The organism is Herminiimonas fonticola, from assembly GCF_040395855.1.
Taxonomy (GTDB): Bacteria; Pseudomonadota; Gammaproteobacteria; order Burkholderiales; family Burkholderiaceae_D; genus Oxalicibacterium; species Oxalicibacterium fonticola_A.
The window spans coordinates 1-45,296 of record NZ_JBEBPO010000009.1; the positions used below are offsets into that span (position 1 = coordinate 1).

40 protein-coding genes, 1 other RNA gene and 1 pseudogene are annotated in these 45,296 nt (G+C 55.8%); 8 read left to right on the plus strand and 34 right to left on the minus strand.

Annotated elements, in window-relative coordinates; all coding sequences use genetic code 11:
• Both secA and ABWP27_RS02540 read right to left on the minus strand, forming a co-directional pair.
• Positions 1-2,479, minus strand: a 2,479-nt coding sequence (gene secA / locus ABWP27_RS02535) for a preprotein translocase subunit SecA (protein ID WP_353153074.1), incomplete at its 3' end; no start/stop codon positions are given.
• Positions 2,480-2,740: 261 nt separating this feature from the next.
• Entirely contained in the window at positions 2,741-3,685 is a 945-nt protein-coding gene (locus tag ABWP27_RS02540) for a M23 family metallopeptidase (protein WP_353153076.1), read from the minus strand.
• Positions 3,686-3,733: 48 nt separating this feature from the next.
• Here ABWP27_RS02540 and ABWP27_RS02545 point away from each other — a divergent pair, with 48 nt between their 5' ends.
• Positions 3,734-4,234: a DciA family protein gene (locus ABWP27_RS02545; RefSeq protein ID WP_353153078.1), complete on the plus strand. Its 501-nt coding sequence runs from the start codon at positions 3,734-3,736 to the stop codon at positions 4,232-4,234.
• 99 nt (positions 4,235-4,333) lie between these two features.
• On the opposite strand, the gene lpxC is transcribed toward ABWP27_RS02545, so the two are convergent.
• The 21 genes from lpxC to rnpB form a co-directional block, all read right to left on the minus strand.
• The gene (gene lpxC / locus ABWP27_RS02550) at positions 4,334-5,269 is read right to left on the minus strand and encodes a UDP-3-O-acyl-N-acetylglucosamine deacetylase (RefSeq protein WP_353153080.1); all 936 of its coding nucleotides are present in this window, start codon (positions 5,267-5,269) and stop codon (positions 4,334-4,336) included.
• Between the two features lie 175 nt (positions 5,270-5,444).
• Positions 5,445-5,948 carry a peroxiredoxin gene (locus ABWP27_RS02555; protein WP_353153082.1) on the minus strand — a complete coding sequence of 168 codons (504 nt, stop codon included), beginning with the start codon at positions 5,946-5,948 and terminating at the stop codon, positions 5,445-5,447.
• Between the two features lie 191 nt (positions 5,949-6,139).
• Positions 6,140-7,324 (minus strand): cell division protein FtsZ, encoded by a 1,185-nt coding sequence (gene ftsZ, locus ABWP27_RS02560; RefSeq protein WP_353153084.1) that lies wholly within the window; start codon positions 7,322-7,324, stop codon positions 6,140-6,142.
• A 131-nt stretch (positions 7,325-7,455) separates the two neighbouring features.
• On the minus strand, positions 7,456-8,688 hold the full coding sequence (gene ftsA / locus ABWP27_RS02565) for a cell division protein FtsA (protein ID WP_353153086.1): 1,233 nt from the start codon (positions 8,686-8,688) through the stop codon (positions 7,456-7,458).
• Between the two features lie 10 nt (positions 8,689-8,698).
• Entirely contained in the window at positions 8,699-9,466 is a 768-nt protein-coding gene (locus ABWP27_RS02570) for a cell division protein FtsQ/DivIB (RefSeq protein WP_353153088.1), read from the minus strand.
• A 16-nt stretch (positions 9,467-9,482) separates the two neighbouring features.
• Positions 9,483-10,466 (minus strand): D-alanine--D-alanine ligase, encoded by a 984-nt coding sequence (locus ABWP27_RS02575; RefSeq protein ID WP_353153090.1) that lies wholly within the window; start codon positions 10,464-10,466, stop codon positions 9,483-9,485.
• 2 nt (positions 10,467-10,468) lie between these two features.
• The gene (murC, locus tag ABWP27_RS02580) at positions 10,469-11,878 is read right to left on the minus strand and encodes a UDP-N-acetylmuramate--L-alanine ligase (protein ID WP_353153092.1); all 1,410 of its coding nucleotides are present in this window, start codon (positions 11,876-11,878) and stop codon (positions 10,469-10,471) included.
• Positions 11,875-12,954, minus strand: coding sequence for an undecaprenyldiphospho-muramoylpentapeptide beta-N-acetylglucosaminyltransferase (murG, locus tag ABWP27_RS02585; protein WP_353153094.1), 1,080 nt, complete (start codon positions 12,952-12,954; stop codon positions 11,875-11,877). Before murG ends, murC begins: the two co-directional genes overlap by 4 nt.
• Positions 12,951-14,159, minus strand: coding sequence for a putative lipid II flippase FtsW (gene ftsW / locus ABWP27_RS02590; protein WP_353153096.1), 1,209 nt, complete (start codon positions 14,157-14,159; stop codon positions 12,951-12,953). Before ftsW ends, murG begins: the two co-directional genes overlap by 4 nt.
• On the minus strand, positions 14,156-15,652 hold the full coding sequence (gene murD, locus ABWP27_RS02595; RefSeq protein WP_353153098.1) for a UDP-N-acetylmuramoyl-L-alanine--D-glutamate ligase: 1,497 nt from the start codon (positions 15,650-15,652) through the stop codon (positions 14,156-14,158). The genes ftsW and murD overlap by 4 nt, the downstream gene beginning before the upstream one ends.
• A 21-nt stretch (positions 15,653-15,673) precedes the next feature.
• Complete coding sequence (gene mraY / locus ABWP27_RS02600; RefSeq protein WP_353153100.1) at positions 15,674-16,843, minus strand: phospho-N-acetylmuramoyl-pentapeptide-transferase; 1,170 nt, start codon at positions 16,841-16,843, stop codon at positions 15,674-15,676.
• Between the two features lies 1 nt (position 16,844).
• Complete coding sequence (locus tag ABWP27_RS02605) at positions 16,845-18,212, minus strand: UDP-N-acetylmuramoyl-tripeptide--D-alanyl-D-alanine ligase (RefSeq protein ID WP_353153102.1); 1,368 nt, start codon at positions 18,210-18,212, stop codon at positions 16,845-16,847.
• A complete protein-coding gene (locus tag ABWP27_RS02610; protein WP_353153104.1) occupies positions 18,212-19,738 on the minus strand; it encodes a UDP-N-acetylmuramoyl-L-alanyl-D-glutamate--2,6-diaminopimelate ligase in 1,527 nt (508 codons plus the stop codon). Before ABWP27_RS02610 ends, ABWP27_RS02605 begins: the two co-directional genes overlap by 1 nt.
• Entirely contained in the window at positions 19,738-21,507 is a 1,770-nt protein-coding gene (locus ABWP27_RS02615) for a peptidoglycan D,D-transpeptidase FtsI family protein (RefSeq protein ID WP_353153105.1), read from the minus strand. The genes ABWP27_RS02610 and ABWP27_RS02615 overlap by 1 nt, the downstream gene beginning before the upstream one ends.
• Entirely contained in the window at positions 21,504-21,776 is a 273-nt protein-coding gene (ftsL, locus tag ABWP27_RS02620) for a cell division protein FtsL (RefSeq protein ID WP_353153106.1), read from the minus strand. The genes ABWP27_RS02615 and ftsL overlap by 4 nt, the downstream gene beginning before the upstream one ends.
• Entirely contained in the window at positions 21,773-22,738 is a 966-nt protein-coding gene (rsmH, locus tag ABWP27_RS02625; protein WP_353153150.1) for a 16S rRNA (cytosine(1402)-N(4))-methyltransferase RsmH, read from the minus strand. Before rsmH ends, ftsL begins: the two co-directional genes overlap by 4 nt.
• A 7-nt stretch (positions 22,739-22,745) precedes the next feature.
• Complete coding sequence (mraZ, locus tag ABWP27_RS02630) at positions 22,746-23,174, minus strand: division/cell wall cluster transcriptional repressor MraZ (RefSeq protein WP_353153108.1); 429 nt, start codon at positions 23,172-23,174, stop codon at positions 22,746-22,748.
• Between the two features lie 448 nt (positions 23,175-23,622).
• Positions 23,623-24,084, minus strand: a complete 462-nt coding sequence (locus ABWP27_RS02635; RefSeq protein WP_353153110.1) for a DUF4124 domain-containing protein — start codon at positions 24,082-24,084, stop codon at positions 23,623-23,625.
• An 80-nt stretch (positions 24,085-24,164) separates the two neighbouring features.
• The gene (locus ABWP27_RS02640) at positions 24,165-24,317 is read right to left on the minus strand and encodes a DUF3096 domain-containing protein (RefSeq protein WP_353153112.1); all 153 of its coding nucleotides are present in this window, start codon (positions 24,315-24,317) and stop codon (positions 24,165-24,167) included.
• 144 nt (positions 24,318-24,461) lie between these two features.
• Complete coding sequence (locus ABWP27_RS02645; protein ID WP_353153114.1) at positions 24,462-24,950, minus strand: DUF4124 domain-containing protein; 489 nt, start codon at positions 24,948-24,950, stop codon at positions 24,462-24,464.
• A gap of 137 nt (positions 24,951-25,087) precedes the next feature.
• Positions 25,088-25,410: RNase P RNA component class A (gene rnpB / locus ABWP27_RS02650), an RNA gene on the minus strand.
• Positions 25,411-25,520: 110 nt separating this feature from the next.
• Between rnpB and ABWP27_RS02655 the strand changes: the two genes are divergently transcribed.
• The 4 genes from ABWP27_RS02655 (at position 25,521) to ABWP27_RS02670 (ending at position 29,664) form a co-directional block, all read left to right on the plus strand.
• Positions 25,521-26,933, plus strand: coding sequence for an aminotransferase-like domain-containing protein (locus ABWP27_RS02655; protein ID WP_353153116.1), 1,413 nt, complete (start codon positions 25,521-25,523; stop codon positions 26,931-26,933).
• A 245-nt stretch (positions 26,934-27,178) separates the two neighbouring features.
• Complete coding sequence (locus tag ABWP27_RS02660) at positions 27,179-27,913, plus strand: c-type cytochrome (RefSeq protein WP_353153118.1); 735 nt, start codon at positions 27,179-27,181, stop codon at positions 27,911-27,913.
• Positions 27,914-27,946: 33 nt separating this feature from the next.
• Complete coding sequence (locus tag ABWP27_RS02665) at positions 27,947-29,236, plus strand: c-type cytochrome (protein WP_353153120.1); 1,290 nt, start codon at positions 27,947-27,949, stop codon at positions 29,234-29,236.
• 2 nt (positions 29,237-29,238) lie between these two features.
• The gene (locus ABWP27_RS02670; protein WP_353153122.1) at positions 29,239-29,664 is read left to right on the plus strand and encodes an NINE protein; all 426 of its coding nucleotides are present in this window, start codon (positions 29,239-29,241) and stop codon (positions 29,662-29,664) included.
• 44 nt (positions 29,665-29,708) lie between these two features.
• Here ABWP27_RS02670 and ABWP27_RS02675 read toward each other — a convergent pair whose 3' ends face one another.
• Both ABWP27_RS02675 and ABWP27_RS02680 read right to left on the minus strand, forming a co-directional pair.
• A complete protein-coding gene (locus tag ABWP27_RS02675) occupies positions 29,709-30,431 on the minus strand; it encodes an LrgB family protein (RefSeq protein WP_353153124.1) in 723 nt (240 codons plus the stop codon).
• A complete protein-coding gene (locus ABWP27_RS02680; protein WP_353153126.1) occupies positions 30,431-30,763 on the minus strand; it encodes a CidA/LrgA family protein in 333 nt (110 codons plus the stop codon). Before ABWP27_RS02680 ends, ABWP27_RS02675 begins: the two co-directional genes overlap by 1 nt.
• Before the next feature lie 424 nt (positions 30,764-31,187).
• Here ABWP27_RS02680 and ABWP27_RS02685 point away from each other — a divergent pair, with 424 nt between their 5' ends.
• Positions 31,188-32,453, plus strand: coding sequence for a serine hydrolase domain-containing protein (locus ABWP27_RS02685; RefSeq protein ID WP_353153128.1), 1,266 nt, complete (start codon positions 31,188-31,190; stop codon positions 32,451-32,453).
• A 110-nt stretch (positions 32,454-32,563) separates the two neighbouring features.
• Here ABWP27_RS02685 and ABWP27_RS02690 read toward each other — a convergent pair.
• A pseudogene (locus ABWP27_RS02690) lies at positions 32,564-32,710 on the minus strand (acetyl-CoA C-acyltransferase); the annotation flags it as partial.
• Between the two features lie 128 nt (positions 32,711-32,838).
• On the opposite strand from ABWP27_RS02690, the gene ABWP27_RS02695 reads away from it, so the two are divergent.
• Positions 32,839-33,540, plus strand: a complete 702-nt coding sequence (locus ABWP27_RS02695; RefSeq protein WP_353153130.1) for a hypothetical protein — start codon at positions 32,839-32,841, stop codon at positions 33,538-33,540.
• A 164-nt stretch (positions 33,541-33,704) separates the two neighbouring features.
• Here ABWP27_RS02695 and ABWP27_RS02700 read toward each other — a convergent pair whose 3' ends face one another.
• The 4 genes from ABWP27_RS02700 to ABWP27_RS02715 form a co-directional block, all read right to left on the minus strand.
• The gene (locus ABWP27_RS02700; RefSeq protein WP_353153132.1) at positions 33,705-34,901 is read right to left on the minus strand and encodes an acetyl-CoA C-acyltransferase; all 1,197 of its coding nucleotides are present in this window, start codon (positions 34,899-34,901) and stop codon (positions 33,705-33,707) included.
• 10 nt (positions 34,902-34,911) lie between these two features.
• Positions 34,912-37,311 (minus strand): 3-hydroxyacyl-CoA dehydrogenase/enoyl-CoA hydratase family protein, encoded by a 2,400-nt coding sequence (locus ABWP27_RS02705; protein WP_353153134.1) that lies wholly within the window; start codon positions 37,309-37,311, stop codon positions 34,912-34,914.
• A gap of 49 nt (positions 37,312-37,360) precedes the next feature.
• Entirely contained in the window at positions 37,361-39,151 is a 1,791-nt protein-coding gene (locus tag ABWP27_RS02710; RefSeq protein WP_353153136.1) for an acyl-CoA dehydrogenase C-terminal domain-containing protein, read from the minus strand.
• Between the two features lie 81 nt (positions 39,152-39,232).
• Complete coding sequence (locus ABWP27_RS02715; RefSeq protein ID WP_353153138.1) at positions 39,233-39,613, minus strand: RNA-binding S4 domain-containing protein; 381 nt, start codon at positions 39,611-39,613, stop codon at positions 39,233-39,235.
• A gap of 244 nt (positions 39,614-39,857) precedes the next feature.
• Here ABWP27_RS02715 and ABWP27_RS02720 point away from each other — a divergent pair, with 244 nt between their 5' ends.
• Positions 39,858-40,721 (plus strand): HDOD domain-containing protein, encoded by an 864-nt coding sequence (locus ABWP27_RS02720; protein WP_353153140.1) that lies wholly within the window; start codon positions 39,858-39,860, stop codon positions 40,719-40,721.
• A 27-nt stretch (positions 40,722-40,748) separates the two neighbouring features.
• Here the strand turns inward: ABWP27_RS02720 and ABWP27_RS02725 are convergent, their stop codons facing one another.
• The 4 genes from ABWP27_RS02725 to aspS form a co-directional block, all read right to left on the minus strand.
• Positions 40,749-41,915 (minus strand): phospholipase D-like domain-containing protein, encoded by a 1,167-nt coding sequence (locus ABWP27_RS02725; RefSeq protein WP_353153142.1) that lies wholly within the window; start codon positions 41,913-41,915, stop codon positions 40,749-40,751.
• Between the two features lie 118 nt (positions 41,916-42,033).
• The gene (locus tag ABWP27_RS02730) at positions 42,034-42,828 is read right to left on the minus strand and encodes an endonuclease/exonuclease/phosphatase family protein (RefSeq protein WP_353153144.1); all 795 of its coding nucleotides are present in this window, start codon (positions 42,826-42,828) and stop codon (positions 42,034-42,036) included.
• Between the two features lie 61 nt (positions 42,829-42,889).
• On the minus strand, positions 42,890-43,408 hold the full coding sequence (gene nudB / locus ABWP27_RS02735) for a dihydroneopterin triphosphate diphosphatase (RefSeq protein WP_353153146.1): 519 nt from the start codon (positions 43,406-43,408) through the stop codon (positions 42,890-42,892).
• 104 nt (positions 43,409-43,512) lie between these two features.
• Positions 43,513-45,296 (minus strand): aspartate--tRNA ligase (gene aspS / locus ABWP27_RS02740; RefSeq protein ID WP_353153148.1); only part of this gene is annotated, 1,784 nt, incomplete at its 5' end.

Below are 45,296 nucleotides of genomic sequence, written 5' to 3' on the forward strand. Positions count from 1 at the left end.
TCAGATTCAACATCTGGCCAAACAGCTCGAACGCTTCGCGCTTGTATTCCTGCTTCGGGTTCTTTTGCGCATAGCCGCGCAAATGGATACCCTGGCGCAGATGATCCAGTGCGGCCAGATGTTCACGCCAGTTCGAGTCGACCGACTGCAACATCACACCGCGCTCGAAACCGCCGAACGATTCCCGACCGACGATGGCAACTTTTGCTTCATATGCAGCATCGGTTACCTGCAGCAAACGTTCGAGCAATTCCTCGTCCGTGATGTTCGGCTCGGCTGCCAGTACGTCGGCCAGCGAAAAATCAACTTGCCATTCATTACGAACCAGCTCATCCAGCGTCTTCAAATCCCACTGCTCTTCCATCGACTGTTCAGGGACATAAGTACGGAACAAATCGGCGAAGACGCCCTGGCGCAATGAAGTAATCAACTCGGACACATCCTGCGTCTCAAGCAACTCATTACGCTGCTGATAAATCACTTTGCGCTGATCGTTGGCGACGTCATCGTATTCGAGCAATTGCTTGCGGATATCGAAGTTGCGTGCTTCCACCTTGCGCTGTGCCGATTCGATCGAACGCGACACGATGCCGGCTTCAATCGGTTCGCCTTCCGGCATTTTCAGCCTGTCCATGATGGCGCGCACGCGGTCGCCGGCAAAAATGCGCAGCAAGGCGTCGTCCAGCGACAGATAGAAACGCGAAGAACCCGGATCGCCCTGACGACCGGCACGACCGCGCAACTGGTTATCGACGCGACGCGATTCATGACGTTCGGTACCGATGATGTGCAGACCGCCGGCAGCAACCACCTGGTCGTGCAGCGATTGCCATTCATCGCTCAGTTTTTGTGCCTGCGCCGTTTTTTCGGTTTCGCTCAAGGCATCATTGGCTTCGATGATCTGCACTTGCTTGCCGACGTTGCCGCCCAACACGATATCGGTACCGCGACCGGCCATATTGGTTGCAATCGTGATTGCCTTGGGACGGCCTGCTTGCGCAATGATTTCTGCTTCGCGCGCATGCTGCTTGGCGTTCAGCACGTTATGCGGCAAGTTGGCTTTATTCAAAATACCGGACAACAGTTCGGAATTTTCAATCGAGGTTGTACCAACCAGTACCGGCTGACCGCGCTCGTAGCAATCCTGAATATCCTTCAGCATTGCACCGTATTTTTCTTCCGATGATTTGTAAACCTGATCCTGCCTATCCTTGCGCTGGTTCGGGCGGTTTTGCGGAATCACCACCGTTTCGAGGCCGTAGATTTCCTGGAATTCGTAGGCTTCGGTATCAGCCGTACCGGTCATGCCGGCCAGCTTGCTGTACATGCGGAAGTAGTTCTGGAACGTGATCGACGCGAGTGTCTGATTTTCGTTTTGAATCCGCACACCTTCCTTGGCTTCCACCGCCTGGTGCAAGCCATCGGACCAGCGACGACCTGTCATCAGACGGCCGGTAAATTCATCGACGATCACGACTTCATCGTTCTGCACCACGTAATGCTGATCCTTGTGATACAGCGTGTGTGCACGCAATGCCGCATACAAATGATGGATCAGGGTGATGTTGGCGGCATCGTACAGCGATGCGCCTTCCGGCAACAAACCCATGCTCGTCAGAATCTGCTCGGCTTTTTCATGCCCTGCTTCAGTCAGCAATACCTGATGGGCTTTTTCATCCTTGGTGTAATCGCCCGGCACTTCTACCGTGCCTTTGCCGTCCGGCGTTTCTTCGCCGATCTGCAGCGTCAGCAGAGGCGGCACTGCATTGATCTTGTGATACAGCTCGGTATGGTTTTCTGCCTGGCCCGAGATGATCAGCGGCGTACGCGCTTCATCGATCAGGATCGAATCGACTTCATCGACGACGGCAAAATGCAGGTCGCGCTGCACGCGATCGGCCGTATCGTAGACCATGTTGTCGCGCAGATAATCGAAACCGAATTCGTTATTCGTGCCATACGTAATATCGGAGCTGTAGGCAATCTGCTTGGCATCGTGATCGATCTGCGACATATTGACGCCGGTCGACAGACCGAGCCAGCCGTACAGCGTGCCCATCCATTCGGCATCGCGTTGTGCCAGATAATCATTGACGGTAACGACGTGGACACCCTTGCCGGCCAGCGCATTCAGATAGGTCGGCAGCGTCGCCATCAGGGTCTTGCCTTCGCCCGTGCCCATCTCTGCAATTTTCCCGTAATGCAGCGTCATGCCGCCTATCAGCTGCACATCGAAGTGGCGCATCTTCAAGACGCGCTTGCTGGCTTCGCGGCAAACGGCAAACGCTTCCGGCAGGAGATTGTCTATATCCTCACCCTTGGCGAGACGCTCCTTGAATTCCGGCGTCTTGGCCTGCAAGGCAGCATCCGATAGCTGTTCCATCGCCGGCTCGAGGGCATTGATTTCACGAACGGTCTTTTGATATTGCTTGAGTAAGCGCTGATTGCGGCTACCGAAAATCTGAGTCAGTAATGACATGCTTGGATTCTAAAAAAGGCGCCTTGAAACAACTGGATACAGCAAGAAAACTCACTTGGACTGCATCAAATTGGGCTGGGCTAAATTGTGGATTTTATCATGTGCTTTCCGGCATATTGGGCTTATCAGTCCGGAAACAATAGCTACTTGCTGAAAGCGATGCCGATCCGACGCGTTCAATGCAGACTATATTGACATTCGCTTATCAGCAACGACCACGACGTTCACTACAGGATACCGCCAAATACATGGCTATCACCGTCATTTAGCCGCAAGTCTGGCCTGATTGGCACCTGCCAGCAGAAACTTGTGCGGATCCTGTGCCACGCCCTTGATGCGCACCTCGAAGTGCAGATGCGGCCCGGTCGAGCGGCCGGTAGTGCCGATATCTGCAATATGCTGGCCGCGTCGCACAATATCGCCGACCTGCATCAACAACCGCGAGGTATGCGCATAACGCGTGATCATATCGTTACCATGATCGATCTCCATCATGTTGCCGTATTGCGGATGAAATTCAGCGACGGTCACAACGCCACCTGCTGCCGCCAGAATCGGCGTGCCGATAGGCGCGGCAAAGTCGATGCCTTCATGCATGGCACTGCGCCCGGAAAAAGGATCGAGGCGCCGGCCGAAAGTCGAGGCGTTATAGCTGACGTTGACTGGCTGGCTGGTCGGCAGCAACTTGGATTTGATCTTGTCGCTCATGAGTGTTGATTCAACGACATTCATGTAATCGGCACGCCGTTCCACATCATGCGCCATCGCATCAAGCAGCGCCTTGAATTCGGATACAGTCAGATCACGACTGCTCGTGCTGTCCATGGGTTCCATGCCGCCACGTCCAGGCATTTCCTTGAAATTGAATTCGCTCGGCTTGACGCCGGCCAGGCCCTGCACGCGCTCGCCGAGCGCATCCAGACGCATCAACTGCGCCTGCATCTCGCCGACACGGCGCGCCATCAAGGCCAGATTCTCTTTAAGGAATTTTTCTTTTTGCGCTTCGTCGCCTTGCGCGTTCGCGGTGAACATTTCACGCAATGGCGATGGCATATGCGCCGCATTGCTGGACACCAGATAGAACAGCAAAGACGTCATCAGCAAAAGCGCCACCACCAAACCGGCAACACCCAGCATCAGGTGCCGATGCGTCAGAGTGACGGATTTGGCATGGGTAAAACGTGGGTGCAACAAAATAATCTGCATCGCGACTCCCTTGCCTCGCCGGTCGGCAGCGAGGTGTGATAAGGTTTCATGACGATGCGCGCACCTTCATTTACCCCTTTCAAGCAAAACACTCCTTCGCAAAAAAATGCAAAGGGTGCTGCGGAATTTCTACGTTCCCACGACAAGATGGCGGCGCTCATGCCGTCCATCACGCGTATGGCCGCACTGCAAAAAGACTGTGCGGCAGCGTTGCCAGCCATGTTTATTCATTGCGCTGTATTGCAATTCGAGGCAGACCAGCTGGTTCTGTCCGTACCGAATGCGGCACTGGCTGCGAGACTGAAGCAGCAATGTCCAAAACTGCAAGACGAATTGCTGCAGCGGGGTTGGCAGATTAATTCAATCCGCCTCAAAGTGCAAGTAAGCAAAACACTTGCAAAATCAACAGCTTCCACCCCTTTGGTGCTGCCGACGCAAGCCCTTTCGGCATTTTCCGAACTCAATGCGGCACTGGAAGACTCACCACGCAACCAGGCATTGAAGAATGCACTCGCTGCAATGATGCAGCATCATCGCAGCGCGAAATAAAGTCAGAAGCACATTCAAAAACGAAGATAGAACAGACGCCGTTGCGACATGAGTGCCGCGATACCGCATGACGCCTGCCGTTTCGCAGACGTCAGACCGTCAGTTCAGCACCCACTCCAGCCCGGCCTGGCGCGCATAGTCTTTGGGCGCCGCTTCAATCCGGTCGAAGGTGACGATTTCATAAGCATCAGGCTGTTCCAGCAAGGCGCGCACCAGCAGATTGTTCAACATATGGCCGGATTTGTGTGCGTTGTAGCTGGCAATCAATGGATGACCGACCAGATACAGGTCGCCGATCGCATCCAGAATCTTGTGTCGCACGAATTCATTGTCGTAACGCAGGCCGTCGGTATTGAGAATCCGATATTCATCCATCACGATCGCGTTTTCCAGCGAGCCGCCGCGGATCAGGCCCATGCCGCGCAGGGTTTCCATATCCTGCATGAAACCGAAGGTACGCGCACGCGCCACATCTTTTACATACGATTCAAAACTGAAGTCGATTTCCGCAGTCTGACCAGTGGCATCGACGGCAGGATGATTGAATTCGATGAAGAACTTGAGCTTGAAACCTTCATACGGCTCCAGTCGCGCCCAGATTTCGCGCTCACCACTGCCGTGGCGTACTTCCACCGTTTTCTTGATGCGGATGAATTTTTTGGCCGCTTCCTGTTCCTGCAAACCGGCTTGCTGCAACAGGAACACGAAGGACGATGCGGAGCCATCCATGATAGGTACTTCTTCTGCTGTCAGGTCGACATACAGATTATCGATACCAAGGCCGGCACAGGCCGACATCAGGTGTTCGACCGTCGATACCTTGGCATCGCCCTCCTGCAAGGTGGAAGCCATGCGGGTATCGCCGACGCGCAGCGCTTGCGCGGGCAACTCCACCACCGGATCAAGATCGACGCGATAGAACACGATGCCAGTATCGACAGGAGCTGGACGCAACGTCAATTCCACCTTGGTTCCGGAATGAAGGCCTACGCCGACGGACTTGACTAATTGTTTGATGGTGCGTTGTTTTAACATCACAAGATTATAGCAATCAAACCTTGAAACAGACATCGCGGCCACCGGCCATATTGCGCGGAAAACAACAGCCATGCGAGCACAAGGAAGTTGCCCGACCAGCCTCATTCTCTTGCACAAAATAAAAACGGCGCCCTGGGCGCCGCTTCTCATGCTTGCACGGAAACCGTGAAGCTTAGATTTGTTCCAGCAATTTTTCTGCTGTCGATACTTCCAGATGACCGCTGTCTTCCACGTTCAATTGCTTGACGACGCCGTCTTCCACCAGCATCGAATAACGTTGCGAACGTACACCCAGGCCGCCCTTGGTCAAATCGAATTCCAGACCCAGCGCCTTGGTGAAGGTGCCGCTGCCGTCAGCGATGAAACGCACTTTACCGGCTGCTTTTTGGTCACGGCCCCATGCGCCCATGACGAATGGATCGTTTACCGAGATGCACCAGATTTCATCAACGCCTTTGGCTTTGAACTGGTCCGCTGCCTTGATGTAACCAGGCGCGTGTGTTTCGGAGCAGGTTGGCGTGAATGCGCCTGGCACTGCGAAAATTGCGATTTTTTTGCCTTTGGTTGCTTCGTGCACCATGACTTTGCTTGGACCAACGGAACAAGCTTCGCTTGCTACGTCGACATACTCTGCGAGCCGCGCTTCTGGCAGCTGATCACCAATTTTGATTGTCATTGCGAATTCCTTTGATTGATTTATAACGGCAGTGCCGATTAGAAAACGCCGCGCACGGGGCGCGGCGTAGAAACCGAAGTATGCCTTGTTCTGACTGTTTTTGCAGGCAGTTTGATAACTTGCATCAAACTGCCTGCCGGCAACAGAAAAAACGCGGCAGAAATCAGCAGGAAGTCAGTAAGGCTGCTTGCTTAGTCAGCCTGTTTGCGCAGGAAGGCTGGAATGTCATAGGTTTCCATACCGTTCTTTTCCAGTGCGCGCACGGTGTCCGACGCCGATTCACGGCGCCATACTGCCGGCGCCTTCAAACCGTCAAACGAAGCCGCCGGCTGGGCGCTGCCCTGCATCATGCCGGTGTTGGCCATCATCGGCTCATTGTGCGTACCGGTGCGCAACATTGGTGTTTGCACCAGTTGCACGCCTTTACGCGCACGACCCAGACCGGTCGCAACTACGGTAACGCGGATGTCGTCGCCCATTTCATCGTCGTACGCGATACCTTGCGCAATCGATGCATCAGGTGCAGCGAATGCACGCACGGTTGCCATGACTTCCTTGATTTCCTTACCTTTGAGGCTGCGGCTGGCGGTAACGTTAACCAGCACACCGCGCGCACCGGACAAATCGATACCGTCGAGCAAAGGCGAAGCAACTGCCTGTTCCGCTGCAATGCGTGCACGGTCAACGCCATGCGCTGTTGCGGTACCCATCATTGCCTTGCCTTGCTCGCCCATGATGGTTTTCACGTCATTGAAATCGACGTTGATGTGACCAGGAACGTTGATGATTTCGGCAATACCGGCCACCGCGTTGTTCAGCACGTCATCGGCGTGTTGCAGCCATTCGATCATGCTGTCGTCTTCATAGATCTCTTCCAGTTTTTCATTCAGGATGATGATCAGCGAATCGACATGCTGGCCCAGCGCTTCCAGACCTTCATCGGCGATGTCCATGCACTTCTGGCCTTCGTACGAGAAAGGCTTGGAAACCACAGCCACCGTCAATGCACCCTGTTCACGCGCGATTTGCGCAATGATAGGTGCGGCGCCGGTACCAGTACCACCGCCCATGCCTGCTGCGATGAAAACCATGTGCGCGCCGCGCAATGCGTCTTCGATACGCGGACGGGTTTCTTCAGCCAGTTGACGGCCGACTGCAGGCTTCATACCGGCACCCAAACCGGTTTCACCGATTTGAATGACGTTATGCGCCTTCGACAATTGCAGCGCTTGCGCATCGGTATTGGCGACGATGAACTCCACGCCGGATACGCCTCTGTTGATCATGTGTTGCACCGCGTTGCCACCCGCACCGCCGACGCCAACCACCTTGATCACGGTCCCTTGTGCCACATTTTCGAGCATATCGATTTCCATGATATTTCCTTAAAGAAGTTGCAGTTTCCAGTTGCTAATCCTCACGCGGTGTGACGACTAGCAACTGCTAACTGCGGGTTAATACAAAATTAAAATTTAAAAAACCAAAAACAGAACTTAAAAACCAAAACTTAAAAATTACCCAGGAACCATTCCTTCATACGACGGAAAATCGCGGTTGCCGATCCATCCTGACGCGTGACGATGTGTCCGCGCAGATACTGCTTCTTCGCTTCCAGTAACAAACCCAACACTGTTGCATAACGCGGACTACGTACTACATCTGCCAGTTGGCCGTTGTATTCGGGCGTACCCAAACGCGCAGGCTTCAGGAAAATATCTTCTGCCAATTCCACCATGCCGGGCATCATCGAGGTGCCACCGGTCAAGACAATGCCGGACGACAGCACTTCTTCGTAACCGGATTCGCGCACCACCTGGTGCACCAGCGAGAACAGCTCTTCGATGCGTGGTTCGATAACCGCCGCCAGCGCCTGGCGCGACAAGGCGCGCGTACCGCGATCGCCCAGACCCGGCACTTCCAGCGTTTCGCCCGGATCGGCCAGCACCTGCTTGGCCATGCCGTAACGCAGCTTGATTTCTTCCGCTTCCGCCGTCGGTGTGCGCACGGCCATTGCAATGTCGTTGGTGATCTGGTCGCCGGCAATCGGGATCACTGCCGTATGACGAATCGCACCTTCGGTGAAAATCGCAACATCTGTCGTCCCGCCGCCGATGTCGATCAGCACCACACCCAGTTCTTTTTCATCCGGCGTCAGCACCGCTTCGGCAGATGCCATCGGCTGCAGAATCAGATCGGACACTTCCAGACCGCAACGACGTATACATTTGACGATGTTCTGCACGGCAGAAACTGCACCGGTGACGATGTGCACTTTCACTTCGAGTCGGATGCCGCTCATGCCGATTGGTTCACGCACGTCTTCCTGATTATCGACAATGAATTCCTGCGGCACCGTATGCAGCAATTGCTGATCGGTCGGAATGTTGACCGCCTTCGCCGTTTCAATCACACGTGCAACATCGGTCGCCGTGACTTCCTTGTCCTTGATCGCTACCATGCCGCTGGAATTGAAGCTGCGGATGTGATTGCCGGCGATGCCGGTAAACACATTGCGTATCTTGCAATCGGCCATCAGCTCGGCCTCTTCCAGTGCACGCTGTATCGATTCGACTGTCGCCTCGATATTGACGACCACGCCCTTCTTCAAGCCGCGCGATTCGTGCTGGCCCAGACCGATCACCTCGTGACGTCCATTCGGCATCACCTCCGCCACCACGGCCACTACTTTCGAGGTGCCGATGTCGAGACCAACGATCAGGTTTTTTGCGTCTTTTGTCATGTTTTTCCGCTTACTTTTTTTTACTCTCAGATCCGACTTTCAGTCCTTGCGCCTGCAAGGCCAGACCGTTCGGATAACGCATATCGATACTTTCAATTCTGTCCTGCAAGCGTGCAAGCAATTGCGGATAAATTCCCACCAGTCGCTCCACACGTTCCTTCAAGGTCGTACTGCTTTTCTCCCTGCCCAACTCTACCGTCACGCCATTGCTCAACTTCATCGTCCACGCATAACGCCCGGACAGATACAGCGTTTCCACTGTCACATTCATGGGTGCAAACCATGCGTTCAAATCGTTCAATCTGGCGACCACTTCCTTCTCGCTGCCCAGCGGGCCGTTGAATGCCAGCAGCTCTGCATCCTCTTCCGCTTCGGCCAGATTGGCGGTAAATACATCGCCTTTGGTCGACAGCAACCGTCCGTCTTCGCCCCAGGTCCCAAGCGGCGTGTGCTCTTCCAGCATCACCGTCAAGCGGTTCGGCCATTCGCGACGCACGGTGGCCTTGCGCACCCACGGCACCGCTTCAAACGCCTGCCTTACCGATTCCAGATTCGCGGTAAAGAAATTTCCCTTGATGCGCGACAAAGCCGTACTGCGCACCGTGAGCGGATTAATGTGGCGCAATTGCGCCTGTTCCGCACCCTCGATGCGAATGACCTTCAGCGTAAAGTACGGCCTTTGCGCGACCCACCACAGGCAGGCAGAAATCAGTGCGAGCGCAACCAGCCCGAACAGGGCATTGGCGGTTGCATTCAGCATTTTGATGTCTTGCCACATAGCGCGCTCTATCGTCCTAAACGTTGTGTGACGGTTTCAATTCGGTTTTTGCGGAACGCAAAATCTCTATGCACAAATCTTCATAACCGGTACCCGCCACCTTGGCCGACATCGGCACCAGCGAATGGCTGGTCATGCCGGGCGACGTATTGATCTCCAGCAGGAAAGGCTCATTGTCCGATTCGCGCACCATGAAATCGACACGCGACCAGCCGACGCAACCGATGGCATTGAATGCGCTGACCGCCAATGCCTGCACGCGCTTGGTGAAAGCTTCGTCAAACGGTGCCGGACACAGGTATTGCGTATCGTCGCTGAAGTATTTGTGTTCGTAATCGTAGTTGCCTTGCGGTGCGCGTATCTCGACGATGGGCAAGGCGCGCGCATTACGGCCGCTGCCGATTACCGGCACTGTCAGTTCACGTCCCTTGATGAACTGTTCGACCAGCACCACCTCATCGTATTTGGCGCACAGATCGAAACCGGCCTGCATGCCATCCGCTGCCTCCACTTTCGCAATACCGATGGTCGAACCTTCATGCGGCGCCTTCAGCATCAGCGGCATACCGAACTCTGCAGCTACTGCATGCAATTGATCGATGGTCGTGTGCTGCGCATCCAGTACGGTGAATTTTGGCGTTGGCACACCCTGGCTCAGACAGATACGCTTGGTCATCACTTTATCCATCGCGATCGACGACGCCATCACGCCGGGGCCGGTATAAGGAATACCCAACTGCTCCAGCGCGCCCTGCAAAGTGCCGTCTTCGCCGTAGCTGCCGTGCAAGGCAATGAACACGCGATCGAATTTTTCCGCCGCCAATTCGGCCAGACTGCGCTCGGCCGGATCGAAGGCATGTGCATCCACGCCTTTGCTTTGCAGCGCCGCCAGCACACCCTTGCCCGACATCAAGGACACTTCGCGCTCGGCAGAACGCCCGCCGAACAACACGCCGACCTTGCCGAATTCCGTTTTCAAATTTTGTCCTGTTGTCGTCATGTTTAAACCTGATCCTGCATTTGCTTCAACTTGGCCGGTACACCGCTGATCGAACCTGCACCCATCGTAATCACGACATCGCCATCCTTGACAATATTCATGATGGTCGATGGCATGTCGGCGATCTGCTCAACGAATACCGGATCGACTTTGCCGGCCACACGCAATGCATGTGCCAGCGTGCGACCATCGGCGGCAACGATAGGTTGCTCACCGGCGGCATACACTTCTGCCAGCAACAGCATGTCGGTAGTCGACAGCACCTTGACGAAATCCTCGAACAAGTCACGTGTGCGGGTATATCGATGCGGCTGGAATGCCAGCACCAGGCGACGGCCCGGATACGCGCCGCGCGCTGCTGATATCGTTGCTGCCGTTTCCACCGGGTGATGACCGTAATCGTCCACCAGAGCAAACGAGCCAGCAGGCTTGCCGTTGACGTCCCGAATATTTATTTCGCCATAACGGGTAAAGCGACGGCCGACACCGTTGAATTCCGTCAGCGCCTTTTGCGTCGCCTTATCGTCTACACCTAGCTCACGCGCAATCGCCACTGCGGCACAGGCATTCTGCACGTTATGCATGCCAGGCTGATTCAGACTGACCTGCATAGGTGCATAACCCTTCTGAATCACTGTGAACTGCATATGACCATCCACCGCTTTGGCATCGACAGCGCGCACCATCGCATCTTCATGAAAACCGTACGTCGTGATCAGCTTGGAAATGCGCGGCATGATTTCACGTACGGTCGCATCGTCCAGGCACAGTACCGCAACGCCGTAAAACGGCAGACGCTGCGTGAATTCGACGAAGGCCGTTTTTAGTTTTTCAAAATCGTGCTCATACGTTTCCATATGATCGGCATCGATATTCGTGATGACTTCAATCACCGGCGACAGGTTCAGGAAGGAAGCATCGGATTCATCGGCTTCCGCCACGATGAATTCGCCGGTGCCGAGTTTGGCATTTGCACCCGCGCTGTTCAGCAAGCCGCCGATCACAAACGTCGGGTCCAGTCCGCCTTCGGCCAATACGCTGGCGACCAGACTGGTCGTCGTGGTCTTGCCATGCGTACCGGCAATCGCAATGCCGCGTCGCAAACGCATCAGTTCAGCCAGCATCATCGCGCGCGGCACGATGGGAATATGTTTTTCACGCGCCGCAACCACTTCCGGATTGTCCTGCTTGACTGCGGTCGATGTCACGATCGCATCGGCATTGGCGATGTTTTCTGCTGCGTGTCCGAGTGTCACTTTGGCACCCAGTTCAACCAGACGGCGCGTCGCCGCATTACTGCCCAGATCGGAGCCGGAAATGGTATAGCCGAGATTCAGCAACACCTCTGCGATGCCGCTCATCCCGCTGCCGCCAATTCCGACGAAATGAATATTTTTGACTTTGTGCTTCATATGTTCTTCACTAACTTTTCAAGTACATCGGCGATGGCGGCATTCGCATCGCGCCGGCCGTTCGCATACGCTGCTTCGGCCATCTGTTTGCATTTTTCACGCGTCATGTTTTGCAGCAGGTCCGCCAGACTAGGTGCCGTCAATTCGCTTTGCGGCAAATGAATCGCCGCCTGTTGCTGTTCCATCCAGCGCGCGTTATCGCGCTGATGCGTGGTGGTCGATACCAGCAAAGGCACCAGTACGCTGGCCACGCCGGCTGCCGTCAACTCGGAAACGGTGATTGCACCGGCGCGACAGATCACCAGATCCGCATCCGCATAACGGCGCGGCATGTCATCAATAAAATCCACCACTTCCGCTGCCACGCCGGCTTGTGCATAGCGTGCGCGCAAGTCATCGATATTTTTCTTGCCGGACTGATGCGTCACCAGCGGGCGTTGCTCCGCCGGAATCAGGGCCAGCGCCGTCGGCAGCGCCATATTCAATGCCTGCGCGCCCAGACTGCCGCCCACCACCAGAATTTTCAGCGCACCGCTGTGCTGCGCATAGCGCTGTGCCGGCGGCATCAGCGCACTGATTTCAGCACGCACCGGATTACCTGTCACCAGCGCCTTGTCAGCTGCGCTGCCAAAATCTGCCGGAAAACCGAACAGCACACGCTGCGCAATCGGCGTCAGCGTCTTGTTCGATAACAGCAAGGCGGCATCGGCATTCAGCAATACCAGCGGTATGCCGCGCAATTTCGCCATCCAGCCGCCCGGCACCGTCACGTAACCGCCCATACCCAGTACGACGCCGGGCTTGCGCCGCGCCAGAATCGAGAAGCAGGTGCCGAAACTGGCCAGCAGGCGGAACATGCCCGTGACCGTATGACGCAAGCCTTTGCCGCGCAAACCGGAAAAGGAAATCGTATCCATCGCAATACCGCTCTTCGGCACCAGATCGCGCTCCATACCATGCTCGGTACCCAGCCACGTCACTTCCCAGCCGCGCGACTGCATCGTGTCGGCAATCGCCAGGCCCGGGAAAATGTGGCCGCCGGTACCGGCTGCCATGATCAACAGCCGCTTATTCATATGCGACCGCCTTTCATCAACACGCGGTTCTCGTAATCGATGCGCAACAGAATCGCGAGACCTATGCAATTGATCAATACGCCGGAGCCGCCATAACTCATCAGCGGCAAGGTCAAACCCTTGGTCGGCAACAGGCCGAGATTCACGCCCATGTTGATGAACGCCTGCACGCCGATCCAGATGCCGATTCCCTTGGCGACCAGACCCGCAAAGGTCAAATCCATTGCAATCGCCTGCCGGCCGATTTCAAACGAGCGCTTGATGATCCAGTAAAACAGAGCGATCACCACAAAGACGCCGACAAAACCAAGCTCTTCTCCGATCACTGCCAGCAGAAAATCGGTATGCGCTTCCGGCAGGTAATGCAGTTTTTCGACACTGCCGCCCAACCCGACACCGAACAACTCGCCACGCCCGAATGCAATCAGCGAGTGCGACAATTGATATGCCTTGCCAAGCGCGTTTTCTTCTTCCCACGGATTCAGATACGCAAAAATACGCTCGCGACGCCACGGCGACAGCAAGATCACCATGCTGAAAATACCGACCAGCGTCGCGCCTATGCCACCGAACCAGATGCCGTTGATACCGCCCAAAAACAGGATGCCCATCGCGATGCAGACGATCACGCCGAAAGCGCCCAGATCCGGTTCCAGCAACAACAGCAGGCCGACGAAGCCGATCGCCAGCGTCATCGGCATGAAACCCTTGGTCAGCTTGTGCATCACCTGCTGCTTGCGCACCGTGTAATCGGCGGCGTACAGCACGACGAACAATTTCATCAATTCAGACGGCTGCAGATTGAAGACCTTGAACGACAACCAGCGACGCGCACCGTTAACGCCCTTGCCGACGCCAGGTACCAGCACCAGCACCAGCAGAATCAGCGTCGCGACGAACAGGTAAGGCGCAAGTTTCTGCCAGGTTTCCATCCGCACGCGGAAGGCCAGCAAACCGGCAATCAGCGAAACACTGATGAACATCGCCTGCCGCGTCACGAAATGCGCATTGTCGTAACGTGCGTACTTCGGTGAATCCGGCAGCGAGATCGAAGCCGAATACACCATCACCATGCCGAACAGCATCAGCAACACCACGACCCATACCAAAGGCTGGTCGTAGGCCATCATCTTCGAGCGCTGGTCGAGACTGGTCACGGCTTTTTTGGCCGCTGCACTGGAAAATGATGGGAAGGCGAATTTCATATCGCAACCTCGCCGCGCGACAAACCGATTTCACGCACGGCATCGACAAACACTTGCGCGCGATGCGCATAATTCCTGAACATGTCGAGACTGGCGCAAGCCGGCGACAGCAACACTGCATCACCGGCCTGTGCCAGCTCTGCCGCCTTCTGCGTCGCTTCTTCCAGCGTCATGCAATCGGTCAATTCAACACCGGTAGCTGCAATCGCAGCACGGATGCTTGCTGCATCCTTGCCGATCAACACAACGGCGCGCGCATATTTCGCGACCGGATCAGCCAGCGGCGAAAAATCCTGTCCCTTGCCATCGCCGCCGGCGATCAGGACCAAATGCTTTGCGCCGCCATCCTGACTGACGCCCAAACCATTCAATGCCGCTACCGTGGCACCAACGTTGGTGCCTTTGCTGTCGTCGTAATACTCGACACCACCGATAGTCATCACATGCTCAACGCGATGCGGTTCACCGTGATATTCGCGCAAGCCGTGCAGCAACTGTGCAAACGACAAGCCGATCGCACGGCACAGGGCCAGCGCCGACAAGGCATTGATCGCATTGTGCTGCCCGCGTATCTTGAGCGCATCCACCGGCATCAGTTTTTTCGTCGAGATCGCCAGTTCGACGTTCTCTTTCTTGCGACGTTTTTGCGGCAACTCTTCTTCCGCTACCGCTACCGACAGCCAGCGCATGCCGTTTTCATCGGCCAGGCCGAAGCAATCTGCCTGCTCTGCTTCATCGGCCCCGAAGGTGATAACCGTGGCAGATGGCAAAGCCATTTGCATGACCAGCGCATCGTCGCGATTGAGTACGCGTACCGTGCTGCTGCCGAAAATACGCGCCTTGTCGTCAGCATAGGCAGCCATGTCGCCGTGCCAGTCCAGATGGTCTTGCGTCAGATTCAATACCGTCGCCACATCTGCCTGCAGGCTATAGGTGAAATGCAACTGGAAACTCGACAGCTCCAGCACCCACACTTGCGGCAATTGATCGTCAGCCACTGCCTGATCGAGCCTGTCCAGTGCAGCCGGGCTGATGTTGCCGGCGACCTGCACACTCAGTCCGGCGCGCTGGCACAGCAAGCCGACCAGGCTGGTGACGGTCGTCTTGCCATTGGTGCCGGTAATTGCGATGACTTTCGGCGCGTAATTTCTTTCTTCCTTCAGCGCCGCCAGCGCCTGCGCAAACAATTCGATTTCGCCCCACAGCGGAATTTCCTTTTCTTCCGCAACAGGAATCAGTGCTGCCAGTTCACGCACAGGCATCAGCCCCGGGCTGACCGCAACGAAATCGATACCATCGAGCAAGGCAGCGTCGAAAGTGCCGGCAATGAATTCAGCCGTCGGCGCCAGTGCGCGCAATTGCGGCAAACGATCCGGTTGCGCGCGCGTATCCGCCACGCGCAGCGACGCGCCGCAGCGGACCAGCCACTGCGCCATCGCCAGCCCGGATTCACCGAGCCCTAGCACCAGAACATGTTTACCTGCGTAATTCATCTTTATATGTTTCTCTCACGCTTAGCGTAATTTCAATGTGGACAAACCAAACAGCACCAGCATCATCGTGATGATCCAGAAACGCACGACGACCTGTGTTTCCTTCCAGCCTTTTTGTTCAAAGTGATGATGCAGCGGCGCCATCAGCAAGATGCGGCGGCCGGTACCGGTGCGCATCTTCGTGTATTTAAAGTAGGCAACCTGGATCATCACCGACAGCGTTTCCACCACGAATACGCCGCCCATGATGAAAAGCACGATTTCCTGCCGCACGATGACGGCGATGGTGCCGAGTGCACCGCCCAATGCCAGTGCACCGACATCACCCATGAACACTTGCGCCGGATGCGCGTTGAACCAGAGGAAGGCCAGACCTGCACCTGCCATCGCACCGCAGAAAATAATCAATTCGCCGGCACCCGGAATATGCGGAATGAACAGGTATTTGGCGTAAGTGACGCTACCGGTGAGGTAGGCAAACAAACCCAGCGCCGTACCGACCATCACGGTCGGCATGATCGCCAGGCCATCCAGGCCGTCAGTCAGGTTGACCGCATTGCTGGTGCCGACGATGACGAAATACGTCAGCGCGATAAAGCCCCACACACCCAGCGGATAGCTGATGGTTTTGAAGAATGGCACGATCAAATCCGCTTTCGGCGGCAAGTCCATGCTGAAGCCCGATTGCACCCAGGCGACAAACAGATCGAGGAATTGCGAATTGCTGGGTGCAGAAACCGAAAACGCCAGATAGACAGCCGCGAACAAACCGATAATCGATTGCCACATGTATTTTTCGCGCGAAGCCATGCCTTTGGGATCCTTGTAGACCACCTTGCGGTAATCATCGACCCAGCCCACAGCGCCGAAACCCAGTGTCACGATCAGCACGACCCAGACGAAACGATTGCTGAGATCGGTCCACAGCAAGGTCGAAACTCCGATCGCCAGCAAAATCAATGCACCACCCATGGTCGGTGTGCCGCTTTTGATCAGATGCGTTTGCGGTCCGTCGGTACGCACAGCCTGTCCGACCTTCAGGCGCTGCAGCATGCGGATGACCATCGGGCCAAAAAACAGACCGATAGCCAGCGCCGTCAAGGTCGCAAACACGGCGCGAAAGGTAATGAAATTAAAGACCCGCAACGGTCCGATTTCATCCTGAAAATGTTGTGCCAGCCAGAGCAGCATATTAGTGGGCTTCCTGAGTTTGTTGTCCGAGCAAATGCTGTACCACGCGTTCCATTTTCATGAAACGCGATCCTTTCACCAGCACCGTTGCATCTGCAGCGAAGATCGCTGCAAGTGCATCGTTTAATGTTTCCACGCTGTCGTAATGCTGCGCGCCGGCACCGAATGCGCTGACGGTGTGACGCGCCAATTCACCCAGCGTGAGTACATGCTCAATTCCGTTTGCACGCGCATACGCGCCGATTTCTTCGTGATATTGACGGCCGTCGCTACCGACTTCACCCATGTCGCCCAGCACCAGGATGCGCGGCGATGCAGTCTGCGCCAGCACGTCGATCGCAGCACGCACCGAATCCGGATTGGCGTTATAGGTATCGTCGATCACCAATGCGCCACTGGCCGCAATCTTGCGTTGCAAGCGTCCGCTGACCGGCGCAAAGGTTTGCAGGCCGCGCACGATCGCATCCGCTGCAATACCGATTGCCAGTGTGCAGGCAATCGCGGCCAGCGCATTGCGCACGTTGTGCACACCGGCAGCCGACAAGGCGACGGTAAATTCTTGTTTGTCTGCAGTGATCGACAAATCGCTGCCGAAGGCATTCGCCACGTAAGTGCAACGCACATCTGCATCGTCCGAAAAACCGAAAGTCAGCATCTTGCGTTGCGCTGCGTATTCGCGCCACAGCGGCGTAAATGGATCGTCGGCCGGGAACACGGCCGTGCCATCTGCAGGCAAGCTGGCAAGTACTGCGCCATTTTCCCTGGCAACAGCTTCCACGCTCTCCATGAATTCCTGATGCTCGCGCTGCGCATTGTTCACCAGCCCGACCGTGGGCTGTGCAATCGCCGACAACACGGCGATTTCACCAGGATGATTCATGCCCAGCTCAATCACTGCTGCCTTGCACGCTGCATTCAAACGCATCAGCGTCAGCGGCACGCCAATGTCGTTATTGAAGTTGCCGCGCGTCGCCAGATAGTTATCCGTACCGAAAGCGGCATCGAGAATCGCGGCGATCATTTCCTTGACGGTGGTCTTGCCATTGCTGCCGGTCACGCCTATCAGCGGCAAATTGAATTGCCGGCGCCAGTAGCAGGCCATCTCACCGAGCGCAATGCGCGTATCCGGTACGATCAGTGCGGGAACATTCAAGCCGGCAGGAATGGTTTCCGCAACGACAGCAGCGACCTTGCGTTCTGCCACTTGCGGCAGAAATGCATGTGCATCGAAACGTTCGCCGCGCAAGGCGACGAACAAATTGCCGGCGGCCACATTGCGGCTGTCAGTCGACACGCCGTCGAACGCGGCATCGCTGCTCGCGGTCGCATTCTTGATCGCTGCCTGAAGCATGTTCAAGGTGGCTTTCATCAGCTCGCTCCCTGCATCACGCGCGCAGACAATGCCAGTGCGGCATGATCGGCATCGAGGAACGGCTGCTTGCGGCCCTTGATTTCCTGATACGCCTCATGGCCTTTGCCGGCCAGCAGGATGACATCCTGCTTCGCCGCATTCCTGCCTGCATACAGAATCGCCGTGGCGCGATCTTCCATGATGTGCGGCGCATTTTTGTCAGCATCTATACCGGCCATAATGTGCGCAATGATGGTGGCCGGTTCTTCGTAACGCGGATTGTCGCTGGTCACGATGATGTGATCGGCTGCCATCGCTGCCTTGCCCATTTGCGGACGCTTGCCTGCATCGCGATCGCCGCCGCAACCGAACACGCACCACAATTCACCGCCGCGCTCGTTAGCCACTTCGCGCAGGGTCGCCAGGGTTTTTTCCAGCGCATCCGGCGTATGCGCATAATCGATCACGATCAGCGGTGCTTCACCGCCACCGAGCTGCTGCATGCGGCCGGGAACGGATGTCAGCGCCTCGACTGCCGCAATCACCGCGTTCAAGGCAATTCCTTTTGCCAGCAGGATGCCGATAATGCCGAGCACATTGCTGACATTGAATTCGCCAACCAATTGCGTTTTAACCTGTGCTACACCGAACTTCGATGTGAGCTGGAAGCTGGTGCCGGCGTGCGTGCTGCGAATGTCGCTGGCGCTGAGCAGGGCGATGTCGGCAGCACTTTGATTCGTCAATGAATAGCCGGTGATGCCGACGCCAGGCTGCCGACGTTGCAAACGTTCGACCACGCGCACACCCATGGCGTCGTCCAGATTCACCACTGCGTGGCGCAAGCCCGGCCAGTCGAACAGCACTGCCTTGGCTTCTTCATACGCCGCCATGTCGCCGTGATAATCCAGATGATCGCGTGTGAAATTGGTGAACAGGGCCATATCGAAATGCATGCCGGACAAGCGCCCCTGATGCAAGCCGATCGAAGACGCTTCAATCGCCAATGCAGTGGCGCCGGCATGACGCATATTCACCAGCTCACGCTGCAGCAACACGGCATCCGGCGTGGTGTAACCGGTTACATTGAAGGCACCATGTTCGCCATGAGTGAATATGCCTACGCCCAGCGTGCCGATCACGGCAGTCGGCTGGCCCAGACGCGACAAGGCATTGCCCAGCCATTGACTGCACGAAGTTTTTCCATTGGTGCCAGTGACGGCAACGGTAAACATCGTGCGATCCGGGTGGCCATAATAGGCAGCGGCAATGACGCCAGCGTACGCTTTCAGGTTATCGATGGCCAGATGCGGCACATTCCATTCTTCATGCCAGTTGCAGTCAGCCGCTTCATACAGAATGGCTTGTGCGCCACGTTCGATGGCATCGGAAATATAGGCACGACCATCCGCTTCATCGCCAGGATAGGCAAGGAAGACATCGCCTTTGCCGATGCTGCGCGAATCGGAGGCCAATTCGGCTACTGGCGCTGCAGCTTGCAACCAGGCGAGAATTTCCGTCAATGCGGTGTGCGTCAGGGCGGACATTACATGTTCTCCTGGGCGGCATCGGCCGGAATGATGATGTTGGTGACGCTGGAATCAGGCGCTACGTTCATTGCACGCAATGCATTCGCCGTCACTGCCGAGAATACCGGCGCAGCAACCTGGCCGCCGTAATGCTTGCCGGCACTCGGCTCATCGATCATCACGGCAACGATGATGCGCGGATCGGAAACCGGCGCAAAGCCGACGAAAGACGCCACGTATTTTTTGACGTACTGACCTTTTTCCAGTTTGTAGGCAGTACCGGTTTTACCGGCTACCCGATAACCCGGCACCTGCGCCCGCGGTGCGGTACCGGTCGGGCCGGCAGCCATTTCCAGCATGCCGCGCGTCAGCCGCGCATTTTTTTCACTGATCACGCGCTGACTGATGGGTTGATCGCTGGAACGCTGAAAGGTCAGCGGGATCATTTCGCCATCGCGCGCAAAAATCATGTAGGCATGTGCAATCTGCAGCAGGGAAGTTGAAATGCCGTGGCCGTAGCTCATGGTCGCCTGCTCAATCGGGCGCCACGATTTGTATGGACGCACACGACCCGCCACTGCGCCGGGGAATCCGACTTTTGGCTGCTGCCCGAATCCGACCGAAGTAAACATGTCCCACATTTCCTGCGGTTGCATTTCCAGTGCGATCTTGGCGGTACCGACGTTGGATGATTTTTCAATCACCTGCGACACGGACAATAATCCGCCTGCATGTGCATCACCGATCGTCGCCGTACCGATCTTCAGCTTGCCCGGTGCGGTTTGGATCATCGTATTCGGCGTGATGTACTTGTGTTCCAGCCCCAATGCGATGGTGAAAGGCTTGAGCGTCGAGCCTGGCTCGAAAGTGTCGGTCAATACGCGATTGCGTAATTGCGCGCCGGTCAGCACCGAGCGGTTGTTTGGATTGTAGGTCGGTAAATTAGCCAATGCCAGTACTTCACCAGTCTTGGCGTCAAGCACGACAATGCCACCCGCCTTGGCTTTGCTTTGCTCTACCGCCTCTTTCAATTGGGAAAAAGCGATGTACTGGATCTTGCTGTCTATCGACAAGGCCAGATCCTTGCCATCGTGCGGTTCGCGCACCGATTCAATATCTTCGACGATGCGGCCCAATCTATCCTTGATGACGCGACGATTACCGGTCACGCCGGCCAGCGTTTTTTGAAACGCCAGCTCCATGCCTTCCTGCCCCTTGTCTTCCACATTGGTAAAGCCGACGACATGCGCCATGACTTCACCTTCCGGGTAGTAGCGCTTGTATTCCTTGCGGGTATCGATGCCGGCAATGCCGAGCTTGAGTATCTTGTCGACCGTATCCAGTTCCACCTGACGTTTCAGATAGACAAAACTGCGATCGGAATCCAGCTTTCTGTTCAAATCGCGCTCGCTCATGTCGAGCAACTTGGCCAGCTGGCGCAATTTATCTTTCGGTGCTTCCAGCACATCTTCCGGAATCGCCCAAACCGCGCGCACCGGAATCGAAGAAGCCAGCACCTGACCGTTGCGATCGGTAATCTTGCCGCGTGTGGCCGGCAATTCCAGCGTGCGCGCATAACGCGAAGCACCCTGCTTTTGCAGAAAATCGGTCGACATACCCTGCAGCCAGAGCGCGCGTCCGGCCAACGCCAGGAAGGCGGCAAAAATCAGGAACAGCACAATGCGTGAACGCCAGGCCGGTAACTTCGTCGCCAGCACCGGGTTGGAAGCGAACGGCACGCCTTTGGAAGCGGCGGTGCGGGAAGTACGCGAGCTAGTACGCGTCATTTCTCCCCCGTCGTCAGGTATTGCGTGCTGGCAGGCGACACCGGCACCATGCGCAAATCGCGGCGCGCATTGAATTCGATACGCGCATGTTTGCCCAGCGTCGATTGATCAAGCTGCAATTGCGCCCACTCGATGTCCAGCTGACGCGCCTGCGCCTGCGCACGCTCAAGTTCGATGAACAGACTGCGGAATTTATAGTGTGCGTTCACCACCGACAAGGCGCACACCACCAGAATGCAGGTGAGAAAAAAACTGATGCGCCCGCTCATGATGCCGCTCCGGCAGCCGGCAGACGTTCGGCGATACGCATCACAGCCGAACGCGCGCGCGGATTGGCGCTGATTTCAGCCGCAGAAGGTTTTACCCGGGCAATCAATTTCATTTCAGGTTGCGGCAGATCGACGGCACGAATCGGCAGGCGGCGGTCCGGCTGCGGCACGTTGGCTTTGCCTGCCATGAACTGCTTGACGATGCGATCTTCCAATGAATGAAAGCTGATCACAACCAATCTCCCGTGCGGAGCCAAATGTCGATACGCTTCGCTTAAAACTACTTCGAGTTCTTCAAGCTCCTGATTGATGAAAATCCGGATAGCCTGAAAGGTGCGAGTGGCCGGGTCCTTGCCTTTCTCGCGGGTTTTGACGGCGCGTGCCACGATCTCGGCAAGCTGTCGTGTGCTTGAAATTGGCTGGACTGCCCTGCCAGCAACAATCGCCTTTGCAATCTGAAAAGCAAACCGTTCTTCCCCATATTCTCGTATCACTTTCTCGATTTTTTGTTCGGTTTCCGTTGCCAGCCATTCCGCTGCCGACATGCCTCTGGTCGTATCCATGCGCATGTCCAGAGGGCCATCCGCACGGAAGCTGAAACCACGTGTCGCATCGTCGACCTGCGGCGATGAGATTCCCAGATCCAGCAACACCCCATTTACCTGCGCTATACCGCGAGCTGCCAATGCCGTACTTAAAGTTGCAAAACTGTCGTGCACGATATCGAAACGCTTGTCAGCAATGGTCGCGGCATTCGCAATGGCTTGCGTATCCTTGTCGAACGCCAGCAAACGGCCATCAACACCCAAACGCTCCAGAATTTTCCGGCTGTGACCGCCGCGCCCGAAAGTGCCATCGATGTACATGCCATTCGCACGATCACCTTCCAGCAACAGCGCATCGACCGCCTCATCCAGCAGCACCGTACGGTGCTGGTATTGCTGCACCGCTTCTACATTCATCACGGCGTCAGAAAGAAAAATCGTTTAAGACATCGGGCATGCCGGCAGCGATCGCATTCGATTCGCTCTCAGCCAGCTTGGCCGCATCCCAGATTTCGAAATGGCCGCCCATGCCCATCATCATCACGTCACGCGTCAGGCCGGCTGCAGACCGCAGCTCGGGCGCGATCAGGATGCGACCGGCACTGTCGAAATCGACATCGGAGGCATTACCGAGAAAGATGCGTTGCCAGGCACGTGCGGAAATCGGCCATTTGGCAATCTCTTCGCGACGCTTTTCCCACACGGGACGCGGGAAGAGAAGCAAACAACCGTCAGGATGTTTGGTCAGGGTGATGCGGCCCTCGCACTGCAAAAGCAATGCGTCACGATGCCGGGCTGGAATAGTCATCCGGCCTTTGGCATCGAGATTGAGAGAAGACGCGCCTTGAAACACCCTGAAATCCTTTTTTAGTATGCGTTCATGGTGATCTGCGTTTTACTTTGCGGCCAAAAACACCCACAAATAAACACTTTTTCACACTGTCGCCCACTTTAGAGGATGCTATATACGCGGTCAAGCGATATTCAGGGTTAAAAACAAGGTTTTTTTCAATGAAATTAAGGACTTAGCGTAATGCGCTGAAGTAACATGATCACAGAATTCCTCAAAGAATTAAGCACTTATCGCAGACACTGAAAGTGCAACATCACATAAACACATGTGTATGAAGGAATTGAAGCTGCTTCAAACCGGCAAATATTTGTTGACGATGACAATGCCAAGTGGAGAAATCGGCACTTGGTTCAGCACAGTGAACCAAGCGCGCGAAATGTTCGGTGATGTGTGAGCAGGCGCCCGGATGAAACATCAGAAGCGCAGATTGCACTCCGATTGACGGCAATTATTCGCTCGGAATGCCGCACTCAGGTGTCGGATCCGGCACAGCGGTACAGTATTTTTCGGCATCACCATGCATACCGAACTTGGTAATGTAGGGAGCGAAGCATTCCTGGCTGGCGCGATAGGCGCGCAGCTTTTGCTCGCAATCAGACTCAGCGCCAAACTTTTTCTCTGCCCGAATCTGCCCGCCGGCCGGAGTGACAGGCTGAGTCGCTGCCTTGGCAGGCGGCTGTTCTGCCAGTTGCCGCTCTTTTGCCGCACGTTTGAGCGCCTCCTGGCGCTGGCGCTCATCCACTTTTGACGCACTGGTGTCGACCTTGGTTGCCACATTTTTATACCGTGCAGGCACAACATCGGAGACCTGGGTACGTCCGCTCTCATCGACCCATTGATATATATCGGCCGCATACGTGTTTGAAACAAGCAGCGTACAAATGAACAAAAACGCTATCCGGATAGTCATGATTGCCTCACTTCTCCAGCACCGTAGTCAATACGATAAAACAAGCACGCAAATCGCGTGCGTCAGTGACGTCAGCATCATTACCTCAGGAACGAACCGGTTCCGAACAAGCCGATCAAGCCGATGACAATCAGGTAGACAGCCACAATCAAATTCAACAGACGCGGCATCAACAGGATCAAAACGCCTGCAATGAGGGAAACCAGAGGGCCCAGAGTAATATGTAAATTCATGAAATTCCTTTTCTTGAAATCATCATGCATCGAACGTGCATGCTTTTTAACTTGCCTTTAGCTAGCTTACCCCATCGGCTTATGTTCTGTATTGAATGACAAGGCCCTATTGAGAAGCGCGTACAAGGCAATTGCACTATCAATTTACTGAGCGGGCAATACGCATTTATCGAAAGGTGCTGGAATCGACGTGCAGTAACGATACGCCTCTTCACGCACGGCACCATCCTGACGCAAACTGCCATCCGCCTCACGCAGCTTGAATGGAGCAAAGCACTCCTCGCTTTCGCGATATGCACGTATCAATGCATCACACTCGCTTTCATTTGCGTTCGGCAATGGCTTCAGTTCGCCGGCCTTGGCTTGCACCGGTGCAGTGTTGGCAGCTTCAATACTTTCCCTGGCTCGCAGCCTTTCCCGGCCCGCACGCTCCACTGCCTGCTGGCGCTGGTGGTCAGAAATATCCGCAGCACTGGTATCGATTTTCGTCGCAACGCCACGATAACGCGCCGGCACCTGATCCGAGACCGAAACCCGCCCATTTTCATCCACCCACCGATATATATCTGCCGCAGCAGCCGCTGCGCTGAACACGGAAAAGACCAACAGCATTGCCAATTGCTTGATCGCCATCAGATTGCCTCCCGATGCGGAAGAATTTCCATCACCTTTATAGCATGACCAGTAATGGATGTTTCCTGCACGTTGAGCACAACAAACGTCTTGCACAAAGAAAAAGGCGATGCGAACAATCGCACCGCCTTTGTATAAGTTGAAGCAAGCCGATAGGCCGGATTCTGTTACGGCAAATGAGCAAGCCCATTTGCTATGACAACCATTCCTCTAGGCCGTGAATTACTCCACGGCTCAAGCTTTCTACCCGCACGCTCCGCGAGCAACATCAACGCGTGCCTATTTGAAATTGCTCCGGGTGGAGGTTACCGCGTTTCACCGTAACTTAATACGCTCGTCTCTGTGGCCCTATTCCTCGCCTCGCGGCGGACGGCCGTTAACCGTCACCCTGCTCTATGGAGTCCGGACCTTCCTCCCGCCATCACCGAAATGACAGCCAGCGGTTGTCTTGGCCTGCTTCAGCCGCCATTGTAGTCCACTGCGCAACGGGGAGCCTGAATAATGTTTTATCATGCACGCAGTTCGCAGCATGAAAACGCGCCGCCATTCTTCCAGATAAAGACAGACCGCATGAAACTGTACGAAACGCTGGCCGCCGACATTGCCCTATCCATACAGGATGGCGTACTCCGTCTGGGTGATCGCCTGCCATCCGTGCGACAAGCGAGTATCAGCCGCGCCGTCAGTCCATCGACCGTGTTTCAGGCCTATTACCTGCTGGAAGCGCGCGGCCTGATCCGGGCGCGTGAACGCTCCGGTTATTACGTCGTCGGCGATGCACGCAAATTGCCGCCGGAACCGGAACAGGCCTCACAACCGGATGAAGATTCCTCTCCGGTCGATATCAGCGAACTAGTATTTGAAGTACTGGAATCGGCAAAAATGCGTGACGTGGTGCCGCTCGGCTCCGCCTTTCCCAGTCCCTTGCTGTTCCCGCTGGCGCGGCTGGCAAAAGTAATGGCATCCAGCGTGCAGCAACTCGACCCGTGGAGCACGGTTGATGACCTGACACCGGGCAATCCGCAATTGCGCCGCCAGATCGCCTTACGTTATCTGACCGACGGCCTGCATGTGCAGCCCGATGAAATCGTCATCACCAACGGCGCGCTCGATGCCCTGAATCTGTGTCTGATGGCAGTCACGCGCCCCGGCGACGCGGTACTGGTCGAATCACCGACCTTTTACGCTGCACTGCAATCGCTGGAACGCAATGGCTTGCAAGCAATAGAAGTACCGACCCATCCGCGCGAAGGCATAGATCTCGCGGCGCTGGCGCGCGCGCTGAAACGGCATCAACCCAAAGCCTGCTGGCTGATGAGCAATTTCCAGAATCCGCTCGGCAGCCTGATGCCGGAAGAAAAAAAACGTGATCTGGTCGCGCTATTGACGCAATACGATGTACCGCTGATCGAAGACGATGTGTACGGCGAACTGTATTTCGGCGACAAGCGTCCAATGCCGGCCAAAGCCTTCGATACCAAAGGCCTGGTCATGCACTGCTCATCGTTTTCAAAATGCCTGGCACCTGGCTATCGCGTCGGCTGGGCGGCGCCGGGACGCTATACGCGCGCTGTCGCACGACACAAATTAACCACTACGCTGGCAGCCTCGGCGCCTGCACAGGCAGCGCTCGCCGCCTATCTGGAAAAAGGCGGCTACGACCGGCATTTACGCCATTTGCGACACACGCTGGCGCTGCAGCAAACGCAATTCATGGAAGCCATCGCACGCCACTTCCCACCCGGCACGCAAGCTACGCGGCCCAGGGGCGGTTATTTTCTATGGGTGGAATTACCGCAGGCAGTCAATGCATTGACGTTGCACCGGCAAGCGCTATCGCATGGCATCAGCATTGCACCGGGGCCGATTTTTTCTGCACATCAGGGTTTTACCAATTGCATACGCCTGAATTACGGCCATACATGGGATGCGCGCACCGAAGCCGCACTGGCAACACTAGGCCGGCTGGTACAAAACGCGTGAAGACTTCAACCGTACGCATAGCATCAATTTGATCCGGTTCCAACGCCGTTTTTTCAAACTGCTCCGGTTTTTAATCCTCTTTCTGATGCTGGATAAAACGGATGGCCGCCTTTACCCTTGCAGTATCATATTGAAACTTCAATCAGCAGCGCCGCCGCAACACATCAAATTACCGAGGTGTTTTTGAAGACTGTTATCAAGAGTGTACAAAGCCGCCAAGCTGGCGTTTGCCTAGAGACCATAAGATGAGCAATCTGTTCACCATGCGCACCACTTGCTTCACGTTTGCCAAATCCATCGTCATCACTTGTTTCATGCTGGGCAGCGCTGTTGCCGCCGGCACTGATACCGGCAAGATTCCCGACACCATCGCACAACGCGTCGCCGCCTGCGTCGTCTGCCACGGCAAGGAAGGCCGCGCCGGCAGCGACGGCTATTATCCGCGTATCGCCGGCAAGCCGGCCGGCTATCTATATAACCAGTTGATCAATTTCCGCGACGGCAAACGCGCGTATCCGGTCATGACGGCGATGCTGGAAAACATGTCGGATGCCTATCTGCGCGAGATTGCACAATATTTCTCGGAGCAGCATCCGCCGTATCCGCAGCCGCAGCCTACGCAGTCGAATCCGGTCGAACTCGAACGTGGCCGCATACTCGTGCATGATGGCGACAAGGCCAGAGGCATCCCTGCCTGCGTCGCCTGCCATAGCGCAAAAATGACTGGCACTGCACCGGCGATTCCCGGTCTGATCGGCTTGCCGCGCGACTATCTGCTGGGTCAGATCGGTGCCTGGAAAATCGGCACGCGTCATGCCGCCGCACCGGATTGCATGGCAGAGATCGTGAAGAAAATGAGTGCGGCCGACATCAGCGCCGTCACCGCCTGGTTATCCGAACAGCGCGTTCCGGCCGATGCATCGCCGGCTCCCGCACTCAAAACCAGACTCCCGCTGGAATGCGGCAAGCTCTCACCGTAAAAGCAAAACGCAGAAACAACGAAAACACAAACGATGAAACGAAAATATGTGTGGCGCAGCCTTGCGCTGTTATTGACAGTCCTGATCATTGCCGTCATCTGGCTCATTCTGGGCAACCGCAATCCCGACCTGGATCAGCCATCGGTGCCGCCGGCCAATCCCGACGAGCAAATCAAACAGGGCGAATACCTGGCGCGCATCGGCAATTGCATGAGTTGCCATACTGCGCGTGGCGGCGAATCCTATGCCGGCGGTCGCGCTGTACCTACCCCTTTCGGCAATATCTACACTTCCAACCTGACGCCGGATGCAGAAACCGGCCTCGGCAAATGGAGCAATACCGATTTCTGGCAAGCCATGCACAACGGCAAATCGAAAGATGGCAGCCTGCTGTATCCAGCCTTCCCGTACACGAATTACACCAGGGTCACACGCGCCGATTCGGATGCGATCTTCGCTTACCTGCAAACCTTGCCAACAGTGCAGCAGAAAAATATTGCGCCCGAATTGCGCTTCCCTTACGACAATCGCGCGCTGTTATATGTGTGGCGCGCACTGTATTTCCGTCCTGGCCAGTATGCGAATGACGACAGGCAATCGGTGGAATGGAATCGCGGCGCCTATCTGGCACAGGGTCTGGGTCATTGCAGCGCCTGCCATTCGCCGCGTGACTCCTTCGGCGGCACGGATCTGAAAACCGAACTCGGTGGCGGCATGATTCCCGTCCTGAACTGGTACGCCCCTCCGTTGAACGGCAACAGGGAAACCAGTCTCGGCAATTGGGAAGTCGAACACCTTGCAGCCTTGATGAAAACCGGCGTTGCGCCGCAGCGTTCCGTCAGCGGCCCGATGGCTGAAGTCGTTGCAGGCAGTTTGCAGCACATGCACAAGGACGATGCACATGCGCTGGCGGGCTACCTGAAATCCTTGCCGCAGCAAAGTGCCGCACCGCTGGTGGCTGCTGAAAGCATGCGTGAAGAAAGCAAGCAGGCGATGATAGATGCCGGCGCCAAGCTGTATGAAGATCAATGCATCAGCTGCCACCAGGCATCCGGCAAAGGTGTGCCGTCGATTTATCCGGCGCTGGCAGGCAGCCGCGCCATCACCACGCCAGTCGCAACCAATGCCATACGCATGGTTCTGTATGGTGGTTATGCGCCAAGCACCGGCGGCAATCCGCGTCCTTACGGCATGCCGCCATTCGGTCAGTCGATGACGGATGAAGAAGTCGCGGCAGTCGTCACCTATATTCGCAACGCATGGGGCAATCAGGGCACTGCCATCTTGCCAAATGACGTCAACCGCTATCGCTCACGCCATTGAAAATGACCAATTCTTCCCATAAAAATAAAACCTTGGCGACGCTGCTCGCCGTTGTATTCGGCGGCCTCGGCGCACATCGTTTCTACCTGTACGGTTTCAGGGATTTCTGGGCGTGGAATTATGTTGCCGCGTTTTTGCTGTTTGCCTGTGCGCTCGTGCTGGCGCAAGGGCCGCATTCGCTTGGCGTCACTCTGCTGACGCTATTCCCCATCTCCATCTTTGCCGGATGGATAGAAGCCCTGGTCATCGGCTTGACGCCGGACAAGAAATGGGACGCCAGACACAATGCCAACTCGGCGCGCGCATCTGCATCCGGCTGGCCCTTGATTCTGTTGCTGGTGCTGACCTTTGCCTGTGGCTTTACCACCTTCATTGTCTGCATCGCACGCGCAACCGATCTGTTCCTGACCAACGGCGCATTCGGCTGAAACTTGCGGCCTCACGCCTGTCTCAGACGTGAGGCGCTTTTACCCTAGAAAACGTTCAACAGCTTCAGCACAAACGGCAGCAACAAGGCCGTCAATATCCCCGACAAGCCCATCGCCAGCCCGGAAAACGCTCCCGCCTCCTCACTGACCTGAAACGCACGTGCAGTACCGACGCCGTGCGCAGTGGCACCCAGCGCAAAGCCGCAAGTCGTATCGTCGGAAATTTTCATCAGCTTGAAAACGTAGTGCGAAATGCCAGCGCCGAAAATGCCGGTCAGCATGACCATCACAGCGGTCAGTGTCGGCAAGCCGCCGATTTTTTCGGTAACCCCCATGGCAATCGGAATCGTCACCGACTTCGGCGCCATCGACAGTATCGTCAATTTTGATGCGCCCAACAGCCACGCCACGCCCATCGCGCAGGCAATCGCTGCAGCGCCGCCGATCAAGGCGCCCGCCAGCAAGGCAAACCAGTTACGTTTCAATTTTTCGATTTGCAGATACAGCGGAATCGCCAATGCAACCGTCACCGGCCCCAGCAGAAAATGCACGAACTGCGCACCATCGAAATAGGTTTTGTATGGCGTATTGCTGACGTACAGCACCAGCACCAGCAGCGCCACCGAAATCGCCACCGGATTGGCGAGCGCGCTGCGGCCGGTTTTTTCATAGACCAGGTTGGCGATGCGGTAGGCCAGCAAAGTCGCGGTCAGCCACAACAGCGGCGAACCGGCCAGATAAACCCAGACTGTATTCAGGTTCGGCATCACTTCTTCAACCTTTGGATGACTGCTGCAGTGACGACGATGGAAACCACGGTACTGACAATCAACGCGACCGCAATCGGTATCCACTCCTCGGCAATCCGGTGCACATGCACGCTGATGCCGACACCCGCCGGCACAAACAGCAAGGCCATATGCGAGAGCAATTGCGAAGAAGCGGGCGCCAGTTTGGCTGCCGTATTTTTTTTCACGATCAGATAAGCCAGCAGCAACAGCATGCCGATGACCGGTCCGGGAACCGGCAATCCCAGCAGATAAACCAGGCCTTCTCCCATGGTTTGGAAGAGAAGCAGAATCAGAAGTGTATTCAGCATGGGCAATCGAAAAAAGAGGAAGTACACGAAGATGGCAAGACTGGCACAGGATCAGAAATATACCTGTCTTGTCGTTCTGCGTATCGTATCAGCCGTCGAGAAAAACTGCGGTGCAGAATCGATGAATTCTTTTCAGCGATGACTCTTGCCTGCTGGATGGGTCTGTCAGCCATCGTTTGCGTACATCGTGGAACAATGCTTCGGCATCCTTCACACGAGGTATCTGTTCCGCTTTATGGGCAACGATGAAAGATATGCCTCCATCTGGAATCAACCCTGTCGATGATAGGGAACACGATCCGGGTTAATCTATGGAACCCGGAAGGCTCAGGCAAGAATCCGGCTTTGAGAGGAAATGCATATGATCCGCAATAATCTTCCCCTGCGCATGGCGTGCGCACTCACCCTTTGCAGCATCGGATTCATGTCTGTGACGCAGGCCGCCGACACACCGCCTGACGCCTTTGCCAGTGATCCGGCCAAACTGGGCTGGATGGTCGGTTCGCCACCACCACCCGATCGCATCGTCCGTTTTGAAGATGGCAGCTACTGGAACTTCCCGGCCTTGCGCTGGAGCGTATCGAACTTCCGTCAGTTGATGCCGACCGTCAATACCTCTCGCGGACTGGCCGCGCCGGTGCCACTGCCGCGCGCCTTGCGTACCGACATAGACGCCATACGCTTCACGCCCATAGGCGCAAGCAAAGCCATGACCTGGAAGGAATCGCTCGCCGCCAATTACACGGACGGCATCGTGGTCCTGCATCGCGGACGCATCGTGTATGAACGCTATTCCGGGGTGTTGAAGGCAGATGGACAGCATGGCGCAATGTCGGTCACGAAATCCGTCATCGGTACGCTAGGCGCAACTCTGGTCGCCGAAGGCCGTCTTGATGCCGGCAAGCGCGTGGTTGAATACATTCCGGAGCTGGCCCAATCCGCTTTTGGCAATGCGACCCTGCGCCAGATCCTGGACATGACCACGGCACTGAAATACAGCGAGGATTATGCAGACCCGGAGGCCGAGGTCTGGGCGCATGCGCAAGCGGGCAATCCGCTGCCCAAACCGAAGGATTACACCGGCCCGCGCAATTACTATGAATCGCTGCAGCGCATACAAGCGCAAGGACAGCATGGCACGGCCTTCGCCTACAAGACAGTCAATACGGATGTGCTGGGCTGGATCATCGCACGCGTGACCGGACGGTCGGTGGCGGAACTGCTTTCCGAGCGCATCTGGCAAAAGCTGGGCGCAGAACAGGATGCCTATTTCACCGTCGACTCCATCGGCACACCTTTCGCCGGTGGCGGATTGAATACGGGTCTGCGCGATCTGGCACGCTTTGGCGAAATGCTGCGCAACAACGGCAAGTTCAACGGGCAGCAGATCATACCGAAGGCAGTGGTCGACGACATACGTCGCGGCGGCGACAAGGAATTATTTTCCAAAGGCGGATATCCGCTTTTGCAAGGCTGGAGCTACCGCAATATGTGGTGGGTGACGCATGACGAAGACGGTGCATTCATGGCGCGCGGCGTACATGGACAGAGAATCCACATAGATCCGAAAGCAGAGATGGTCATCGTGCGTTATGCCTCGCATCCGGTTGCCGGCAATGCAGCAAACGATCCGACCACGCTGCCGGCCTTTCAGGCACTGGCACAACACCTGAAAAAACTGCCACGCTAGCTGCGCGGCAGATCCGGCGCAATCGATTATCGTCCGGCAGTGACAGACCCGGGTTTTGCTCAAACAGCCTGTGTAAGCCGGCTGTTTGAGCAAAACCCGGGAAAAGTCGGCTACATGCGCTCGAATATACCGGCGGCCCCCATGCCGGTGCCGACGCACATCGTCACCATGCCGTACTTCAGATTTTTGCGGCGCAGAGCATGCACGACAGTGGCCGAGCGTATCGCGCCGGTTGCGCCCAGCGGATGACCGAGCGCAAACGTGCACGCATGTGTGCGCCATGATGAACCGAAGTGTTCCTGCTACTTTCGCATATGATGAGCACCTTCCTGCAAGCGACATCAGGCGCACATGCAGGTAATTAATTTTTGGCGTGTGTAAAAAAATGACGATCATCGAACTACCATTTCGCGCAACAACAGAACAGGCTTGCGGCTGGCTGGCGCAGCAAACCAGCACGCCATGGACTCTGGCGCGCATGCTGGAACATAGTTTGACGCCCTACGTCTGGCTGGATTATGACGCCGCCTATCCAGCGCTGTTCGGTGATGCGAACGGCGGTTATGCAGCGCCGATTTTTTTCGAGGACGACACGCGGCGACTTGCCGCCGGCAGCGAAGACGTACTCATCACGATCACGAAAGACGCCTACAAGATAGTGACGCAACTGCCGCCACCGGGTTTTCGCAGGGCTTTGCATGAGTTGCGTTTCCTGAAAAAGGATCTCGAGCACTTGGTCAAAAAACTCAAGCGTGAGGCTGAACCAGTCAAAGTCGAGGAAGCCAGGGAATCACAGACTGGCATCAACAAGGAGGAAGTGTTGATCGCATTTTCCAGCCTGGTAAAAATCGATCTGGAACAGGCCCTAGCCAGCGGCGGCATATTCGGCGATGAGGGCGCGAGGATTAAAGGCAGCGGAAAAAAGGCCAGGAACAAGGCCGTCTGGAATCCGGTCACGCTGGCACTGGGATTGAATGATGTGTATCGGGTACCGATGTCACACTTGAAAAGAGCTTTCAATACGCATGCGTTCTTGTACGCATGGACTGCAGAATGGGAACATACACTGGCGCTGCTGGGGAAATAACATGCACTTGCAAGATGCGAGTGCGCAGCCTGCAACTTGAACGAGATGCTGCCACAACCGTAGCAGCAACACCTTCATCATTAGAAATTCTGAGTAAAGTTGAGGCGTAAAAAAGCCGCACGAACTAAATCATGCGGCTTTTTAAGCAATACTAATATTACTAATTACATGCGCTCGAAAATCCCCGCCGCGCCCATACCGGTACCTACGCACATCGTGACCATGCCGTACTTCAGATTCTTGCGGCGCAGCGCATGGACGACCGTAGCGGAACGGATAGCGCCTGTAGCGCCTAGCGGATGACCGAGCGCAATCGCACCGCCCATAGGATTGACCCTGGCCGGATCAAGGCCGAGATCCTGTATCACTGCCAGTGATTGCGCCGCGAATGCTTCATTCAATTCTATCCAGTCCATCTGATCCTGCTTCAGACCTGCTGCGCGCAAGGCGGCAGGGATCGCTTCCTTCGGCCCTATTCCCATGATCTCCGGTGGCACGCCGCGTACCGCAAATGAAACGAAACGCGCCAGTGGCGTCAGGTTGAATTGCTTGAGGATTTTTTCACTGACCAGAATCAATGCGCCTGCGCCATCGGAAGTTTGCGAGCTGTTGCCGGCCGTGACCGAACCTTTGGGTGAAAATACCGGCCGCAGTTTTGCCAGCGCTTCCAGACTGGTATCGGCGCGCGCGCCTTCATCCATGTTCACCATGCGGGTAGCAATATCAATTTCGCCGCTGGCAAGATTCGGGAAGCGTTCGACGATATCGACAGATGTCATCTCGTTGTTGAACTCGCCACTCTGCTGTGCCGCCAATGCCTTCAGATGCGAATTCAGCGCAAACTGATCCTGCGCTTCACGCGACACTTTCCATTGCTCGGCAACGCGTTCGGCAGTCAGTCCCATGCCGTAGGCCATGCCGATGTTTTCATCCTTGAAGATACCCATATTCATGGCGGGATGGTGCCCCATCATCGGCACCATGGACATCGATTCGGCACCGGCAGCGATCATCACATCAGCTTCGCCGACGCGGATACGGTCAGCCGCCATCGCAATCGCGGTCAGGCCGGATGCGCAATAACGGTTGACGGTCACGCCGCCCACCGTCTTCGGCAAACCTGCCAGCAGCACACCCATGCGCGCCATATTCAAACCCTGCTCCGCTTCCGGGAACGAGCAGCCGACGATCGCATCTTCGATCACCTTGGGATCAAGGTTGGGGACTTGCGACAGGGCCGACTGCAGCACGCGCACCAGCAGATCGTCGGGCCGCGTATTCCTGAACATCCCGCGCGGTGCCTTGCCGATAGGCGTACGGGTCGCTGCAACGATGTAGGCATCTTGAAGTTGTTTGCTCATCTTGTGCTCCTTAGTTACGCACTGGTTTGCCGGTCTGCATCATGCCCATGATGCGCTCCTGCGTTTTCGGATTATTCAGCAATTCCATGAAGGCCTTGCGCTCGCGATCCAGCAGCCATTGTTCATCCACCAGGCTGCCCTGCTCGATCTCGCCGCCGCTGACAATCTCGGCAATCATCAGACCCAGCTTGTAATCATGGGCAGAGATGAAACCACCGTCGCGCATGTTGATCAGTTGCGCACCGATGGTCGCCAGACCGTATTTTCCGGTGACCGGCACCAGCGCCTTGCGCGGCGCGCGATAGCCGGCATCGAACATCGCACGCGCCTGCGTCTTCGCAATGTGCAGCAACTCATAAGGATTGAAGACGATGATGTCATCGCTCTTCAGATAACCCATGGTTTGCGCTTCCAGCGCCGAGCGCGATACGGCTGCCGTCGCTGCATTCATGTAATAGTGTTTGAGGAATTGCAGAATATCGTTACCTTTGGCTTCATTTGCCGCGCGCACCGCTGCTTCCTTCAAACCGCCGCCGGCAGGAATCAGGCCCACGCCGACTTCGACCAAACCGATATACGATTCAATGGATGCCACACGTTTTGCAGCATGCAGCATCAGTTCGCAACCACCGCCCAATGCCAGGCCGGCCACTGCAGCGACGACTGGCACATTGGCATACTTCATGGCCTGGTGCGCCTGCTGCAACTTGACCACTTCCGGCTCGATCGCCTTGACGCCGCCGGACATGAACAGCGGCAGCATCGATTGCAGGTCGGCGCCGGCCGAGAAGGCGCCGCCTTCGGCCGCATCGGCATGCCAGATCACCAAGCCCTTGTAATTTTTTTCTGCTTCTTCTATCGCTTGCCTGATACCTGCAGTCACGCCGGCACCGATGACATGCATCTTGGTCTTGAAGGACAGGATCAGGACTTCATCATCCTGATGCCAGATGCGTACCGATTCATCTTCAAAGACCGTCGTGCCCGCCGTTTGGCCATTCGCACCTTGGTCGCCGACCAGAGAAGCACGGAAGGTCTGGCGCTGGTAGACCGGCAGACTGGAGCGCGGAATGTTTTTCTTTTGCTTGGGCGACCATGAACCATCAGGCGCATGCACGCCCGCATTTTTTGCGACCTGGCCGTCAAACACCCAGGCTGGCAAAGGTGCATTGCTGAGCGCCTTGCCGGCATCGATGTCTTCCTTGACCCAGGTCGCAATCTGCTGCCAGCCCGAAGCCTGCCAGGTTTCAAACGGACCGTGCGTCCAGCCGAAACCCCAGCGCAAGGCAAAATCGACATCGCGCGCATTGTCGGCTACCGTTTCCAGATGGACGGCGATGTAATGAAATACATCGCGGAAAATCGCCCACAGAAATTGCGCTTGCGGATTAGTCGAATCGTGCAGCGCTTTCATGCGCTTGGCCGGATCTTTTTCCTTCAGGATGCGGCCGACCAGATCGTCGGCCTTGCCACCACCGGCAACGTAATCCGCCTTGGCCGGATCGATGCGAAGAATATCCTTGCCGACTTTCTTGTAAAAACCGGCGCCGGCTTTTTGTCCCAGTGCACCGCCACCTATCAACTTCGTGAGTATCTCCGGTGTTTTATACACCGGGAAAAACGGATCGTCCTGCAACGTGTTCTGCATCGTCGTGATGACGTGCGCCATCGTATCCAGCCCGACCACATCGGCAGTACGGAAGGTGCCGGATTTGGCGCGTCCCAGTTTGCTGCCGGTCAGGTCATCCACTACATCGACCGACAAGCCGAATTTTTCCGCCTCGTGCATGGTCGCCAGCATGCCGAAGATGCCGACGCGATTGGCGATGAAGTTCGGCGTATCGAAAGCGCGCACCACGCCTTTGCCCAGAGTCGAAGTCAAAAATCCTTCCAGCTGATCGAGTATCTCCGGCCTGGTTGCCGCAGTCGGTATCAACTCCACCAGATGCATATAGCGGGGCGGATTGAAAAAATGCACGCCGCAGAAACGCGCCTTCAAATCGGCATCGAAGCCTTCTGCCAAGGCAGTGATGGACAAACCTGAAGTGTTCGAGGCAAAGATCGCGTTCGGCGCGATATGCGGCGCGACCTTCTTGTACAGGTCGTGCTTCCAGTCCATGCGCTCGGCAATTGCTTCGATGATCAGATCACACTCGTTGAGTTTTTCCAGATCGTCGGCGTAATTCGCCACCTCGATCAAGGCGGCGTGATCCGGATTGGCGAGCGGAGCCGGGCTGAGTTTTTTAAGATTGGCCAGCGCACGCAGCACCACGCCGTTTTGATCGCCGTCCTTGCCGGGCAAGTCGAACAGCACCACCGGTACTTTGGCGTTGACGCAATGCGCAGCGATCTGCGCGCCCATCACGCCTGCACCCAGAACCGCTACTTTTTTAACGATGAAATTTGCCATACCTGAACCTCTTGGTGAATGGAGTACGCATCATGTAGCGATGCAACGCTTAAAACAGTTCTGCATCCAGCGCCATCAGACTGGCAGAGCCGGAGCGCGCCTGACGGATCAGCATTGCAGTTTCCGGCAACAGCCGCGCAAAATAGAAACGCGAAGTCGCCAGCTTGGTCTTGTAGAAATTGTCGCCGCCATCCTGCCTGGCCAAAGCAAGCTTGGCCATCTGCGCAAAAAAGTAGGCGTACACCAGATGCCCGGTCACACGCAGATACGGTACTGCCGCCGCTCCGACTTCATCCGGATTCTGGAATGCCTTCATGCCGATTTCCATCGTCAGCTTTTGCACTTTTTCTGCCAGATCGGCCAGCGGCGTGATGAATTCCGACATCGCTTCATCGGTGCCGTTTTCCTCAATGAAAGCGCGAATCTTTTCGCCGAACTTGCGCAGCTTGGCGCCGTTATCCAGCAGGATTTTCCGGCCCAGCAAATCCAGCGACTGAATTGTGTTGGTGCCTTCGTAAATCATGTTGATGCGCGCATCGCGCACGTATTGCTCCATGCCCCATTCGGCAATGAAGCCGTGGCCGCCGTACACCTGCATCGCTTCCGACGTCGCAATCCAGCCGTTATCAGTGAGGAAGGCCTTGATGATGGGCGTCAGCAAGGCAACTTCATCGGCGGCATCCTTGCGCACCGTTTCATCCGGATGATTCAGTTCCCTATCGATTTGCAATGCAACGTATGAGCTGAAGGCACGGCCGCCTTCAGCATAGGCTTTTGCCGTCAGCAGCATGCGCCGCACGTCGGGATGCACGATGATGGGATCGGCCGGTTTGTCGGGTGCTTTCACGCCGGTCAGGCTGCGCATTTGCAGACGGTCTTTGGCATAGATCAGGGCGTTCTGATAGGCGACTTCCGTCAGACCCAGCGATTGCATGCCGACGCCGAGGCGCGCTGCATTCATCATCACGAACATCGCATTCAAGCCCTTGTTCGGCTGGCCTATCATCCAGCCGGTCGCACCGTCGATATTCATCTGGCAGGTAGCATTGCCGTGGATGCCCATCTTTTCTTCCAGTGCGCCGCAGAAAATCGGATTGCGCGCGCCCAGCGTGCCATCCGCATTCGGCAGGAATTTCGGCACGATGAACAGCGAGATGCCATGCGTGCCTTCCGGTGCATCAGGCAAACGTGCCAGCACCAGATGCAGGATGTTCTGCGCCATGTCGTGTTCGCCGGCAGAAATGAAAATCTTGCTGCCGGTGATCTTGTAGGAGCCGTCCGCCTGCGGCTGCGCTTTCGAGCGCAGCATACCCAGATCGGTACCGCAATGCGCTTCGGTCAGACACATGGTGCCGGTCCATTCGCCGGAAACCAGCTTTGGCAGATACAGCGCTTTCTGTTCCGCCGTTCCGTGTTCATGCAGGCATTCGTAGGCGCCGTGCGACAGGCCCGGATACATGGTCCAGGCCTGATTCGACGAGTTCAGCATTTCAAAGAAGGAATTCTGCAGCACCATGGGCAAACCCTGGCCGCCGTATTCCGGATCGCACGATAGCGACGGCCATCCTGCAGCCACATACTGCTCGTAAGCCGCCTTGAATCCTGCCGGCGGCGTGACTTCATGCGTAACGGGATCGAGCTTGCAACCTTCGCGGTCGCCGGAATGGTTCAGCGGGAACAATACTTCCGAGGTGAACTTGCCTCCTTCTTCCAGCACCTGGTTGATGATGTCGGCATCGATGTCGACATATTTCTGCATCTGCTTCAACTCATCTTCAGCATGCAGCAATTCGTGCAGCACAAACTGCATATCGCGTAACGGTGCAATGTATTGACCCATGTATGTCCCCTTCCGGCTGATAATTGATTTATAAAATCCATACTAGCGCATGCTGCTCACCAGCACCATGCGACCACAATCCTATTGATTCGTTTTATCCAGCAGGCGCCGATCACGCTTGGTTGGCCGGCCCTTGATCGTCATGCCAGGTTCCTTGAAGAATTTCCTCTTATCCGCTTCCTGCTGCCGTTTGACGATACTTTCCTCGGTTTCCGCATACAGCTTCTGCGCCATCTCGGCCGAGCCACGCACATCCGACAAGCCCCGCACCAGCACTTCCCATACGCTGGAACCATTATCTATCTGCACCAGATCGCCGTACCTGACGTTGCGCGCCGGCTTGATGCGCTCACCCTCTATTCTGACCTTGCCGTTATCGACCGCATCGCTCGCCAGCGTTCGCGTCTTGAAAAATCGTGCTGCCCACAGCCACTTGTCTATGCGTACGGATTCTGTCGTCATGCCGCGTGCTCATTGTTGCATTGTCAAAGCATCATTGTAGCCACCCCGGCCAGAAACCGCTGCGCAAAAAATCCGTGCTGCATGGATGCTCGTACCTTGTGGATTCGACAAATGCAAACTTATAAAAAAATGAATTAAACGACAACTCTTTACGCTCTTTTACAAAAAGAAAGGTGTTACTTTGACTGCAATAAAAATCTAACTTCCGGGCACTCTCTGCGCCCGACAAACTAAAAAAGGGGGAGTGTTGTCCAAGCAGTCGCCAAATATTGCACCGGCACATCTGCTCGCGCCTGATTTTTCACTGGACAATATTCCACCCCGTCCCGCGCTGCTGATGGCCTTGCAACGCGAAATACAGCAGGACAATCCCAACAGCAAAAAATTTTCCAGCCTGATCCGGCGTGATGTGGCAATGGCCGGCACCCTGCTGCAAATCGCCAATTCTGCCTTCTTCAATCCGGGCCGCAAGATCACGACCGTGGAAGAAGCCATCGTCCTGATAGGGCTCAATCACTGCAATGCCATCATGTCCGGATTGATACTCAAGAAATCGCTGAACTTTGGCAACACGATGATGGCGCGCTTCTGGGATGGGTCCGAAAAACGCGCCATCGGCCTCAGCATGCTGGCCAAAAGAACGCGCAATCTCCCGTCGGAAATTGCATACAGCTTCGGTCTCTTCTGCGACACCGGCATTCCTTTACTGAAGGATGCCTTTCCGAAAACCTATCTGGACACGCTGCTGCAAGCCAATCGCAAGGCGGCTGAAGAATTTTTGCAGGTGGAAGATGAGCGGCATGGCGTCAATCACACGGTCATAGGCGCACTGCTGGCGGAACGCTGGTCGCTGGCGCCGGAAGTAGTACTGGCCATACGCATGCACCACACACCGCAAGTGCTGTTCGACCGGGCATTTTCCCCTGTCGTACGCACCCTGATCGCACTCAACTATGTGGTGGAAAAGGCGATCCAGGAATATCGCGGCCAGACTGAATCGCTGGAATGGATAGAAGCCGGCGACCATGTTTCCAAGGCTTTGCGCATCTCGCCGCGAGAAGTCGATAGCCTGTGCGAATTGTTGACCCAACGCTTTCGGGCTTACTGAAAATCGGCTGCGTCCAGCATGCACACGCTATTCGGCTGACTTGCCCCAGGTAATCAAGCGCAACATGCTTTTATAGATCTGATAAGCGAAGCGATAAAAAACCCGCTTGTAAAAGGGAATCTTGTCGAACTCGGATAAGTCGACCGGCACGCCATCGGCCACGCCACGCTCGATATGCGCACGCAATTTTTTCGCGAAGTCGGTATCGAGCACCACCACGTTCGCTTCCTGATTGACGAACAGGCTGAAGCCGTCGTAATTGCTGGAACCGACAGTGGCCCAGTTATCGTCAACCACCGCCACCTTGCCATGCAATTGCGTCTTGCGGTATTCGACTATCTTCACCCCGCATTTCAACAAGCTGGGGTAGAACGAGCGCGCAATCACATCCTGAAAGCGATATTGGCCAACACCGAGCAGCAAGGTGACATCGACGCCGCGCAATGCCGCCGATGACAAAGCCTTGCGCAATTTCCGTCCGGGAGCGAAATACGGATTAGCCAGCATGGCCGATGCACGTGCACCGCCCAGTGCTTTCAAATAGGCATTTTGTATTGTGCGGCGATTATTCAAGTTGTCGCGCACCACCAGGCCCGCCACCATTGCTTCGCGCGAGTCTGTCGGCCTGCGCGTACGCTGCTCCCTGAAAGTAGCCCAGCGTGTGCGCCAGCTAATGCTGCCCACGCGCGCCCAATGCACTGCCATTTCCCAATGGATGGTCGCCACCAGCGGGCCGCTAATGCTCACGCCGAAATCCCAGCGTGGTGCCGGCAGCGCGACGCGGGAATCATCGTCATCATGCATATCGTCCACGATATTCACGCCGCCAAGAAAAGCCATCGCGCGATCCACCACGCATAACTTCCTGTGCATGCGCGCGATGCCGCGCACAAACCACGGATTGAAACTGCGATACGCTACACCCGCCGCCTGAAAATCGCGCTGCAATGCTTTCGATTGCGCATTACCGGTGCCTATCCAGTCTGTCATGACGTTGACGATCACGCCGCGCTGCGCTGCGCGCATCAACGCAGCCTTGACTTCACCGGCCGTTTCATCGGCGGCGAAAATATATGTTTCGAGATAAATTTCCGACTTGGCAGTGTCGAACGCATCGATCAGCGCCGGGAAATACTCCGCGCCGCAATATAAAAGCTGGATATCGTTTTGACCGATAAAGCTGACCGAGCGCATGAGTAGGGGCAACCTTGCAATGAATGACAGGCGGGCATGGGCGGCATTGCCGTGTATTTTTCGGACGCACGCAGTCGCCCGTTTTTATCGCGCTTATCGATGGCCGATCAGGCCGGCATTATTTCAACTGCAGGTCCGCGACTATGGGCGCATGATCCGACAGCCTGGTCCATATCCCACCATGCAGCACTTCGGCTGATTTTACCTTGAAGCCGCGCACATAAATCCGATCCAGTTGCAGAAAGGGCATCGCCGCCGGAAAAGTGCGCGCCGGCTGTATCTTGGTGCCACGACCACCCAACTGACGTAAATAGGTACCGAAGCCACGGCGCGAGAGATTTTCATCGAACACTTCCGTTACATCCAGACGTTCGCGCAACTCTTCGCTCAGGCGATTGCCCCAATCGTTGAAATCGCCGGCGATGATGATAGGCGCACCATCCTTGACTGAAGAAGATACGGCTTCGATCAGGGCCGCCGTCTGGCGCTTTCTGCTGCCGGCAAACAAACCCAGATGGATGACGAAGCAATGCACCTCTGCTTCCGGCGCTCTCACCACGCAATGCAAAATACCGCGCGACTCGTATTTGTGATCGGAAATATTCTGATTGCGCGACGATAAAATCGGAAAGCAGCTCAGCAATGCATTGCCGTGATGGCCGTGGTCATACACGGCATTCATGCCATAAGCGCATTGATGCGAATCGCCGGCGAGAAAATCCTGTTGCGACAATTCCGGCCAATCGGTTGCGTGTTTCAGCGCATGCAAATCGTGACGACCCTGCACTTCCTGCAGGAACAGCACATCCGATTGCATCGCATTGATGGCTTGCTTGAGCGCGTGGATGCGTGGCCGGGCCCCGAACGAGGACACGCCCTTGTGTATGTTGTAAGTCGTAATGCGTAGTTTCATGCAGTCTGAGCCTGACTATTCAATAAAATCGAAATGGAAATACCCATGGCATCCGCCTGCCCTATTTATGGCCGATACGACTGGTTTCAACATGATGAGGCAGCAACAGAATCGCCTCGGCATTCGAGGCTGAAAAACATTTGTCGGCAGCTTCCCTGTACGGCAGCCACATGAAATTCAAATGCTCGCGCGGTGCCAGCACCACGGGAATCTCGCGCGGCACCAGCAAACCAAACACATGTTCGGTATTTTTTTTCACATTCGGCGCATAACGATGCTGCCATACAGGGTAGATATCGTAGACGTTGGAAAGTTGCCAATCTCTGAGATTTTCCAGCGAAACATGATCAGGCGATGTCAGCAGGTCTTGTTCAGAAGGCAAATTTCGCACGGCAATGCCGGTTTCCTCCGCCACTTCCCGCACCGCCGTTTCCAGGAAAAGTTCGTCCACGCTATCCTTGGAACCGGTCACGGACTGCCAGTAGCCCGGCTTGTCGGCGCGCTCGATCAGCAATACTTCAAGATCGATAGTGTGTATGACAACCAGAACGGATTCGGGGATTTTGTAAGGCCGACTCATGGCAAATCTTTACTTTCGGATAGCGGCTCGCAAGCGCATCAAAACAGGGAGAAACAAAAAAGGCGCGGAATTCCGCGCCTTTTTATTATGCCGTAAAAATACGATCAGCCTTTGACAACCGGTTCGACATTGCGCAGGCGGATATGCAATTCGCGCAATTGCTTCTCATCGACTTCCGACGGCGCTTGCGTCAGCAGACACTGCGCGCGCTGGGTTTTCGGGAAAGCAATCACGTCGCGTATCGATTCGGCGCCGGTCATCATCGTGACGATGCGATCCAGTCCGAATGCGAGGCCGCCGTGCGGAGGCGCACCGTATTGCAATGCGTCGAGCAGGAAGCCGAACTTGAGTTGCGCTTCTTCTGCACCGATTTTCAAGGCGCGGAATACTTTGCTTTGTACTTCGGCGCGATGGATACGTACCGAACCGCCGCCCAGTTCCCAGCCGTTCAAGACCATATCGTAGGCTTTGGAAAGGCATGCACCCGGATTGGTTTCCATCAAATCTTCATGGCCGTCTTTCGGCGCGGTGAAAGGATGGTGCGTTGCCGACCAGCGCTGATTGTCCTCGTCGTATTCGAACATAGGGAAATCGACGACCCACAGCGGACGCCATTCGTCGTCGAACAAACCATTCTTCTTGCCGAAATCGCTGTGACCGACCTTGACGCGCAGGGCGCCGATCGCATCGTTGACTACCTTGGCCTTGTCCGCACCGAAGAAAATCAGATCGCCGTCTTGCGCGCCGGTTGCTTCGATAATTTTTGCCAATGCTTCGTCATGGATATTCTTGACGATAGGCGATTGCAAGCCGTCACGGCCTTTGGCTTTCTCGTTGACCTTGATGTAAGCCAGACCCTTGGCGCCATAGATCGCGACGAACTGGGTGTAGGCATCGATCTCGGAACGCGGCATCGCGCCACCGCCCGGTACGCGCAAGCCGACCACACGGCCGTTTTCCATATTGGCTGCGCCGGAAAACACCTTGAATTCGACATCTTTCATGATGCTGGTCAGATCGGTGAATTCCAGCTTGACGCGCATGTCCGGCTTGTCGGAACCGTACATGCCCATCGCGGTTGCGTAATCCATCACAGGGAAAGGATTCGGCAAATCGACGTTGAGACAGTTCTTGAAGACCAGGCGAATCATGCCTTCAAACAGATCGCGAATTTCCTGCTCATTCATGAACGAAGTTTCGCAATCGATCTGGGTAAATTCAGGCTGACGATCGGCACGCAAATCTTCATCGCGGAAGCATTTGGTGATTTGGTAGTAGCGATCGAAGTTGGCAACCATCAGCAATTGCTTGAACAACTGCGGCGATTGCGGCAACGCGAAGAAGTGACCGGCGTTGACACGCGACGGCACCAGGTAATCGCGCGCACCTTCCGGCGTCGATTTGGTCAGCATCGGCGTTTCGATATCGATGAAGCCTTGCGCATCGAGGAACTTGCGCACTTCCATCGTCACCTTGTAACGCAGGCGCAGATTGTTTTGCATTTGCGGACGGCGCAGATCCAGTACGCGATGGGTCAGGCGTGTGGTTTCAGACAGATTGTCGTCGTCCAGCTGGAACGGTGGCGTAACGGAAGGATTCAACACTTCCAGTTCATGCGCCAGCACTTCGATCTTGCCCGAAGTCAGATTGCTGTTGGTCGTGCCTTCAGGACGATGGCGTACAACGCCGGTGATGCGCAGGCAGAATTCGTTACGCACCGCTTCCGCAGCCTTGAATACATCGACGCGATCCGGATCGCAGACGACTTGCACCAGGCCTTCGCGATCGCGCAGATCGATGAAAATGACCCCGCCATGATCGCGACGACGATGGACCCAGCCGCACAGGCTGACGGTTTGGTCGAGCAGCGCTTCGGAAGTGAGGCCGC

Excerpts from the sequence above, each read along its gene's own strand:
- ABWP27_RS02540 (WP_353153076.1), bottom strand. The coding sequence starts at position 3,685 with ATGCAGATTATTTTGTTGCACCCACGTTTTACCCATGCCAAATCCGTC.
- ABWP27_RS02545 (WP_353153078.1), top strand. The coding sequence starts at position 3,734 with ATGACGATGCGCGCACCTTCATTTACCCCTTTCAAGCAAAACACTCCT.
- lpxC (WP_353153080.1), bottom strand. The coding sequence starts at position 5,269 with ATGTTAAAACAACGCACCATCAAACAATTAGTCAAGTCCGTCGGCGTA.
- ABWP27_RS02555 (WP_353153082.1), bottom strand. The coding sequence starts at position 5,948 with ATGACAATCAAAATTGGTGATCAGCTGCCAGAAGCGCGGCTCGCAGAG.
- ftsZ (WP_353153084.1), bottom strand. The coding sequence starts at position 7,324 with ATGGAAATCGATATGCTCGAAAATGTGGCACAAGGGACCGTGATCAAG.
- ftsA (WP_353153086.1), bottom strand. The coding sequence starts at position 8,688 with ATGACAAAAGACGCAAAAAACCTGATCGTTGGTCTCGACATCGGCACC.
- ABWP27_RS02570 (WP_353153088.1), bottom strand. The coding sequence starts at position 9,466 with ATGTGGCAAGACATCAAAATGCTGAATGCAACCGCCAATGCCCTGTTC.
- ABWP27_RS02575 (WP_353153090.1), bottom strand. The coding sequence starts at position 10,466 with ATGACGACAACAGGACAAAATTTGAAAACGGAATTCGGCAAGGTCGGC.
- murC (WP_353153092.1), bottom strand. The coding sequence starts at position 11,878 with ATGAAGCACAAAGTCAAAAATATTCATTTCGTCGGAATTGGCGGCAGC.
- murG (WP_353153094.1), bottom strand. The coding sequence starts at position 12,954 with ATGAATAAGCGGCTGTTGATCATGGCAGCCGGTACCGGCGGCCACATT.
- ftsW (WP_353153096.1), bottom strand. The coding sequence starts at position 14,159 with ATGAAATTCGCCTTCCCATCATTTTCCAGTGCAGCGGCCAAAAAAGCC.
- murD (WP_353153098.1), bottom strand. The coding sequence starts at position 15,652 with ATGAATTACGCAGGTAAACATGTTCTGGTGCTAGGGCTCGGTGAATCC.
- mraY (WP_353153100.1), bottom strand. The coding sequence starts at position 16,843 with ATGCTGCTCTGGCTGGCACAACATTTTCAGGATGAAATCGGACCGTTG.
- ABWP27_RS02605 (WP_353153102.1), bottom strand. The coding sequence starts at position 18,212 with ATGAAAGCCACCTTGAACATGCTTCAGGCAGCGATCAAGAATGCGACC.
- ABWP27_RS02610 (WP_353153104.1), bottom strand. The coding sequence starts at position 19,738 with ATGTCCGCCCTGACGCACACCGCATTGACGGAAATTCTCGCCTGGTTG.
- ABWP27_RS02615 (WP_353153105.1), bottom strand. The coding sequence starts at position 21,507 with ATGACGCGTACTAGCTCGCGTACTTCCCGCACCGCCGCTTCCAAAGGC.
- ftsL (WP_353153106.1), bottom strand. The coding sequence starts at position 21,776 with ATGAGCGGGCGCATCAGTTTTTTTCTCACCTGCATTCTGGTGGTGTGC.
- rsmH (WP_353153150.1), bottom strand. The coding sequence starts at position 22,738 with ATGAATGTAGAAGCGGTGCAGCAATACCAGCACCGTACGGTGCTGCTG.
- ABWP27_RS02635 (WP_353153110.1), bottom strand. The coding sequence starts at position 24,084 with ATGACTATCCGGATAGCGTTTTTGTTCATTTGTACGCTGCTTGTTTCA.
- ABWP27_RS02640 (WP_353153112.1), bottom strand. The coding sequence starts at position 24,317 with ATGAATTTACATATTACTCTGGGCCCTCTGGTTTCCCTCATTGCAGGC.
- ABWP27_RS02645 (WP_353153114.1), bottom strand. The coding sequence starts at position 24,950 with ATGGCGATCAAGCAATTGGCAATGCTGTTGGTCTTTTCCGTGTTCAGC.
- ABWP27_RS02655 (WP_353153116.1), top strand. The coding sequence starts at position 25,521 with ATGAAACTGTACGAAACGCTGGCCGCCGACATTGCCCTATCCATACAG.
- ABWP27_RS02660 (WP_353153118.1), top strand. The coding sequence starts at position 27,179 with ATGAGCAATCTGTTCACCATGCGCACCACTTGCTTCACGTTTGCCAAA.
- ABWP27_RS02665 (WP_353153120.1), top strand. The coding sequence starts at position 27,947 with ATGAAACGAAAATATGTGTGGCGCAGCCTTGCGCTGTTATTGACAGTC.
- ABWP27_RS02670 (WP_353153122.1), top strand. The coding sequence starts at position 29,239 with ATGACCAATTCTTCCCATAAAAATAAAACCTTGGCGACGCTGCTCGCC.
- ABWP27_RS02675 (WP_353153124.1), bottom strand. The coding sequence starts at position 30,431 with ATGCCGAACCTGAATACAGTCTGGGTTTATCTGGCCGGTTCGCCGCTG.
- ABWP27_RS02680 (WP_353153126.1), bottom strand. The coding sequence starts at position 30,763 with ATGCTGAATACACTTCTGATTCTGCTTCTCTTCCAAACCATGGGAGAA.
- ABWP27_RS02685 (WP_353153128.1), top strand. The coding sequence starts at position 31,188 with ATGTCTGTGACGCAGGCCGCCGACACACCGCCTGACGCCTTTGCCAGT.
- ABWP27_RS02695 (WP_353153130.1), top strand. The coding sequence starts at position 32,839 with ATGACGATCATCGAACTACCATTTCGCGCAACAACAGAACAGGCTTGC.
- ABWP27_RS02700 (WP_353153132.1), bottom strand. The coding sequence starts at position 34,901 with ATGAGCAAACAACTTCAAGATGCCTACATCGTTGCAGCGACCCGTACG.
- ABWP27_RS02705 (WP_353153134.1), bottom strand. The coding sequence starts at position 37,311 with ATGGCAAATTTCATCGTTAAAAAAGTAGCGGTTCTGGGTGCAGGCGTG.
- ABWP27_RS02710 (WP_353153136.1), bottom strand. The coding sequence starts at position 39,151 with ATGGGTCAATACATTGCACCGTTACGCGATATGCAGTTTGTGCTGCAC.
- ABWP27_RS02715 (WP_353153138.1), bottom strand. The coding sequence starts at position 39,613 with ATGACGACAGAATCCGTACGCATAGACAAGTGGCTGTGGGCAGCACGA.
- ABWP27_RS02725 (WP_353153142.1), bottom strand. The coding sequence starts at position 41,915 with ATGCGCTCGGTCAGCTTTATCGGTCAAAACGATATCCAGCTTTTATAT.
- ABWP27_RS02730 (WP_353153144.1), bottom strand. The coding sequence starts at position 42,828 with ATGAAACTACGCATTACGACTTACAACATACACAAGGGCGTGTCCTCG.
- nudB (WP_353153146.1), bottom strand. The coding sequence starts at position 43,408 with ATGAGTCGGCCTTACAAAATCCCCGAATCCGTTCTGGTTGTCATACAC.